Here is a 55,995-nt window from a genome sequence, read left to right as displayed (position 1 = left end):
ACGCCGCCGACAGGATCGCCAGCAGCACGGCCGAGGTCAGATAGCGGGTGATGGTACAGAGCCGGCCGGCGACAAGCTCGCCATGATTGGCCGCGTGGCGCGTCCAGAAACCGGCGAAGCGCGGGCCGGCGACGCGGCCCGCCACCGTGCCGGCGCCGAGCATCGCCAGCATCAGCCCGGTGGCGATCGCCGCCTCGATCCCCTCGGCCCGCGACGGGAGGTCGAGCCCGTTGGCCTGAGGCCATTCGGGAAGCGTCATCCCAGCGTCGCGCGGAACCGGGCCAGCCCGCGATCGAGATCGGCGATCAGGTCGGCCGTGTCCTCCAGCCCGATCTGGAGGCGGACGATGGGGCCGGCGAAAGCGGTGCGCGCCACCGAGCGGATGCGACCGACATCGACGGGCGTGGCGAGGCTTTCGAAGCCGCCCCAGCTATAGCCGATGCCAAACAGTTCGAGTGCGTCGATCAGCGCCGCCCGCGCCGCCTCGCCGCCGCCGTTCAGGACAAAGGAGAAGAGGCCGCTGGAGCCGGAAAAGTCGCGTGCCCAGATGTCGTGGCCGGGACAGGTGGGAAGGGCAGGGTGCAGCACCTCGGCCACCTCGGCCCGGTCCTGCAACCAGCGGGCGATGGTGAGCGCGCTTTCCTGATGCCGGTCGAGCCGCACGGCCATGGTGCGCAGGCCGCGGCTGCCCAGCCAGCTATCGTCCGGGCTGGTGACCTGGCCAAGCTGGAAGCTGGTATCGCGCAGCGCCGCGAAGCGGCCGGGTGCGGCGGTGACCGAGCCGAGCATCACGTCCGAATGGCCGACGATATATTTGGTCGCGGCCAGGATGCTGTAATCCACGCCCTTGTCGATCGCGGAAAAGAACAGCGGCGTCGCCCAGGTATTGTCGAGCAGCGTGACGATGCCGCGCGCCTTCGCCACCGCGACGATCGCGGGCACGTCCTGTACCTCGAAGGTCAGGCTGCCGGGGCTTTCCATGAAGATGGCACGGGTGCGGTCGCCGATCAGGTCGGCGATGCCGGCGCCGATCAGCGGATCGTAGAAGCGGGTGGTGATGCCGAAGCGGTCGAGCAGCGACGCGGTCATCGCACGGGTCGGTTCATAGGCGCTGTCGACCATCAGCAGTTCGTCGCTGGGCGACAGCACCGCAAGCAGCGCGGCGGCGATGGCGGCGACGCCGGAGGGGTAGAGGAACGTCGCCTCCGCCCCCGGCTCCAGGCTGGTCAGCGCATCGGCGAGCGACCATTGGGTCGGCGTGCCGCGGCGGCCGTAATAGAGACGGTGATGCGTGTCGCGGCCGGCACTGGCGCGCAGATCGGCGATCGAGTCGTAGAGGATCGTCGAGGCGCGCCAGACGGGCGGGCTGACGATGCCGGCGGTCCACTCCTTGCGCCGGCCGGCCTGTACCACGCGCGTGGCCGCACCCAGCGTATCGTCGTCCTTCATGTCAGTCCTTTGCCTTTGGCGTGTCGGGATGGCTGCCCCATTCGGCCCAGCTGCCGTCATAGACGACCATGGCGTGGCCGAGCAGATGGGCGCCGAAGGCCAGCACGGTGGCGGTGATGCCCGAGCCGCAGGTGGCGACGATGGGGCGGTCGAAATCGACGCCGGCCTCTGCAAAGGCGGCCGCGAGGGCTTCGCCGCGCTTCCACCGGCCATCCGGTTCGAACAGCCGGGCATAATGGAGGTTCTGCGAACCGGGAATGTGGCCGGGGATGACGCCGGCGCGCGGTTCCGGCTCCGCACCGGCAAAGCGGGCGGGCGAGCGGGCGTCGATCACCTGTTCGGCATCGGTGGAAAGGTTCGCCTGCATCTGGGCAAGGGTTCGCAGATGCGCGGCGGGCGGATGGGCGACGAAGCGGCCGGGGGCGGGGGCGGGTGCCGCGCCCTGTTCGATCGGCAGGCCGGCCGCCTGCCAGGCGGCGAGACCGCCGTCGAGGATCGCGACGTTTGCCGCACCGAAGCTGCGCAGCATCCACCAGCCGCGCGCAGCGCTGTGCAGGGGAGACTGGTCATACACGACGATGCGGTCGTCGGTGCCTATGCCGAGGTCGGCCATCGCGGCGGCAAAGCGCTCCGGCGAGGGCATCATCATCGGCAGGCTGGTGTCGGGATCGACCAGATGGTCGAGATCCATGAAGCGGGCGCCGGGAATATGGCCGTCGTGAAACAGACGCCGGGACTGTTCGCCGCCGGGATCGCCGAGCAGGTGGGTCGCATCGAGCAGGCGGATGCCCGGATCGTCCAACAGCGCAGCCAGCGCCTGCGGTGTCAGCAATGCGTCCATCGTCACCTCCAGCGCGAAAGTCCCTATCGGGCCTGTCCGTCGCCGTCGATAGGAAGCGGGCGTTGGCGTCGGGCGCGACAGGCCCTACATGGCGAGCATGAATCCCATGCATCTTGGACAGACCAGCACGCTTCCCGCCAGCCCGGACGAGGCGGTGCTCGACTATGTACCCAATCCCCGGCCCGGCAGGACGTATCTGGTGCGTTTTGCGGCGCCGGAATTCACCTCGCTCTGCCCCGTCACGGGGCAGCCGGATTTCGCCCATCTGGTTATCGATTACGTTCCCGGCGAGACGATCGTCGAGTCCAAGTCGCTGAAGCTGTTCCTGGGCAGCTTTCGCAACCATGCCGGTTTCCATGAGGATTGCACGGTCGGCATCGGCGAGAGATTGTTCAACGAAATGAAGCCGGTATGGCTGCGGATCGGCGGGTATTGGTATCCACGCGGCGGCATTCCGATCGACGTATTCTGGCAATCGGCGGCGCCGCCTGCCGCGCTTTGGCTGCCGGACCAAGGCGTTTCGGGGTATCGCGGCCGCGGCTGATCGCAGGGGCCGCGCGGCTCATCCTGCATTGCAACAGAAATGCAACCAACCCCGTCCTCGACTGTTCATCCCTCCGCAAGGTTTCGGGCAGGTTCATGTCCGGCGATGTCGAGGGTTGGCAGGATGGTGACGACGGATGGCGCGATGATCGAACGGCTGGCACTGATCGGCAATTTCCTGCCGCGGCAGTGTGGCCTCGCGACGTTCACGACCGATGTGTACAAGGCGATGCGGGACCGTTTCCCGGACATCGCGGTCGATGTCTATGCGATGGACGACCATCCGGGTCGCTACGCCTATCCGCCCGAGGTGACGGGCACGATCCCCCAGAATGACCGTGTGGCCTATCTCGACACCGCCCGCCGGATCGAGGCGAGCGGCGCGCAGGCGATCTGGGTGCAGCATGAATATGGCATCTATGGCGGCGCGGCCGGCGAGCATATCCTGGCGCTGCTCGACCGCACCACGCTGCCGCTGATCGTCACGCTGCATACCGTGCTCGAAAAGCCGAGCGTGGATGAACGCCGCGTGCTCGAAGGACTGCTGCAGCGTGCCGCGCGCGTGGTCGTGATGGCTGAGCGTGGTCGCGATATCCTGCAGCGCGTCTACGGCGCCGACCCGCGGCAGATCGTGATGATCCCGCACGGCGTGCCCGACCGGCCGCTGGTCGCCGCGGAAGCGATGAAGGATGCGTTCGGCTGGCAGGGCCGCAAGGTCGTGCTGACCTTCGGCCTGCTGGCGCCGAACAAGGGCATCGAGACGATGATCGAAGCGCTGCCGGCAGTGGCGCAGCGGCATCCCGAACTGCTCTACGTCGTGCTGGGCGCGACGCATCCCAACCTGATCGCGCATGAGGGCGAGGCATATCGCGACCGTCTGAAGGCGCTGGCCGAAAGCCGCGGCGTGGCAGGCAATGTCGCCTTCATCGACGGGTTTGTCGAGCATGAGGAGCTGCTGGACTATCTCCAGGCGGCGGACATCTATGCGACGCCGTACAGCAACCCGGCCCAGATCACGAGCGGGACGCTGTCCTACGCGGTGGGCATGGGCAAAGCGGTGATCTCGACACCCTATGTCCACGCCACCGAAATCCTGGCCGATGGCCACGGTGTGCTGGTCGATTTCAACGACCATGAAGCCTTTGCACGGGAAATCGATCACCTGTTCTCTATCGAGCGGGACCGTAATCGTCTGTCGCAGCGCGCCTATGAGCGCGGGCGGACGATGATCTGGCCACGTCTGGCCGAAGCGACGCTCACGGAGATCAAGGCAATGGTGGCGACGCGCCCTAGACGGATGGTGCAGCAGGCACCGGCGATGAAACCCCTGGCGCCGGATTTCGCCGCGGTGGAGCGGATGAGTGATGCGACGGGGATGTTGCAGCATTCGATCTATTCGATCCCGGACCGCCGGCATGGCTATTGCATCGACGACAATGCCCGCGCGCTGATCTTCATGAGCGCGATGAGCGATCTGGATCCGGTGGTGCGCGACAAGTGGACGACGATCTACGCATCGTTCCTGCAATATGCGTGGAACCCGGAGGCGCGGCGCTATCGCAACTTCATGCGCTTCGACCGGACGTGGTGCGAGGATGTCGGGTCGGAAGATTCGAACGGCCGGACGCTGTGGGCGCTGGGCATCACCGCACGCGACGCGCAGTTGCAGAAGCATCGCGACTGGGCGGGGGCGATGTTCGATTCGACCGCGTCGCTGGCCCTGGAACTGGGGTCGCTGCGGGCGCAGGCCTTTGCGCTGCTCGGAGCGGCGGCGATGGTGGAGGCGAAGCCCGGCCATCAACTGGCGCGGACGATCCTGCAAAGCCTGCCCGACATTCACCTGGAACTGCTCGCCGAGGCGCGCCGCCCGGAATGGCAGTGGTTTGAGATCGTGCTGGCCTATGACAATGCGCGCGTGCCGCAGGCCCTGATCCGTGCCGGCAAGGTGCTGGGGCGGCAGGACCTGATCGATTGCGGCATCCAGACGCTGGACTGGATCGTCGGCAAGCAGACCTCGCCGGAGGGGCGTTTCCGGGCGGTCGGCACGGAAAGCTTCGGGCGGCCCTATGCCGAGCCGTTGCAGTTCGACCAGCAGCCCCTGGAAGCGCAAGCGACGGTGGAGGCATGCGAGGCCGCCTATGAGGCGACTGGCGATGCGCGCTGGATCACCGAGGCGCAGCGTGCCTATGGCTGGTTCCTGGGGCATAACGACCTGGACCTGCCGCTTGCCACCTCGGCCGATGGCGGATGCTTCGACGGGCTGATGCCGGGTGGCCTCAACCGCAACCAGGGGGCGGAGTCGATTTTGGCGCTGCAACTGGCAAATTGTGCGATTGCGGGGCTTTCCCAAGCTACCTCGAACGTGGCAGGAGCGTCGCGCGTCGTCGCCTGAGGGCGGGGATGTGTTGAAGCTGCGGTTTACGGGCGAGACGAAAGCACGATGGATCTGTTCAACCACCGGCTGCGCCTGCACGCCGATCCTTCCCGCGTCGTGGTGCGGCCCTTTCACATCGCCTGGGCGGGCGGCATCGGTGCGCCGCCCAGCCGCACCGAGCGGCTGGTCGCCGAAGTGCTGGAAATGTCCGCCGAGGAGGCCCGCAACCAGCTCGAGATCGTGTTGAAGGATTTCGAGGCGCGGCACTGGCAGACGCGGCGCGTGTTCATGACGCGCTACGACCAGATCGAGGACCTGCTGGGGCTGGACGGCAGCACGATCGGCGACGAGAAGCGCCAGCTGATCGGTGCATATTTCTGCCATGAATACAGCTATGCCGCCGCCGCGCTGATGAACCCCAGTGCGGTGCCGCATTTCGACCAGTCGGGCATGCCGCCGGGATCGCAGCGCATTTTGATGTCGATGCGCGCGGTGGGCGAGGGGCATATCTCGTCCGTCGCGTTTCGCGAAGGCATCATCACCGACCAGAATCAGTTGAAGCTGGCGCCCGAGCCGCCCTTCGCCACCGCGACCGACGTGGTGGGCGCTGGCGAGAACGAGGTGCCGACGGGGCAGGTGACGGTGTATCGCCACCGCGATTCGACGCTGTCGGGCACGGTCATCTTCCCGATCACCAAGGCCCAGTCCAAAGGACTGGAGGACATGCGGATCGTGCGGTTCGAGCATGAGGACGGCACGTTCGAATGGATCGGGACCTATACCGCCTATAATGGCTCCGAGATCCAGTCGGAGCTGATGCGGACCAAGGATTTCCGTGCCTTCGACCTGGTGCCGATGACCGGCTCGGCGTCGCGCAACAAGGGCATGGCGCTGTTCCCGCGCAAGATCGGCGGGCAATATATGATGATGGGCCGGCAGGACGGCGAGAACCTGTTCCTGTTGAAGTCCGACAGCCTGACGCACTGGGACGAGGGCGAGAAGATCCTGACCCCGGTCTTCCCGTGGGAGCTGGTGCAGATCGGCAATTGCGGGCCGCCGATCGAGATCGACGAGGGCTGGCTGCTGCTGACCCACGGTGTCGGCGCGATGCGCAAATATTCGATCGGGGCGGCGCTGCTCGACAAGGACGATCCGTCCAAGGTGCTGGGCCGGACGCGCGAGCCGATCCTGGCCGCCAAGGACCAGGACCGGGAGGGCTATGTGCCCAACGTCGTCTATTCCTGCGGCGCGATCCGGCATGGCGATTCGCTGTTCCTGCCGTACGGCATCGCGGACAGCTCGATCGGCTTCGCCTTTGTGGCGATCAGCGAGTTGCTGGCGGCGATGTGAGGCGGACGCTCCGCCGCGTGAAGCGGTAGAGCGCCCCGACCAGCACGAGGAAGACGAGCGTGCCGGCCGGCAGTGCGACGGCGGCGAAATCGTCGCCGACCAGCGCCAGCGGCGCGTCCGAGCCGGTCGCATAGACGATGACCGCGAAGGCGACGCCCCACAGGCTTTCGCCGACGATCATGCCGGTGGCGGTCAGCACGCCCATGCGGACCGCCGCCTCCGGATCGCGCTGGCGCAGCGCCCAGCGGTCATAGACCCAGCCGATCACCGCACCCAGCACGACCGGCAAGGTCACCGACATGGGCAGATAGATGCCGAGCCCGATGCCGAGCGGCGGCAGGCGGAGCAGGCGGGCGCGGCCCAGCCCCTCGTCGAGCGCGATCACCGCGACGCCGATCGCGGCACCGATGCCGATCATCGTCCAGTTGAGGTCGCCGCCCAGCACGCCCTTGGCAAGGGCCGAGATCAAGGCGGCCTGCGGGGCGGGGAGCGCGTTGGGGCCGGCACCGGGTGCACCGGCGAAGCCCAGCGTGCCGTTCAACAGCTCCAGCACGGGCGGCACGACGATGCTGCCGAAAACGACGCCGATGACGAGCGCGACCTGTTGTTTCCAGGGGGTGGCGCCGACCAGCTGCCCGGTTTTCAGGTCCTGAAGATTGTCGTTGGAGATCGTCGCCACGCCGAAGACGATGCCGGTGACGATGAGCGCATAGGCGACGAGCGCCTGCGTCGTCTCCGGCGGGGTGCCGCGGCCGAACAGGCCGACGAGCAGCAGCGCGGCGGCCAGTACCGATAGGATGCCGATGCCCGATACCGGGCTGTTCGATGCACCGATCAGTCCGGCCATATAGCCGCAGACCGCCGCGATCACGAGGCCGATGACCAGCACGAACAGCAGCGCGCCCGCGATCAGCGGGATCGCGGCGCCCGCCAAGGGGCCCGCCGCCACCACGCTCCACAAAAGTGCGGCGATCGGGACGAGCAGGCCGAGCGAGACGAGGGCGACGAGGCCGATCGGCAGGTCGCGTTCGGACATGTCGAGGATGGTGCCGCTGCGCCGGGCCTGCGAGGCGGCGACGGAGGCGCGGATGCCGCGCAGCACGGGGCCGATGATACGCAGCAGCGTCCAGATCGCGGCGACGCCGATGACGCCCGCGCCGAGGAAGCGCACGTCGCGGCTGAACACGCCGCCCGCCCATTCGGCGACGCTGCCGGTGGAGGGCGCTATGGCAGTGAGGATGGGCAGCGCGATCCACCAGCCGATGACGACGCCTGCGAACATGGCGAGCCCGACCGACAGGCCGACAAGATGCCCGGCACCGATCAGCGCGAAGGACAGTCCGCCCGCGATGCCGGTGGCGCCGGGGCCCGCGCGGAACCACAAGGCGGCCTCCGCGACGGCGAGGCGCGTCTGGGTGAGGATGGCGAACCCGGCCGAGACGAGCGCGTTGACGAGGATGATGCGCAGGCCGCGTGCGCTTTCCGCCTCGCCCTCGCGGCTGCCGGCGCCGATCTTGAGCACCTCGGCGGCGGCGCGGCCCTCGGGGTAGGGAAGCGTGGTGTCCACCACCAGCGCGCGGCGCAAGGGTACCGAGAACATCACCCCCAATATGCCGCCGGTCATGGTGATGCCGGCGGTGAGCAGGAAGGGGAAGCCGTTCCACCAGCCGATCATGACGAGGCCGGGCAGCACGAAGATGATCGCCGCCAGCGTGCCGGCGGCGGAGGCGACGGTCTGGACAATGTTGTTTTCCAGGATCGTCGCGCCGGGCAGGTAGCGCAGGATCGCCATCGAGATGACCGCGGCCGGGATCGAGGTGGCAAAGGTCAGCCCGACCTTCAGCCCCAGATAGACGTTCGCGGCGGTGAAGAGCAGCGTGATGAGCCCGCCGAGCGCGATGCCGCGCAGCGTGAGTTCGGCGGGGGAGCGCGAGTCGGGCGAGGTCATGGGCGGTCGGTCCGGGCAATCGGGCTGGAAGTGGACACTACATCCCCCATGCCGTGTCCACTTACCATTTCTGCAATCGTGATCTGCGGACGGTGTGCGGCGGGGGAGCAGGCTGGCATGACGCGAGGCTATGCCAGGCGGGGGCGTGTAGGACAGCGCTTTTTGCGCTTGCCGGGGCTGCGCGCATCGGCGAGCGTGGGGGCGCCTGGGGAGGGAAGTGGGAATGGGGATGCTGAACACGGTGCTGATGCTGTTGGCGGTGCCGCAGGCGCAGGCGGCGCCCCCGACCACACCGACCGCACCGGCCGCACCGGCCGCACCGGCCGCACCGGCTGGTGACGCACGGCGGCTGGATCAGGTCGCATGGCTGGGGCGGATGCTCTACACCTTCGACCGTGCGGCCTGGGTCAGCACCGATGCGCTGCTGGCGAAGGTGTCGAAGGACAAGCTGGCCGGCGTCGGCGGCTATGTGGTGGAGCCCGGCGAGGGAGAGGTGCTGCACGTGACCTATTATATGGGCACGGGCGATGCGGCGCGGGCGTTCTTCGTGGCGGATGTGCGGGATGGCAAGGTGACCGCGAGCACCATGCCGGCCGCGCCGACACCGCTGACGCCTGCACAGGCGATGCTGGCGCGGGCACGCGACGTGGCGGCAAAGGCGGCGGTCGAGCGCGGGTACAAGCCGTGTACGTCGGCCCCGTTCAACACGGTGGTACTGCCGCTGGGCAAGGACGGGCCGACCGCGGTCTATCTGCTGACCCCGCAAAAGGATGCGCAGCATTATCCGATCGGGGGCCATTTCCGGGTCGTGGTCGGGCCGGACGGCGCGGTGCTGGCGAAGCGGCCGTACAGCGTCAGTTGCCTGTCGGTGCCGCTGGCGAAGCTGCCCAAGGGCGCCGCGCCGGTGGCGTTGACGGTGAATTACCTGTTGGAGCCGACGCCGTCGGAACTCCATGTCTTTGCGTCGTACAATCTGGGATTGCCGCTGGTCGTCGCCACGTCCGACAATTCGGTCTGGCAGGTGGCGGGTAGCCGGATCACCAAGGTGCCGCCCGCCAAGTGACGATGCGGGCGGGGCGTCGGTGCGTTCGTCTTGAGGCGGCGGTCGGTCTCTCGATACGCCGTCTCGATACGCGGCGGCGCCGTTACTCGACGGCTACTCGAGACGAACGGGTGGCTGGGACGAACGGGTGGTCGGGGCGAACGAGTGCTTGGACGGGCCGGCGGCGTTTTGCCTCAGGCGTCGATGCGGGTGCCGATCGCGGCGTTGACCAGGCCGCCGTCGACGGTCAGCGTCTCGCCCACCACATAGTCCCCGGCGCGCGACGCCAGATAGATCGCGGCGCCGGCCATGTCCTCGGGCTCGCCGATGCGGCCGGCGGGGATCGCCTGGGCGACCGCGTCGCCGTGGTCGCGGGCGGCCTTGTTCATGTCGCTGGGGAAGGCGCCGGGGGCGAGGGAGGAGACGACGATGCGGTCGCGGATCAGGCGGGCGGCCAGGCGGCGGGTGAGGTGGATCAACGCCGCCTTTGACGCCTGATAGCTGTAGGTTTCCCAGCCGTTCAGGCGCTGGCCGTCGATCGAGGTGATGTTGATCACCTTGGCAAGCGGACCTGCGGCGCCCGCGGCCTTCAGCATCGGGTGCAGCGCCTGGGTGAGGAAGAAGGGGGATTTGACGTTGAGCGTCATTACCTTGTCCCACCCGGCCTCCGGAAACTCCTCAAACGCCATGCCCCAGGCGGCACCGGCATTGTTGACGAGGATGTCGAGCCGGCCCTCGCGTGCCGCGATCTCGGCGGCGAGCGCGCGGCAACCCTCGATCGTGGAAACGTCGGCGGGCAGGGGGTGGGTGTCGCCGCCGATCGCCGCGGCGGCTTCCTCGCACGCCTCGGCCTTGCGCGAGGCGATATAGACGCGCGCGCCCTGTGCGGCAAAGCCGGCGGCGATCATCCGGCCGATGCCGCGCGAGCCGCCGGTGACAAGAGCGACGCGACCGTCGAGGCGGAACAGGGTGGTGGTGTCCATGATGGGTGTCCTCCGGGGATCAGCCGCCGCGCTTGAGCGTCTCGCGGGCGATGATGAGCTGCTGGATCTGGCTGGTGCCCTCGTAGATGCGGAACAGGCGAACATCGCGGTACAGCCGCTCGATGCCGTAATCCGCGATATAGCCGGCGCCGCCGAAGATCTGCACCGCCCGGTCCGCGACGCGGCCGACCATTTCCGAGGCATAATATTTGGCGGCGGCGGATTCGAGCACGACATCCTCGCCCCGATCCTTGGCGGCGGCGGTATCGAGAACGAGGGCGCGGGCGGCGAGCGCCTCGGTCTTTGAATCCGCCAGCATCGCCTGGACGAGTTGATGCTGCGCGATCGGCTGGCCGAACTGGCGGCGGTCCGAGGCATAGGCGACGCAATCGGCGATCAGCCGCTCGGCAACGCCGACGCAGACCGCGGCGATGTGCAGGCGCCCGCGGTCGAGGACGCGCATGGCGATGCGAAATCCCTCGCCTTCCGCGCCGAGCCGGTTGGCGACGGGAACGGGCACGTCGTCAAAGGTGACGTCGGCGACCTTGGCGCCGCGCTGGCCCATCTTCTTTTCGGGTGTGCCGATGGTGATGCCGGGCAGGTCGCGGGGGACGAGAAAGGCGGACACGCCGCGCGCGCCCGGATCGTCGCCGGTGCGCGCCATGACGGTGAACAGGTCGGCACGGTCGGCATTGGTGATGTAACGCTTGGTGCCCGACAGGCGGTACACATCGCCGTCGCGCACCGCGCGCGCCTTTACCGCGCCGGAATCGGAGCCGATGTCCGGCTCGGTCAGCGCAAAGCTGGTGATGATCTCGCCACTGGCGATGCGGGGCAGCCATGTTTCCTGCTGCTCGGGCGAACCGGCGATGACGAGACCCTGGCTGCCGATGCCGACATTGGTGCCGAAGGCGGAGCGGAAGGCCGGCGTCGTGCGACCCATCTCGATCGCGACGCGCGCCTCCTCCGCCATGGTGAGACCGAGGCCACCATGTTCCGGCGCGATCGACAGGCCGAACAGGCCCATCGCCTTCATCTCGGCAATGATATGCGCCGGCACGGCGTCGTCCGCCTCGACCTGCGCCTCCAGCGGGCGCAGGCGCTCGGCAACGAAGCGGCGTAGCTGCGCGATCAGCGCGTCGAAAATATCGGCATCCAGCGCCATGCCCCTGGCATCCTCATCCTTTGCGCCGAAGCGTAGCGGGGTGGATGCGAGGGTGCAAACCCGATGTTCGAAAAATGGCGATGACGGCGGATTGCGGCTTGCCTCGACCGTTCCGGATTGTCGATCAGTCGAGCGGGATCGGAATGCGCCGGGCCTTCTCGGCCTTGGAGGCGCGGGGGCGCTTCACCTCGGCGACGATATCGCGGACGAGCGCGATGGGATCGCCCGCTTCGCCGGGGGCGCAGCAATCGTCGGTCGGGTCGATCAGCTTGGCAACCAAGCGCGCGGCGGCGACGCCGGGGCCGAGGATGTTGAAGCCGACCTGGCATCCTTCCAGCCGCGCGACGCAGGGTGCGGTCGCGGCGCCCAGCGCGCCTTCGCCTGTGAGATAGGGATTGGAGACGAGCGGGCCGACGGGTGCGCGCTCGTCGGGCAGCGGCAGGCGATCGTCGGCGGAACGGCGCGCACAGACCAGGATATCGGCGCCCTCGGTGCGGGGGCAGGGATCCGGATTGAGGATCGACCAGCTTTTCGGCGCATCGGCGGCGGGCAGCGGGGTGGCCGCCGTCTGGATCAGGAGCAGGGCGGCAAGGACGGGCATGGAGGGAGCCTCAGGGTTGCAGCGGGGGAAGTGGCGGGTCTTCCAATGGAATGGCGACCCGGCCTCTCTTGTCCGGCTTGGGCGCGGTGGCGCTGCGGATCGTGGAGGCGAGCGCGCCGATCACCGGGGCAATCGGCAGCATGACGCCCGTCTGGCATCCCCATTGCGATGCGGCGCAGGGCGTTGCCGCAGCGGCGAGGGCACCGGCCCCGTCGACCTTGGGGTTGGAGGGGGCGGGGCGGTCGGACGGGCCCCAATCCGGTTCGCGCTCGCGGCAGATGACGATCTCCTGCCCTTTGGCCTGCGTACCGGGACAGCCGGCGAGGATCGACCAACTGCTCTTCTCGGGCGCGCTGCTGGCGCTGGTGGCGGGCTGCTGCTGGAGCAGGACAAGCGCGGCGAGCAGGATCATGGCGCGGGCTTGCGCAGCGTGGCGCCGTGCACGGACCCGTCGCCGCCGACCGTGGCACTGACCCCGGCCAGGCCGCCGCCGACGAGGAAGGGGCTTTTCTCATGGATCGGATTGGTGCGCGCGAGCAGTGCCTCCCGCTCGACACGGACGGGTTGACGGCGGGGGTCGCCGGGATCGTTGATGATGAAGGGCACGCGAAAGCGATCGGCGTTGCGCAGGCCGCAAACGGTGATGTCGGTGCTGTGCGGATCGTGGATGCAGCGGCGTTCCGGGGATAGCTTGGTGGCCGCCCGCGCCATCATCCCCTGTGCATCCTGCAGCATCATCAGGACGAGACCCAGTGCCAGCATCGCCGATCCTCCCAAACCGGCATCGATCATGCCCGGTTCGGGATCATTGTGCCAGCGCGATCGGGCTCAGTTGGTCAATTCTGCACGGAGCAGCGTGCGCGGCTTGCGGGTGCAGACGCGCGCGCCGACGACCGAGCAGCGGCTGCCGTCATCGCCGATCGCGCGGGCCTTGGCATCGGGATCGAGCGCATCGTCATCGTCGAGGCGGAAGGGGGAGCGGGTGGGCTCGGTACCGCAGTCCGGGCCTTTGCAGGCGGCGCTGAGACGGGTGCCGGCATGCCGCATCAGGTCGCGGCGGGGGAGGTCGTGGGAGGGCAGGGCGGCGCCGATCGCGTCACCGGTTTGCACGCCCAGGAGCAGCAAAGCCATCACCGTCATCATCGGCGCCTATCCCCCTTATATTTCAGCCCTCTACCTCGACACCTGAACCCGGAGGATCAGTTGCCGGTTGCGTCGGTAATCGGAGCGACCCCCAGACGGGGTATGTCGATGGCCGGGCAGCGGTCCATGACGACCTTCAGCCCGGCGGCCTCGGCACGCGCGGCCGCCTCTTCGTTGATGACGCCCAGTTGCAGCCACACCGCCTTGGCCCCAATTGCGATCGCCTCGTCCACCGCTTCGCCCGCGGCCTGGGGGCGGCGGAAGATGTCGACGATGTCGATCGGGTCGCCGAGCTGGGCGAGTTCGCGAAACACGAATTCGCCGTGGACATGCTCGCCGGTGATCTGCGGATTGACCGGGATCACGCGGTATCCGTAATCCTGAAGCCGTTTCATCACCCCGTAGGAGGGGCGGTCGGGGCGGTCGGATGCACCCACCATCGCGATCGTGCGGGCGCCTTCGAGCAGCGCCTTGATCTCGGCATCGTCAGACAGCGGCATGGATGCATCCCGACCGGGGGAAACCTGGTCCGCTCGTGCCCAGCGGGGGCACGACCGGTGACATCATAACGTGTTACCCCCGGATTGGTTTCATGCGCGCGCAAGCCATGCGTTCACCTGTGCGGCGATCGGCGCGAACACCGTATCGTCCGCCTCGGCCGCGGGCGGGCGGCCGGCATCCGATGCGGTGCGGATCGCGACGGTGAGCGGCACCCGGCCGAGAAAGGGGATGTCGAGGTCGTTGGCGGCGGCTTCCGCGCCGCCGAGCCCGAACGGGTCGGAAAAGCCGCCGCAATGCGGGCAGCAATAGCCGGCCATGTTCTCGACCAGGCCGATGATCGGGATGCCGGCCTTGGCGAACAAATCGATCGCGCGGCGCGCGTCGATCAGCGCCAGATCCTGCGGGGTGGAGACGATGATCGCGCCGGCCGGGCGATGCTTCTGCACCATGGTGAGCTGCACGTCGCCGGTGCCGGGCGGCAGGTCGAGCACCAGCGTGTCGCTGGCCCCCCAGTCGCCGTCGACGAGCTGACCGAGCGCGCCCGCCGCCATCGGCCCGCGCCACGCGATCGCGCGGTCGGCCTCCACCAGCTGGCCCATCGACAGGAGCGGCACGCCGTAAGGGGTGGGAACTGGTTGCAGCTTGCCGTCATGCGCCACGGGCTTCGTGCCCTCCGCCGCCATCAGGCGCGGCTGCGAAGGGCCGTATATGTCGGCATCGACCAGCCCGACCCGGCGCCCCGCACGCGCGAGCGCGATGGCGAGATTGGCGGACAGCGTCGACTTGCCGACGCCGCCCTTGCCGCTGGCGACCGCGATCAGCTTGCGGCCGATCCGCTCGGCGGTGACGACGACGCGCACCTCGGTGACACCCGGCCGCCCGGCGGCGGCGCGAACGTCCGCCTCCATCCGGTCGCGGGCGCCCGCACCCAGCCCGGTCGCGTCCAGCACGATGCCGGCTTTGGTGCCCTCCATGCGGATCGCGGCGCGCTTGCCCGCCACTGCGGCCACCGCCGCCTTTACTTCATCGATCAGTGCCATGGCGGCCAGATAGGATGCTTGTCCCCGCTTGGCACTGTTTTTGTCGCGCGACCCTTCCTATACAGTCCCCATGAGAACCTTGCCGGGCTGGTTGAAGCGCCCTCCGATCCTTGCCGCAGAGACACCGAAGGGCCCTTGGGGCGGATCGGGCGACGAGGGTGGCGGATCGGATGGAAACGGATCGGGCGGTGGCCCGCGTAATCCCTGGGCCGTGCCGCCGGGCGGCCGGCGGACCGGTGCCAAGCCGACCGCGCTGGACGAGTTCCTGCGCAAGGCCCGTTCCGGCGGGCCGGGCGGCGGCGGGGGCGGCTTTGGCGGCATGCCGGGATCGCCCAATGCCCGCGCGCTGTGGCTGATCGGCGTTGCGATCATTCTGGGCATCTGGGTGCTTTACACCTCGATCCACCCGATCGGGCCGCAGCAGCGCGGCGTGGTGACCTATTTCGGGCGCTATGCCGGCATCCTGTCGCCCGGTATCCAGATCACGCCGCCGGCCCCGATCGCCAGCGTGCGCGTGCTGGACGTACAGAAGATCCGCACCGAGAATTTTCCGGAAGGGTCGGGCGAGAACCTGACGCTGACCGGCGACCAGAACATCGTCGACCTGACCTATTCGGTGCGCTGGGATATCGCCAATCCGCGCGACTTCACCTTCCAGCTGGCCGAGCCGCAGGCGACGGTGCGCGCCGCCGCGGAAAGCGCGATGCGCGCGGTGATCGCCACCACCACGCTGGAACAGGCGCTGGGCTCCGGCCGGACGACGATCGAGCAGCGGGTGCAGGACCTGACCCAGGACCTGCTCAACCAGTATAAGTCGGGCGTGCGGGTGCAGGGCGTGTCGATCAAGCAGGCGACGCCGCCGACGCAGATCGTCGACGACTTCAACAAGGTGACGGCGGCACAGCAGGAAGCGGCCGCCGCGCTGAACCAGGCGCGGTCGTACCGGCAACAGGTGATCGCCGCCGCACAGGGCGAGGCCGCGTCGTTCGACAAGGTGTATGCCGAATACCGGCTGGCGCCCGAAGTGACGCGCCGCCGCATGTATTACGATACGATGGAGGCCGTGCTGGCCAAGACGGACAAGACGATCGTGGAAACGCCCGGCGGGGTGGTGCCGTACCTGCCGCTGCCCCCGACGGCGCGGCGCGTGCCCGATGCCGCCACGACGACGCCGGTCCCGGCGCAGGAGGGCGGCCAGTGAACGGCCTGTCGCTCCGCAACCCCGTGGTGCTCGGCGTGATCGCGCTGCTGGCCGTCATCCTGGCGGCGGCGACCTTTGCGATCGTGCCGGAAACCAAGCAGGCGGTGGTGTACCGGCTGCAACAGCCGATCCGCGTCATCAACCGGTACCAGCCGGGCCAGGAACTGGGCCAGACCGGTGCCGGCCTGATCATGCGGCTGCCCTTTGTCGACCGGATCGTCTGGGTCGAGAAGCGGGTGCTGGACCTGGATCTGGAAAACACCCAGGTGCTGTCGACCGACCAGTTGCGCGTCAATGTCGATGCGTTCGCGCGTTTCCGGGTGGTCGATCCGCGGCTGATGCTGGCGACGGCGGGCAGCGAGGACGGCGTCGCCAACCAGCTTCGCCCGATCTTCGGCTCGGCGCTGCGCAACGAACTGGGCAAGCGGCGCTTCGTCGAACTGCTCAGCCCGGAGCGCGGGCGGGTGATGGACGCGATCCAGGACGGGTTGCAGCGCGTGGCGCAGCAATATGGCGTGCAGATCGTGGATGTGCGCATCAAGGAAGCCGACCTGCCGCAGGGCACGCCGTTGCAGAGCGCGCTGCGCCGGATGCAGTCCGCGCGTCAGCAGGAGGCGATCACCATCGCGGCCGAGGGGCAGAAGCAGGCGCAGATCGTGCGCGCCGAGGCCGACGCCGAAGCCGCGCGAATCTATGCCGGCGCATTCGGCAAGGATGCGGACTTCTACGACTTCTACCGGGCGATGCAGTCCTATCGCCGGACGTTCGGGGCCGATGGCCGACCGGCGCCGGAGGGTTCGACCTCGATCATCATGTCGCCAAACAACAGTTATCTGAGGGAGTTCGAGGGACGTGGGCGATGAAGGAACGATGCGGCCGTAATTCTTGGCCGCATCGGACCTGATCCGCTGTCCAATCGTTCATATTCAAGCAGGGTTCAGCCGAAGCGTGGCAAATAGGCCACGGTTTGCAGAATTCTTCATCTGAGAGGAACACCCTAGACGTGCGTTACGCCTACGCCATTACCAGTGCGCTCCTTCTCGGCGGTGCGACCGCGACCCTGGCTTTGCAGCCGGGCAACGCCCAGGTCGCGCAGAACGAGCCCGGTTCGATCCAGGCAGTTGCCCCGCGCCAGGGCGCGCCGATGAGCTTCGCCGACATGGTCGCCAAGTTGCAGCCGGCCGTGGTCAACATCTCCACCAAGCAGTCGATCACGGTGCGCCCGCAGGCCAATCCGTTCGCCGGCACGCCGTTCGAGGGCCTGTTCGGCCAGTTCGGCGGACCGGGCGGGCCGGGCGGTGGCGGCGGTGCGCCGCAGAAGCGCGAGGGTGCCTCGCTCGGCTCGGGCTTCATCATCTCGCCCGACGGCTATGTGGTGACCAACAACCACGTCATCGCCCCGGCGCAGGGCGCGCAGGTCGATTCGATCACGGTGACGCTGCCCGATCGAAAGGAATATACCGCCAAGGTGATCGGGCGTGACGAAACGTCCGACCTCGCGCTGCTCAAGATCCAGGCGACCGACCTGCCGTTCGTGCGCTTCGGCGATTCGGCGCGGGCGCGGGTCGGCGACTGGGTGGTGGCGATCGGCAATCCGTTCGGGCTGAACTCGACGGTGACGGCGGGTATCGTCTCGGCAGTGCACCGCGTGACCGGGCAGGGCGGCGCGAACGACCGCTTCATCCAGACCGACGCGGCGATCAACCAGGGCAATTCCGGCGGCCCGATGTTCGACATGAACGGCAACGTCATCGGCATTAACAGCCAGATCTTCTCGCAGTCTGGTGGCAATATCGGCATCGGCTTTGCCATTCCGGCCGAGGACGCCAAGCCGATCATCGACACGATGCGGCGCGGCGAGAAGATCGAGCGCGGGTATCTGGGCGTGTCGATCGGCGGGCCCGTCACCGACGATGTTGCGGCCTCGCTGGGCATTCCCAAGAACCAGGGCGAGGTGATCGCCAGTGTCGAGCCGAACGGTCCGGCGGCCAAGGCCGGCCTGCGCGGGTTCGATGTGGTGACCAAGGTGAACGGTCAGGCGGTAAACCCGGACTCGACGCTTTCTTACCTCGTCGCGAACGTGAAGCCGGGCTCGCAGGTGCGCCTCGACGTGTTGCGCGGCGGCAAGCCGGTAACGGTGACCGCAACCGCGGCGGTGCGTCCCTCCAATGAGGAACTGACCGCGCTGGCCGGCGGTGATGCCAATGCCTTCCCGGAATCGGACGACGATGCGGAGGTTCCGGCAGCAGCCGGCAACGGCATCGGCCTGACCGTACAGCCGCTGACCCCGGCGATCGCGCGGGCGGTGGGCGTCGATTCGACGGTGCAGGGCGTGGTGATCGCCGCGGTCGACCAGTCGAGCGATGCGGCCGGCAAGCTGAAGCGCGGCGATGTGATCTCGGCGATCAACGGCACGCAGGTGCGCGCCGCCGCGGACGTGCAGCGGGTCGTGGCCGAGGCCAAGTCGGCCGGCCGTACGCAGGTGCTGATGCTGGTGCAGCGGGCGCGTGGTCAGCGCGGCCTGATCCCAGTGAAGATCAAGTAAGCCATCCGGCATCGAGACGCCTTTGGCATCGATACAGGGGACCGTCGCAGGAAACTGCGGCGGTCCTTTTCTTTTGGGGCTGGCGCGATAGGCTGGCGCGATGCACGGCATCTTCCTCGGCTCCGATGGGGCGACGCCCCAGATCCTCGACCTGCACCGCGCCAACCGGCACGGCCTGATCGCCGGTGCGACGGGCACGGGCAAGACGGTGACGCTGCAGCGCATGGTGGAGGGGTTCGCACGCGCCGGGGTGCCGAGCTTCGTCGCGGATGTGAAAGGCGACTTGTCCGGGCTGGGCATGGCGGGATCGCCGACCGCCAGGACACACGGTGCTTTCACGACGCGCGCGGCGGAGGTGGGGCTGACCGACTGGGCCTATGCGGCGATGCCGGTGCAATATTGGGACCTGTTCGGGCGGCAGGGCCATCCGGTGCGCGCCACGGCGAGCGAGATGGGGCCGGTGCTGCTCGCCCGGATGATGGGCCTGAACGCGGTGCAGGAGGGGGTGCTGACCATCGCCTTCCACCTGGCGGACCGGGAAGGGCTGTTGCTACTCGACCTGGACGATCTTCAGGCGATGCTGGCCGCGTGTGCCGCCAGGGCGGACGAGCTGACCGCGACCTATGGCAATGTGTCCAAGCAATCGGTGGGGGCGATCCAGCGCGCGTTGCTGCAGTTGCGTGCGCAAGGAGCGGAGCATTTCTTTGGCGAGCCGGCGCTGGCGCTATCCGACCTGATCCGCACCGACGATGCCGGGCAGGGCGTGGTCAACATATTGGCGGCGGACCAGTTGATGGCGAGCCCGAAGCTGTATGCGACGTTCCTGCTGTGGCTGTTGTCCGAACTGTTCGAGCAACTGCCGGAGGTGGGCGACCCCGACAAGCCAGTGTTCGTCTTCTTCTTCGACGAGGCGCATCTGCTGTTCGACGATGCGCCGCCGGCGCTGATCGAAAAGATCGAGCAGGTGGTGCGGCTGATCCGGTCAAAGGGTGTCGGCGTGTACTTCATCACCCAGAACCCCGTCGATGTGCCGGAGCGGATTGCGGGGCAGCTGGGCAACCGGGTGCAGCATGCGCTGCGCGCCTTTACCCCGCGCGATCAGGCGGCGGTACGCTCGGCCGCCGAGACATTCCGTGCCAGTCCCGGCGTGGATGTCGCGACCGCGATCACCGAACTGAAGGTCGGCGAGGCGCTGGTTTCGCTGTTGCAGGCGGACGGCGCGCCGGCCCCCGTCACGCGTACGCTGATCGCGCCGCCGGTCAGCCGGGTGGGGCCGGTGACGGCGGAGGAACGGCGCGTGCTGGTGGCGACCGATGCGGTGGGCGACCGGTACGACGTTGCGGTCGATCGGGAGTCGGCGGAGGAGGTGCTGGCGGCCAAGGCGGAAGCGGCGGCGGCTTCTGCGGCGGCGGACAAGGCGGAAGCCGAGGCGGCGAAGGAGGCGAAGCGCGGTGGGGCCAGGTCCAACTGGGACGTGATGGCGACCAGTGCGGCGCGGGCGGCGAGCTCTTCGCTGGGGCGGCAGGTGGCCAACGAGATCGGGCGGCAGGTGTTTGGCGGCAAGCGGCGGCGCGCCTCCGGCGGGGGCGGTGTGATGGGCGCGGTGGTGCGTGGCGTGCTGGGGGGATTGTTCCGGGGGTAAGAATTGCCACGTGGCGCTGCACTGCTTGGCAGCCCCTCACCCCGACCCTCTCCCCGGAGGGGAGAGGGAGAAGCGTGTATTTACTTCTTGATCAGGCCGATTTCGACCAGGCGCTCGTAGAGATAGTCGTGCGCGGTGATCGGCGTTTCGTAGCGGTTGGGATTGTCCGCGGTGATCGTGCCGGGCAGCGTTTCGATCAGGAAATCGGGCGCGGGATGCAGGAAGAAGGGCATCGAATAGCGCGAATGGCCGCGCCGCTCGGGCGGCGGGTTGACGACGCGGTGGGTGGTCGAGGGCAGGACGTGGTTGGTCAGGCGCTGGAGCATGTCGCCGACATTGACCACCATCGCGCCCTCCGGCGGCTTGATCGAAAGCCACTGGCCCGAATCGCGGTCGAGCAGTTCGAGGCCGGCTTCCTCCGCACCGAGCAGCAGCGTGATGAGGTTGATGTCCTCATGCGCGCCGGCGCGCACCCCTTCGGCATCGGCGGGAATGGGGGGATAGTGGAGCAGGCGCAGGACCGAATTGCCGTCGCGAACCGCCGGGTCGAAACAGTCCGGCGCCAGCTTCAGGTGGCGGGCGATGGCGGAGAGCAGGCGGTCGCCGGCGCGGTCGAACGCGGCGAACAGCTCGACAAAGGTATCCTTGAACCCCTCCGGGCGGGTCGGCCAGATATTGGCGGGCATCCTGTCGGCGAAGCGGTGCCCGGCGGGCAGCTCGCGACCGACATGCCAGAATTCCTTGAGGTCGACGACCTTGGCATCCTTGGCGATCTCGGTCTTGAACGGCGTGTAGCCGCGCGCGCCGCCGCCGCCGGGAACGTGATATGCCCGCTTCTCGTCCTCGGGCAGGTCGAACAGCGCGCGGGTCTCGCCCCAGGCGCGCTCGATCAGATCCTGGGGGATGCCGTGATCGGCGACGATGGCGAAGCCGAAGCGTTCGAACGAGCCACCGAAATTGGCGGCGAAGCCATCGGGATCACGGGCCTGATCGTTGAGGCTGAGGATCGGCACCTGGGCCGTGGGCGTATCGAGCATGAAAGCCTGTCCAAACAAAAAGCGTCCTGAACCCATCATATAGGCGGTGTGAGCGGTGGCGGATAGCGGTAGCGCCACGCCGCGCGGAGACGGGTTCCGCGCATCGCACGGCGCCGCTATGGACAGCGATCATGACCGATTCCCCCTCGCCTCCCGCGCCAGACAGTCCTGGCGCGCCGATCGGCTTTGTCGAATTCGTACTGCTGGTCGCCGCGCTGATGGCGCTGGCGGCGCTGGGGATCGATTCGATGCTGCCTGCGCTGCCCGCGATCGGCGACAGCCTGGATGTGCGCGACCCCAACGCCCGCCAGTTCGTCATCACCGCCTTCCTGATCGGGTTCGGCGTCGCGCAACTGGCGCATGGGCCCCTGGCGGATCGGTTCGGGCGGCGGCGGGTGCTGATCTGTGCGCTGGTCGGCTATGTGATCGCCAATGCGCTGGCCGCGGTGGCGGGCAGCTTCACGCTGCTGCTGGCGGCGCGGGTGTGCGGGGGCGCGGCGGTGGCGGCGACGCGGGTGGCGACGGTGGCGCTGGTGCGCGACTGTTACCAGGGGCGCGCCATGGCCAAGGTGATGTCGATCGCCTTCATGGTGTTCATGGTGGTGCCGGTCCTGGCGCCCGCATTCGGCGAGTTCATGCTGATCTTCGGCCGATGGCGGGTGATCTTCTGGGCGATCGCCGGGCTGGCCGCGCTGGTGCTGGCGTGGTTCGCGATCCGCATGCCCGAGACGCTGGTCCCTGAGCGGCGGCTCGCGATCGCGCCGGGGCGGATCGCGCGCGGCTGGTTGCAGACGGTGAGCGACCGGCTGTCGCTGGGCTATACGCTGGCCTCCACCGCGCTGATGGGGGCGCTGTACGGTTATCTGAATTCGGTACAGCAGATCATGGCGGAGACGTTCGGCCGGCCCGCACTGCTCGCCGTGGTGTTCGCGACGACCGCGGCGACGATGGCGGTGGCGAACCTGCTCAACTCGCAGATCGTGATGCGGCTGGGTACGCGGTTGATCAGCCATGGTGCGGTGACCGCGCTGATCCTGCTGTCGGCGATCCATCTGGCGGTGGTGTGGACGGGGCACGAGACGCTGTGGGCGTTCGGCATCCTCCAGGGCCTGACCATGGCGTGCTTCGGCCTCGCGACGTCCAACTTCTCGGCGATGGCGATGGAGAATATGGGCGGGATCGCGGGCACCGCCTCCAGCGTGCAGGGCTTTACCAGCATCACCTTCGGATCGGTGATCGGCGCGCTGATCGGTCAGGCGTTCGACGGCACGCCCGTGCCGCTGGTCGCGGGCTTCCTGGTGGCGGGGCTGATCGCCTTCGGCCTGGTGTTCGTCACCGAGCGCGGCCACGTCTTCCGCCGCGGCTGACGGAACCCGGCCCGGCGCCCCGCCGTTCGACCTCCACGATTTGCATGGGTTGTGGAGAAGGAGTCGATCATGGGCGGACATCAGGTTCAGGGCCGGGGCACGGGCGACGACGGCTGGGACGAGGAAGGCTATGACGAAAGCCAGCGCGCCGAGATCCTGGAAGCGACGCGCAACGGCCCGACCGACGGCGTGCTGCTGACCGATGTCGATCCCGATCTGGGCGACGACGATGCCGAGGACGAGCCGATCGACGAACTGGACATGGATTCCGAAGAGGTGGGCGAAAGCGACGCCACGGTGACCATGGACGAGGACGATATCGACGAGGACGACGTTCAGGACGATTTCGACGCCGATACCGTCGAGGATGACGAACTCGACGACAAGGATGATGCCGCGCTGCGTCCCTGATACCACACGCGTTATCGAAGCCGGCGTTCCATTCGATGGAGCGCCGGTTTTTTTATGTCTTCACAACGAGGTAGCGTTGCTCCGCACCATGACGCGTGGCGGATTTGCACGCCTGCCCATGTGATTCTTGGCAGCATCGGGCGGCATACAACCTCAGACAGGTTCAGCGGTGCCTCATTATTGACGCAAAACCGCCAATTTCAAGGCGCCGCCGCGGCATCGCCACGCCACGTCCATAATCCGTTAATGCAAGTGACAGGAACTGTTGCGTCGCAGCAACACCCTCGGAAAAGGCACCCATCCGGGATCATCTTTGTGCAACTCCCGCGGGCTTGCGCGGTTAAGCGGGTCACGGGCCACGCGGCACACTGGATCGCGGCCCCCCAAATAGAAGAAGAAGGGTATCTCTCATGCGTAAGCTTTCCCTCGCAGCCGCGATTGCGGCCGCGTTCGTCGCCGTTCCCGCAGCGGCCCAGGACACCTATTCCGACTCGTCGGCCCCCGCGACGGCGCCGGACGGCACCAAGGCGTTCGGGTTCGAGCCGTATGTGGCGGTGATGGGCGGCTGGGAAGGTTTCGACCGCCGCGTCGGTCACGGCATCCCCGACACCGCGATCGGCGGCCGCAAGCTGCAGGGCGCGATCGTCAACGGCATCGTCGGCGTGAATGTGCCGCTGGGCCCGGTGTTCGTCGGTGCCGAGGGTGAGGCCATGAAGGGCGTCGACGGCGCGATCGACTGGGGCTACGGCGCCGCCGGCCGCTTCGGCTTCCGTTCGGGCGAGAGCGGCCTGTTCTACGGCAAGGTCGGCTATCGCTGGGTGAACTTCGCCCGCTACGGCAACGACAGCCCGGACTTCCACGCGATGACCTATGGTGTCGGCGCTGAGGTCGGCCCGAAGGACATCGGTCTGGGCGGCATCACTGGCAACTCGGGCCTGCGTTTCCGCTTCGAGGTTTCGACCTTCGGCGACGCGGACAGCTTCCGCCCGACCGCGGGTGTCGTCGCACACTTCTGATCGTTTACCGATCCAGTAAAAGCGTACCAGTACCGCGTACATCAACGGGGTCCGGCCAGGTGCCGGGCCCCGTTTTCTTTTGCGCGTGCGCCACCCCATATCGGCGGCATGAGCGGACGGGTGAAGCGCAAGGCGGCGTTGGCGGCTGGGGAAGCGAGGGCGGCGGCGGTGGTATCCGATGCCGGGCTGTGCGCGCTTTGCGGCCGTATGCTGGGGCGCCGGGTGGAATGGCACCATGTCGTGCCCAAGAGCGAGGGCGGACGCGAGACGGTGCCGGTGCATCCGATCTGCCACCGCACCATCCATGCGCTCGTCTCCAATGCGGATCTGGCGCGGCATTTCGCCGACCTGGAAACCCTGCGCGCGCGCGAGGATATGGCGCGTTACCTGAGGTGGATTGCCAACAAGCCGCCCGACTTCCATGCGCCGACACGGAAAATGCAAGGCTAAGGCTGGTTGCTGTAACGCAGGCCGACTCCTAACGCATTGTTATGGCACGAAGTGGTTTGCGGGTTTCGTCGGGTGGTTTCCTGCGTGACGGGCGCCTCGTCCTGATCGGACTGGCGCTGGGGCTGGCCCTGCCGCATGTCGCGGACTGGCGGCAGGTGGGCGATGCGGTGGCGGGGGAGATCGGCGTGACCGATCTGGAACGCGTGCTGCGCCGCCTGTGGCCGGGCCAGTGGGCGCCGATGGGCGAGGCGGCGAGCGGCCGGTTCGTCCGTTGCCGGCGGGGGGAACGGGCGGACTGCGTCGTGGATGGCGACACGTTCCGCATGGGCGGCGATACCATCCGCATCGCCGACATCGACACGCCGGAAACGCACCCGCCCCGCTGCGCCGCCGAGGCGCGCAAGGGCGAGGCGGCGACGGAGCGGATGCGTGAACTGTTGAGCGCAGGGCCGTTCGTGATGGAGCCGCAGCCCCGCGCGCGCGACAAATATGGGCGCAAGCTGGCGGTGGTCAGCCGCGACGGCGTGTCGCTGGGCGCGCAACTCGTCGAGGAGGGGCTGGCGCGGCCCTATGCAGGGGGCAAGCGGCGGGGGTGGTGTTGACCAGTTATATATTTTGGGTTGAAGGCGGGCAATCACGTGATTGCCCGCCCGCTCAACTGGCTAGTGCCTGGATCATCTGACGCTTTGCTTGAGCAATGGCAATCTCGGCATCAGACCGATTGAAGTAGCTCTCGGTGGAATGCATCGCCACATTCTTACCGTCAAAGCAGTGCCAGCGCCACATGAAGTCGCGATCCATGGACGTCCAGAAGGTTAGTGAAGTCATGTCAAACTCCATCATCCCGGATATATCCAACCTTACAGGCGATCGTTTGTCCTGCTGATTGCGAGAGAAAACTTACTAGCCTCCAGTATTCCGGTTGAGCGTTCTGTTAAGTCTATGTGCAATAGCCCGTTTTCACGCCTTGTCATGTTGGCCTGCGGTTAGCCTGTACTCATGCGGGTCTCCTTCCTAAAGAGTGTAGGGAGTGACGGAGATGCTAATAGCATTGGCGCCACTCCCGCTGGAACTTGAGAAAAAGCGCTTACGCGGCAGCCACCCCGGCTTGCGAGAACATGTCGCCCATGCCCGCGGGAGCTTCCTCGTTCGCCGGCTTGGCGCCCTTGGCCTTTTGGCGCTTGTCGAACGAATCCCACACGTCGTTCCACTGGCCCTTGGTCGCGGCCTTGGAATATTCGGTGGCGCGCTGCTCGAAGAAGTTGGCGTGCTCGACGCCGTTCAGCATCGGCGCGAGCCAGGGCAGGGGATGCTCGTCGATCATGTAGATCGGCTTCAGGCCGAGCTGGCCCATCCGCCAGTCGGCGATATAGCGGATATACTTCTTGATCTCCTTGGGCTTCATCCCCTCGACCGGGCCCATTTCGAAGGCGAGGTCGATGAAATTATCCTCCAGGCGAATCGTCGTCTGGCAGACATCGGCGATGTCGTCCTTCACCGCCTTGGTCAGGCACTGACGCTCGTGGCAGAAGGTGTGGAACATCTTGATGATGCCCTCGCAGTGCAGGCTTTCGTCGCGGATCGACCAGGTGACGATCTGGCCCATGCCCTTCATCTTGTTGAAGCGCGGGAAGTTCATCAGCATCGCGAACGAGGCGAACAGCTGAACGCCCTCGGTGAAGCCGCCGAACATGGCCAGCGTGCGGGCGATGTCCTCGTCCGAATCGACGCCGAAATTCTGCATGTAATCATGCTTTTCCTTCATCTCGGCATATTCGAGGAAGGCGCCATACTCGCTTTCGGGCATGCCGATCGTGTCGAGCAGATGGCTGTAGGCGGCGATGTGCACCGTCTCCATGTTGCTGAACGCGGTCAGCATCATCTTGATCTCGGTCGGCTTGAACACGCGGCCGTATTTCTCGTGGTAGCAGTCCTGCACCTCGACATCGGCCTGGGTGAAGAAGCGGAAGATCTGGGTGAGCAGGTTGCGCTCGTGATCCGACAGCTTCTGCGCCCAGTCGCGGCAATCCTCGCCCAGCGGCACCTCTTCGGGGAGCCAGTGGAGCTGCTGCTGACGCTTCCAGAACTCGAACGCCCAGGGGTATTCGAACGGCTTGTACTGCTTGGAGGCCTGAAGGAGGGACATGGGATTACTCCGGTACGAAGAAGGGGAAGGAATGGGCGGCGCCGGTGGCGTCGCAGTCATGGCGCGATGCTCCATGCCTTGAGCGCCGCGGCGGAGGCGGCGAGCGAGGCGGCGCCGGCCAGCGCCATGATGCCGATCATGCGATAGGCATAGACCTTGCCCGCGCTTTGCGGACGGGTGAGCGCCAGCAGCAGCGCGCCGCCGATCAGGGCGAGCACGCCGGCGACGATATACATGATCGCCCAGCCGGTCACGATGCCACCATTTCGGGTGCGGTGCGTTGGCACGTCGAACCCATCACAGGAGGAAAACGATGGTCGATATCAGCCAGATCCAGGAACACGCAGAAGTCATCGGCGCGGACGGCACGCATGTCGGCACCGTCGACCATGTCGAAGGTGACCGCATCAAGCTGACGAAGAACGATTCGCCGCAGACCGAGGACGGGCAGGGCGCCAAGCATCATTACATCTCGGTCGGCCTGGTCGCGGACATCGAGGACGGCAAGGTCCGCCTTTCCGCCAACGGCGCCGAAGCGGTGACGTTCGAAGAGACGGAGTGATCCGTCACGTCCCTCTCCCGCCGGGAGAGGGAGGGAGCGGCCGACAGGCCGCGGAAGGGTGAGGGCGGTGCCGGTCATGCGGTGCCGCCCTTTTCCTTTGCCATATGCCGGACACCGAAATGCGACGCGATATGGGCGAGAACGCCGTCAAGATTGTTGGTGACGTCGCCGTTCGCGATACGAAGCGTGCGATACCCGGCATGCGCCATCAGTGCCGCGCGCGAGGCATCGGCAGGGGCGGTCAAGCCATGCGTATCACCATCGACTTCGATCACGAGACGTTCCGAAAACAGAATATGTCAGCATAAGAAGGGCCGACAGGGACCTGATGGCGCCATTTCAGGGCGGGAAGACTTTCGCGCAGAGCGCGCAACAGGCGGCGTTCGGGCGCGGGGGCCTCGCGACGAAGCTGACGGGCTTTGGCGGTCGTGCCACCCGGTTGCTGATCGTAGAGCTTCATCTCGCCCTCACCTTCCCACCCGGCCTTGCCGGGCGGGCCCCTTCCTCTCCCGATGGGAGAGGCGTTCAGGGCGAGGGCAATCCGCTACCCTCGCCCGATCACCTCACTGACACGCCAGGCATTCGTCATAGTCGGTGGACTCGCCCAGATCGAACTTCGGCTTGTCGATCGTGTTGTCCGCCTCGACGCCGCCCGACCCTTCCGAACCGGCGAAGCCGGCGCGCTGGACGGACTTGGAACGCAGATAATAGAGCGACTTGATGCCCAGTTCCCAGGCGCGGAAGTGGAGCATCAGCAGGTCCCACTTCTCGACATCGGCCGGGATGAACAGGTTGAGCGACTGTGCCTGGTCGATGAACGGCGTGCGGTCACCGGCCAGTTCGAGCAGCCAGCGCTGGTCGATCTCGAAGCTGGTCTTGTACACATCCTTTTCCTCCTGGGTCAGGAAGTCGAGATGCTGGACCGAGCCGCCATGCTCCAGGATCGAGCTCCACACCGCCTCGGAATTCTTGCTCTTCTGGTTGAGCAGCTTTTCCAGATACGGGTTCTTGACCGCGAAGCTGCCCGAAAGCGTCTTGTGGGTGTAGATATTGGCCGGGATCGGCTCGATGCAGGCGCTGGTGCCGCCGCAGATGATCGAGATCGACGCGGTCGGCGCGATCGCCATCTTGCATGAGAAACGCTCCATCACGCCGACATCGGCGGCGTCGGGGCAGGGCCCGCGCTCGACCGCCAGCGTCATCGACGCCTGGTTCACCTGCGCGTTGACATGCTTGAACATGCGCAGGTTCCACGACTTGGCCATCGCACCCTCGAACGGGATGCCGCGCGCCTGGAGGAAGGAGTGGAAGCCCATGACGCCGAGGCCCACCGAACGCTCGCGCCCCGCGGAATAGGCGGCGCGCTCCATGCCCGGCTCGTGCCGGTCGATATAGTCCTGCAACACATTGTCGAGGAAGCGCATCACGTCCTCGATGAACTGCTTGTCGTCCTTCCACTGGTCCCAGGTTTCCAGGTTGAGCGAGGACAGGCAGCAGACCGCGGTACGGTCGTTGCCGAGGTGATCGACGCCGGTCGGCAGCGTGATTTCCGAGCACAGGTTCGAGGTCGATACCTTCAGGCCCAGATCGCGATGATGCTTGGGCATGGTCGAGTTCACGTGATCGGCAAAGACGATGTACGGCTCGCCGGTCTGGAGGCGGGTTTCGACCAGCTTCTGGAAGAGCGAGCGCGCGTCGAGCGTGGCACGGACCTCGCCCGTCTTGGGGCTCTTGAGCTGCCATTCGGCGCCGTCGCGCACCGCTTCCATGAAGGCGTCGGGGATGAGGACGCCGTGATGAAGGTTGAGCGCCTTGCGGTTGAAGTCTCCGCTGGGTTTGCGGATCTCCAGGAACTCCTCGATCTCGGGATGCGAGATGTCGAGATAGCAGGCGGCCGAGCCGCGGCGCAGCGATCCCTGGCTGATCGCCAGCGTCAGCGAATCCATGACCCGGACGAACGGGATGATGCCGCTGGTCTTGCCGTTCAGGCCGACCGGCTCGCCGATGCCGCGGACATTGCCCCAATAGGTGCCGATGCCGCCGCCGCGCGAGGCCAGCCACACATTCTCGTTCCAGGTGTCGACGATGCCGTTCAGGCTGTCCGGCACCGAGTTCAGATAGCAGGAGATGGGCAGGCCGCGCCCGGTGCCGCCGTTCGACAGAACGGGGGTGGCGGGCATGAACCACAGCTTCGAGATATAGTCGTACAGACGCTGCGCATGGGCGGCGTCATCGGCATAGGCGGAGGCGACACGGACGAACAGGTCCTGGAAGCTCTCGCCCGGGAGCAGATAGCGGTCCTTCAGCGTCTCCTTGCCGAAATCGGTCAGGTTCGCGTCGCGCGCGTGATCGACCTCGACCGGATAGGGCTGGGGCCGAATCGCCTTGCTGTCCGCTGCCGCGGGGGCAGGGGTGGTGTCGAGCGCCATGCTGGTCTGGCCCTTGTCGATCGTGTCGGTGGTCATGTCGCTGTCCCGGCTGAAGTCCATCGCGAAGCCGCTCCTTGTTCTCAATTCGTTCGACTCGTGGCGTTTGCCCAGTCTAACCCCAAGCAGCTGGATTGTTAGAACAAAAAGAGATCATGCATCGCATTTCGCGCGCACGACACCCCCGCCGAGCCATCGTGGATCGGCCGTGTTCATACCAGAGCTTGGGTGGGCCCCTCGCGTCTTATACCAGCGCTTGTGTATAATCCGCGTCAGGCTCGCAAGAGGATAAGCGGTGAGACGAGCATCGGTTCCGGGGGCCGATGCGGCCCCGTCCGGTGCGACGCATGGATGTCTGCGGGGTTCGCGAAGCGCAAGAGGCAAAATATTTTTTTGGGCGGCAAATTGCGCGGGCCAGCACAAGGGATGGTGTCGGGCATCGTGATCAGACCACCAGCTTCGGTGTCCCCAGGCGGCCAGGTGAGCGCGCGGATCCCGCCCGAGTTGAACGGTGCGCTGGCCGTCGATACGGGAAAGCCATGTCCCTCGGCCTGCCCTTCATCCTAATCCTGCTCGCCGGAATCGGCATCGCCGTTCAGGCGCCGACCAATGCGGCTCTTGCCAGAACATCGGGGTCGGTGCTCCTGGCCGCGTTGGTGTCCTTCGTGGTCGGCACGGTGGTGCTGCTGGTCGCCTGGACGGCGCTGGACCGCACCGCGCCGGCGGCGCTGCGGGGGGCGCCGTCCTGGGCGTGGCTCGGTGGCTTCTATGGGGCAGGGTTCGTCGCGGCGATCGCCTTCGCCGCGCCGCGACTGGGGCTGGCGACCGCGCTGACCATCGCGATCGCCAGCCAGTTGGCGACCGCTCTCGCGCTCGATCATTTCGGCCTGCTGGGGCTCCGGACCGACCCGGTGACGATACCCAAGCTGCTGGGCGCCGCGCTGGTGATCGCCGGCGCGGTGCTGGTCCGGCGCGGATAGGTCAGCGCTCACCCGCCTGGCGCAGCGATCGTGCGGGCGGGTTCAGCCGCTCCAGATTGAAATGCTCGGCAAACTGGATGCCGGCGCGGCCATCGCGGGCCCAGCGAACCTGGGCGGTGAACATCTGGTCTTCGAGCAGCTCGATCAACAGGTCGACGCCCACCGCCTCGCCGTCGATGGCAAGGCCGTCGATCATCGCTCCCGTCGCGGACATGTCGCGGATGCGGACATCGCCGTCGATCACCGCACCACCCGCATCCCGGACCGCGACGCGGGCGGAGCGCAGCATCTTGACGCGTGGCGCACGGCTGACCCGGAATCCGCTTGCAGTGGCATAGCCGCGCCTGGCGGATAGTTGCGCCAGTGCATCGTCGGCATTGGCCGGCTGGCCATAGACGAAGCCCTGAATATGGCTGCACCCCAGATCGGCGAGGAGCGCGATCTCGTCCTGATGCTCGACACCTTCGGCCGTGGTTTCCATGCCCAGCGTGTCGGCCAGCGTCACGATCGCACGCACGATCGCGGCGTTGCGGTTGCCGGGCTGCGCGGTGCCGCGGACAAAGGACTGGTCGATCTTGATCTTGTCGATCGGCGCGGTGCGCAGATAGCCGAGGCTGGAATAGCCGGTGCCGAAATCGTCCAGTGCCAGACGGATGCCCAGGCCCTTCAGCGCCTTGAACATCTGGTCGGTATCCGTCGATCCGTCGAGGAACACGCCCTCGGTGATCTCCAGCTCCAGCCGGTCCGGGGCGAGGCCGGCATGGGCGAGCGCGCTGGCGACCAGATCGGGCAGGCGGCGATTGGCGAACTGGATCGGCGAGACGTTGACCGCGACCCGCACTCCGCCCGGCCAGCGTGCCGCCTCGCGACAGGCGGTGCGCAACACCCATTCGCCCAGCGGTTCGATCAGGCCGCACTCCTCGGCGATGGGCACGAACTCGGCCGGCGAGACGGCGCCGCGCGTCGGATGCGTCCAGCGAAGCAGCGCCTCGTAACCGACGATGCGGGCGTCGCCGGTTGCGACGATCGGCTGATAGGCCAGGTGGAAGCTGCCCTGCGCCAGCGCCTCGCGCAGATCGGATTCCAGCCGCTGGCGGGTGCGCGCGCCTTCCAGCATCTCGTCGGCATAGAAGCGGTGGACGCCGCGCCCGTCGCCCTTGGCGGCATAAAGGGCAAGGTCGGCATTGCGGACCAGCGTCTCGCCATCCTGGCCGTGCTGGGGGGCCATGGCGATGCCGATCGAGCAGCCGATCGTGACCGCGCCGTCCTCGATCATATAGGGCTGGGAAAGGGCGGTGATGATCGTGCGCGCCAGCCGCCCCAGCCGTTCGCGGGCATCGATATCGGGAAGCAGCACCTGAAACTCGTCGCCGCCCAGTCGGCCGACCAGCCCGGCATCGCCGACACATTCCTCCAGCCGCCGGGCCACCTGTTTCAACAGCGTATCGCCCGCCTGATGGCCCAGCGTGTCGTTGACCGCCTTGAACCGGTCGAGATCGAGCAGGAACAGGCTGGCAGGCCGGTAGGGGCCGGAATCGCGTGCCAGCGTCTTGTCGAGGGCGGTGCGCATCCGCTGGCGATTGGCGAGGCCAGTCAGGCTGTCGGACAGGGCGAGACGGGTGATCTCCGCCTGGGAACGCCGCTTTTCGGTCAGGTCGGTGCCCGAGCCGATAAAGCCCTGGAACCGGCCGAGCGAGTCGATCATCGGCCGCCCCGAGATCGACCACCAGCGCGCACCCTCCGCATCGGCGGCGGCGCAGACCGAATAGTCCGAAAAGGCGGTGCGGGAGGCGAGGTGAAAGGCCAGGGTGCGTTCGGCGCCAAGGGCCAGCGCATCGACGCGGAACAGATCGGCCAGCGCCGCGTCGGTCGTGCGCATGCCGCAGCGGGCCAGGTCGGCGGCAACCTTGTCGGTCAGATAGGTGACGCGGCCATGCCGGTCCGTTTCCCAGAACCAGCCGGTGCCCTGATTCTCGAACTCCGCCACCATCTTGGCGGCGGTGCGGCTCTCGACCGATTGCTGCGCGTGCGTGTCGGCGGTCGCCCGGTCGACCAGCCCCAGCCGCCGGTTGACCAGGATCAGGGCGCCCAGGCACGACAGTGCGGTGACGAACGTCGCATCCACCCCCTTCAGCGCGCCGATGGTCAAGGCCAGCCCGGCGGCCAGCCCCAGCGTCATCGGTCGCACGTCATGCGCGGCCACGACGCTCAGCCCGATCGCGCCGGCCAGCGCCACCATGCAGCCGAGCCGCACCGGATCGGGCAGATCGGTCGCGATCCACATCTGCATGGTAAGCGTCGCGGCGAGAAGTGCGGCGACAGTGGCAAGGACGCGGTGCCGCTGGAAAGGATGCCAGCGTTCGCGCACCATCCAGCGGAGCAGCGGCATGCTGCTCCCCGACAGGAGCAGCGCCAGCCCCGTGAACAGCGCGGCGGGCATCAACGCGACGGTCTGGCCACTGCGTGCCAGCATGACGATCAGAAAGGCGGAAGCCGCCGCCTGCGCCACCACCGCAAAGGGCCAGGTGGCGGCAAGCTGGTCTTGCCGGACATGCTGGAGAATCGCCACCTGATCGCGCTCATCCTCGGCAAGTCCCAGCAGGCAGGCGATCGATACGGGTCCGTCAAGAAGGGCTGATCGCAACATGACGTCGACGCTAAGTGGCTCAAGTTGCGAAACTGGACAGTGGATGTGGTTAATGCCGGCTGTCCGCCGATTGCATCGCGCGCGCGCATCGCGCAAAGGCCTGCCATGACCACGATCATCCGCGACACCGACCTGATCGAGAGCGTGGCCGACGCGCTCCAGTTCATCAGCTACTATCACCCGATGGATTATATCCGTGCGCTGGGCGAGGCCTATGAGGCCGAGCAGAGCCCCGCCGCCAAGGATGCCATCGCCCAGATCCTGACCAACAGCCGCATGTGCGCCGAGGGGCACCGGCCGATCTGCCAGGATACCGGCATCGTCACCGTGTTCGTCAAATGGGGGCAGGATTGCCGCCTGTCCGGCGACCGGTCCTTGCAGGAGGTGGTCGACGAGGGGGTGCGCCGAGCCTATCTGCATCCCGAGAACAAGCTGCGCGCCTCGATCCTGGCCGATCCGGCCTTCACCCGGCGCAACACGCGCGACAACACGCCCTCGGTGCTGCACGTCGAAATGGTGCCGGGCGCCAAGGTGAGCGTGGACGTCGCCGCCAAGGGTGGCGGCAGCGAGAACAAGTCGAAGTTCAAGATGATGAACCCCAGCGATTCGATCGTCGACTGGGTGCTGGAGATGATCCCGCAAATGGGTGCGGGCTGGTGCCCGCCCGGCATGCTGGGCATCGGCATCGGCGGCACCGCCGAGAAGGCGATGCTGCTCGCCAAGCAGTCGCTGATGGGCGCGATTGACATGGGGCAGCTTCGTGCGCGCGGGCCGCGCAACGATCTCGAGGCGCTTCGCATCGAACTGATGGACAAGGTCAATGCGCTGGGCATCGGCGCGCAGGGGCTGGGCGGGCTTTCCACCATCCTCGACGTGAAGATCCTCGACTGGCCGACGCATGCGGCGTCCAAGCCCGTCGCGATGATCCCCAATTGCGCCGCGACCCGCCACGCGCATTTCACGCTGGACGGTTCGGGCCCGGTCTATCTTGAAGCGCCCAGGCTGGACGAATGGCCCAAGGTCGACTGGAAGCCCGACGTCGCGGCCAAGCGTGTCGATCTCGACGCGTTGACGCCGGAGGTGGTGCAGAGTTGGAAGCATGGCGACCGGCTGCTGCTGAACGGCAAGATGTTGACCGGGCGCGACGCTGCGCACAAGCGGATCGCCGACATGCTGGCCCGGGGCGAGGAACTGCCGGTCGAGTTCAAGGGCCGGGTGATCTATTATGTCGGGCCGGTTGATCCGGTGGGCGAGGAAGTGGTGGGCCCGGCGGGTCCGACCACCGCGACCCGGATGGACAAGTTCACGCGCATGATGCTGGAACAGGGCCTGCTGGCGATGGTCGGCAAGGCCGAGCGCGGGCCGGCCGCCACCGAGGCGATCAAGGATCACCGCTCCGCCTATCTGATGGCGGTGGGTGGTGCGGCCTATCTGGTCGCACGGGCGATCAAGGGATCGAAGGTGGTCGGGTTCGAGGACCTGGGCATGGAGGCGATCTACGAGTTCGAGGTGCAGGATTTCCCCGTCACCGTCGCGGTGGATGCCGAGGGTCAGAACGTCCACCAACTCGCCCCGCTGGTGTGGCGCGAGAAGATCGCGAAGGAAGGGCTGCTGACGCCGGCTTGAGGAATGCTTGGGTGAGCGTGGAGCGCAGGACCGGCTTGCCGGAAAAGGCCATCATCATCCGCGAGGCGTCCGGCGGCGACCACGCGGCGGTGGTGGCCATGCTGGCACCCGTCATTGCTGCGGGCGAAACCTACGCCCTGCCGCGCGACATGGATGCGCAGGCGCTGGCGGGATATTGGTTCGAGAGTGGCAAGCGCACCTTCGTTGCATGCGACGGCGAGGGTGCGCTGCTGGGCAGTTACTATTGCCGCGCGAACCAGATGGGTGGCGGCGCGCATGTAGCCAATTGCGGCTATGTCACGGCGCCGGCCGCACAGGGAGGCGGCGTAGCGCGCGCGATGGCGCTGCATTCCTTCGATATCGCTCGCATGGCGGGCTTCACCGCGATGCAGTTCAATTTCGTGGTGGCGAGCAACAGCCGGGCGGTCGCGCTGTGGCGATCATTGGGTTTCGAGGACGTCGGGCGCGTGCCGGAGGCGTTCGCACATCCGACGCTCGGACTGGTCGACGCGCTGATCCTGTTTCGACGGCTATAACCGAACACCCTGCGCCGGAAATGAGAAGAGGCTGCCGGGAGGCGTCTCTCGACGTCCCGACAGCCCCTAAACATGGTCAGCGGCCGGAGAGCTCCAGCCCGGGAGACCATGCAGGCCTCAAGACCTTGGGGACCATGCCGTTGCTTGGGGGAGAATACCCCCCGGCCGATCCGGCGGTCTTAGAAGCGCGTCCCCCGAACGAACTGAACCGACCCCATTGCTGAACCATGAGACATCGGATCACCTCCTTTCGCTTGTTGATAGCCAATGCGGCCATCACTGGCCGCAGCGCCAATGTGTGATGGCCGGTGCCGATAAACAAGTCTTGTAATGACCGGGCGTTTGGCCGACCCTCTTGCGCCGCCGATGAGTCGATCAGCCGCGGCAATCCTCGATCACCCGACCGATCTCGGCATAGGCCGGCACGACCAGCGGCGGCGTGCCCGGCTGCTCCAGCACGAATCGGCCGCGGGTGAAGGCCATTGCATCCAGCAGCGAGTCGCCGGCCGCCAATACGGCCGTGCCACCCGACTGCAGGGGCAATGGGCGCGTGGTGCTGGAGGTTCGGATCGTCGCGGTGCCGGCTGGCGCGCCGGCGCGCACCAGCGTGATGCGCCGGGTCGCCGCATCGCAGCGCAGCGTCAGCGCCGGCGTGCCTGTGCCAAAATTCGCGATCGAGCCGCCCGCCTGACGCGTATAGCGCCACGTGCCAGAGGTCAGCGGCCAGTCGCGCCAGTCGGGGCCGAGGGCGACGGTGGGTGCGGGCGGGGGCGGGGTAGGGGCGGCCGGGGCGGGCGGCGGGGGGGGCGGTGCCGGCTGGGTGGCGGGGATGCAGGCGGAGACCAGGATGGTGGCCGCGAGTGGTATCAGGCGGAGCAAAGAGGCGAAGCGCATGCCCGCTCTATGGGCGAGGCAGGAGGGCGGCTCAACCTTTCCGGGCGGGCCCGTTGCGACGGAACCGCGCTGCGGGGCGACGGGTTCAACCTGGATCAATGGAGACCCCTATGTCCGACACCGCTGATACCCCTACGCTGCTGCTCGTTCAGGCCAATGTGGCGCATACGATGAAAGTGGAAAGCCGGGACGGCGATACGGTGGGCACCGTATATTCGTTCATGGTCCACAAGCGCAGCGGCAAGGTGACGCACGCGGTCCTGTCGCTGGGCGGGTTCCTCGGCATGGGCAAGAGCTTCTACCCCGTCCCCTTCTCGCTCCTCCAGTTCGACTCGGTGCGCGACCAGTACGTCATCACCATCGACCGCCGCCTGCTGGAAGGCGGCCCGAGCTGGTCGAACAACGCGCCCGTATTCGACCAGGCCTATGCCGACCGCGTCGCAAGCTATTACAGTGTCGGCAGCGAGAATGTGTCGATCGAATAGGTAAAGCGATGACAGGGGGCGGTACGATAGGAATCGTGCCGCCCCCCGTTAAGCATCACGCCCGCCGGCCACTGGCGAATTTCTTGCTCTTGCCGAACCGCGTCTTGCGGGTGCCCGGCTTGCCTTCGTTGGAGCGGCCCATGATCGGGGCCTTCTGTTCGTGGACGGGCAGGCCCAGCTCCTCGTTCTCCAACTGACGGATCTCGTCGCGCAAGCGACCGGCCTCCTCGAATTCGAGGTCGGCAGCGGCCTTGCGCATCTTCTTTTCGAGTTCCTCGATATAGGCCCGCAGATTGTGGCCGACCATGTGCGGACGCTCGTCGTCGATCGGCACGGTCACCTGATCGCCCGAGGCGACATGCGCGATGATGTCGCCGATATTCTTGCGTACGGTCGCAGGCGTGATGCCGTGTTCGGCATTATAGGCCATCTGCTTTTCCCGGCGCCGCGCGGTTTCGCTCATCGCGCGTTCCATCGAGCCGGTGATGCGATCCGCGTACAGGATTACGCGACCGTCGACGTTGCGAGCGGCGCGGCCGATCGTCTGGATCAGCGAGGTTTCCGATCGCAGGAACCCCTCCTTGTCGGCGTCCAGGATCGCGACCAGCCCGCATTCGGGAATATCCAGCCCCTCACGCAGCAGGTTGATGCCGATAAGCGCGTCATAGACGCCCAGACGCAGATCGCGGATCAGCTCGATACGCTCCAGCGTCTCGACGTCGGAGTGCATGTAGCGGACTTTGATCCCCGCCTCGTGCATATATTCGGTCAGGTCCTCCGCCATCCGCTTGGTCAGCGTGGTGACAAGCGTACGATACCCCCGCTCGGTCGTCTTGCGAACCTCGACGATCAGGTCCTGCACCTGTTCCTCGACCGGCTTGATCTCGATCGGCGGATCGATCAGCCCGGTAGGGCGGATCACCTGTTCGGCAAAGACGCCGCTCGTCTGCTCCATCTCCCAACTGCCCGGCGTCGCCGACACGCACACGGTTTGCGGGCGCATCGCATCCCACTCGTTGAAGCGCAGCGGCCGGTTGTCGATCGCCGAGGGCAGACGGAAGCCATATTCGGCCAGCGTGATCTTGCGACGATGGTCGCCGCGCGACATGCCGTTGATCTGGCCGATGGTGACATGGCTTTCGTCGACGAACAGCACGGCGTTTTCCGGCAGATATTCGAACAGGGTCGGCGGCGGCTCGCCGGGCAGGCGGCCAGTCAGGAAGCGACTGTAATTCTCGATACCGTTGCAACTGCCGGTTGCCGCGATCATTTCGAGGTCGAAGTTGGTACGCTGTTCGAGCCGCTGGTGTTCGAGCAGCTTTCCCTCCGCTTCCAACTCCTTCAGCCGCTCGGACAATTCGTGCCGGATCGCCTCGGCCGCCTGCTTCATCGTCGGGCCGGGGGTGACATAGTGCGAGTTCGCATAGACGCGCACGGAGTTGAGGTTCGCGACCTTCTTACCGGTGAGCGGATCGAATTCGGTAATCTCCTCGATCTCGTCACCGAAGAAGGAGATGCGCCACGCCGAATCTTCATAATGCGACGGGAAGAGTTCCAGCGTGTCGCCCTTCACGCGGAAATTGCCGCGCTGGAAAGCCGCGTCGTTGCGCTTGTATTGCAGTGCGACGAGCTTGCGCACGATTTCACGCTGATCGACGCTTTGCCCTTTCTTCAGGTCGAAGATCATCGCCGAATAGGTCTCGACCGAACCGATGCCGTACAGGCACGACACCGAAGCGACGATGATGACGTCGTCCCGCTCCAGCAGCGCACGCGTGGCCGAGTGGCGCATGCGGTCGATCGACTCGTTGATCGAGGATTCCTTCTCGATATAGGTGTCGGACCGCGGCACATAGGCTTCGGGCTGGTAATAATCGTAATAGCTGACGAAATATTCGACCGCGTTGTTCGGAAAGAAGTTCTTGAACTCTCCGTACAACTGTGCGGCCAGGATCTTGTTGGGGGCGAGGATCAGGGCGGGGCGCTGCAACGCCTCGATCGTCTTGGCCATGGTGAAGGTCTTGCCAGAGCCGGTGACACCGAGCAGCACCTGATCCTTCTCGCCCGCCCGTGCCGCCGCGACCAGTTCGGCAATGGCGGTGGGCTGGTCGCCGCTGGGGGTGTAGTCGGTCACCAGCTCGAAGCGGCGGCCGCCCTCCGCCTTTTCCGGGCGGCTGGGGCGATGGGGGACGAAGGCGGGGCCGGTTTCCGGCTCGTCTAGGGTCGTGCGGATCTGGATGGCCATGGCGGGGATATGGGGCTTTGTTCTCGTTTCGTCACCTGTGCCCACGTAAACGGTTTCGTGCCCTGCAAGTTCAGGCGCGGCGATCGGTCAGAGCGGCGGCGATCGTGAGGATCAGCGCTGCGGCCGTGGCCAGCCACAAGGCATGGGGGCCGGCATGGAGATGCGCGAACGCGCCCAGTGCGGCCCCGGTGACAAGCGCGCTCCACAACAGCAGATGCGGAATCCACGCCCAGCGTGCGCCGCCGGTGATCGCGGCGGCGAGCCGCTGGCCCAGCTTGACCAGTGTACCGGTCATGTAGGTGACGCCGATGCTGACCTCGCCATCACGCTGGAACACGCCGTTGGCGGCACCCATCGCCGCGGCCATGACGAAGACGGCGGACGGTGCGTTCAGCAGGGCGGCGACGGCAAGCAGGATGGTGACCAGCAGCAGGACCACCGGCTTTCGCGCCATCCCCGCCACACGCGCGGCCAGCGCACCGGCGATCACGCCGCCGACAAACGCGCCGACCAGTCCGGCTGCGACCGCCGCCATCGGGCCTCCCAGGACGAGATCGACCGCAAGCTGCGTCGAATTGCCGCTCATGAAGGAGACAAACAGGCCGTTCAGGGTAAGAAAGCCGACGGCATCGAGATAGCCAGCCAGCGCCGCGACGCCCGAGGCAAGGAGCCAGAAGCGTTTCCGATATCGGTTCACGAATCGACCCTTAACGGTTGTAGCGGAGGATTGCACGGCGGCTTGCGCGCGCTACGCTGACGATCGTCATCGATCACGGGGGACATCATGCGTCATCTTTGTGCCACCGCCACGCTGGTCGCCCTCGCGACGCCGGCCATGGCCGAGCCGGATTATGCCGCGGCCGTGAAGGCGGATTACGATCGCGACCTGAAGGGCTTGTGGGACTGGTTTCACCGAAATCCGGAGCTGTCGTTCAAGGAGGAGAAGACGGCGGCGCGGATGGCGGCGGAGCTGCGCCGGGTGGCGGGGATGCAGGTGACGGAGAAGGTGGGCGGCACCGGGGTGGTCGGCGTGCTGCGAAACGGTGCGGGGCCGGTGGTACTGGTGCGCGCCGACATGGACGGCCTGCCGGTGGAGGAGAAGTCGGGGCTGCCCAATGCCAGCACGGTGCGTCAGGTGGGTGTCGATGGCGTGGAGGCGCCGGTGATGCACGCGTGTGGGCATGATGTGCATGTCACGGCGATGGTGGGGACGGCGCGGCGGCTGGCGGCGTTGAGGGACAGGTGGCAGGGGACGGTGGTGTTCGTCGTGCAGCCGGCGGAGGAGCGCGTGGGCGGGGCGAAGGCGATGCTGAAGGACGGGCTGTATGCGCGGTTCCCCAAGCCGCAATATGCCGTGGCATTCCATGTGGATGCGGAGCGTGCGGCGGGCACCGTTTCCGCGGCCGAGGGCATCCAGTATTCGTCGTCGGATTCGATCGACATCACCGTGCCAGGCATCGGTGCGCACGGCGCCAGTCCGCATATGGGCAAGGATCCGGTCTATATGGCGTCGCAACTGGTGATCGCGCTGCAAGGCCTGATCAGTCGCGAGCAGCAGCCGTTGCGGCCGGGGGTGATCACGGTCGGATCCTTTCATGCCGGCCTGAAGCACAACATCATCTCCGACCAGGCCCGGTTGCAGGTGACGGTGCGCGCCAATGACGAGGAGGAGCGCGCACGACTGGTCGCCGGGATCGCCCGCGTGGCGCGCGGTGTGGGCGAGCTGAACGGCATGCCCGCCGACAAGATGCCGGTGGTGACGGTGATCGAGGGAACGCCGACGACGATCAACGATGCGGCGCTGGCCGGGCGGCTGAACGCCGTGCTGGCAACGACGCTGGGCGCGGATCATGTTGCGCCGTTCACGCAAAAGGGAATGGGGGCGGAGGACTTCGCCTATTACGTCCAGCCGGATACCCGCGTGCGCGGCTATTATTTCTCGGTCGGCGGTACGCCGGCGGATGTCGTCGCCGCCGCCAAGGCCGGTGGGCCCGCCATCCCCTCGCACCACAGCCCACAGTTCAAGGTGTCGCCCGAGCCTGCGGTGGTGACCGGGGCGGTGGCGACGACGGCGGTGGTGCTGGACCTGCTGAAGCCGGGGGCGGCGTCCTAGCGGAAGCGGTCGGCACCGGCGGCGTCGAGGCAGCGGAGCAGCCGGTCGCGCGGTGTCTCCGCCACCGCGGTCGGGCGGTAGGGGCCGATCTCGACCGGGCGACCGAGCGCCACGGGGGTGAAGCCGCGCTGGCCGGTGCAGCGCATAGACGCAGCGAGCAGCGCGGGCGGCGTGTCATAGGCCTCGTAGGAGAGGCGGAACGTGCCCCAATGGATCGGTATCGCATGGGCGGCGCCGAGCCGGCGATAGACCTCCACCGCATCGACCGGGCCGATATGGCTACCCGATGCCATCTGGCCAGGCGCGAACCGGAACGCGCCGATGGGGAGCAGCGCCAGCCGCACGGGACCGAGCCGTGCCGCCTCCACCGGCCAGCGGCCGTCGCCCATGCCCGTATCGCCCGCAAAGAACAGGTTGCCGCCGGGCAGGGTGATGGTGAAGCTGGACCACAGCGCCCGGTTGCGGTCGGCGAACCAGCGGCTGCCCCAATGGTGGTTGCGGGTGACGACGACCGAGATGGCGGGGCGCAGGGCAAGGCGCTGCCCCCAGTCGAGCGCGGTGGCGGGCACGCCGGCCTGCGCAATGACGCTGTCGTTGCCGAGGCTGGTGACGATATGCGGCCGGTCCCGCAGCCAGAGACGGCGCAGCGTATCCAGGTCCATATGGTCGTAATGATTGTGGCTGACGACGATCAAGTCGATCCGGGGCAGGCGATCGAACGCGATGCCGGGCGACGCGACGCGCGATGGGCCCATGCCGAAGGGCCCGGCGGTGTCCGCCCAGATCGGGTCGGTCAGGATGTTGAGCCCCTGCGTCTGGACCAGCACCGTGGCATGGCCGACCCAGGTGGCGACCATGCGCTGGCCCTGCACCCGGTCGGGGGGTGCGACCGGGTCGATGCGCACCGATGCCGGCCATGGCGGCCGGTCGTCGCTGCCCGTCAGGTAGCGCCAGAAGAAACCGGCACGTCCGCCGCCGCCGGGCGCGCGCATCGTATCCTCGTCGCCGTCCGGGTTGAAGAAGCGTTCGGTGTCGAAATGGCCGCTGGCGGGGCCGCGATAATAAATGCGGTCCAGGAAGCGCGGCACGATCGTGACCGCAAGGCCGAAGAGGATCAGGAGCAGCGCGACGAGCTTGGCAAGGACTTTCAGAACTGCGGCCACGCCCGCTCCTTCATGCATGATGATGGGACCAACGTATGTCAGGGCTCTCGGGGTCCGGCAAAGTCCGCCGTCCGCATATTGCGCCGGGCACCATGCGCGTTAGCATGGCGCGAAAATCGGGGGCAATTCCATGCGGGTAGCGCAAAGATGGCTGGCGGCGACGCTGGCGGTGGCAGTGATGGCGTCGGGCGCGCCGGCGCGGCAGGTGGCGGTGGAGGAACAATCGATCGACGCGTTGCGCGCGATGCTGGCCACGGGGCACGTATCGGGCGTCGATCTGGTGCGCGCCTATCAGGCGCGGATCGCCCGGATGGATCGCAAGGGGCCGCGGCTGCGCGCGGTGATCGCGCTGAACCCCGATGCGCTGGCGCAGGCCAAGGCGCTGGATGCCGAGCGCAAGGCCGGGCGGGTGCGCGGTGACCTGCACGGCATCCCGGTCCTGATCAAGGACAATATCGAGACGCTGGACCCGTTGCCGACGACCGCGGGCAGCCTGGCGCTGGCGGACAATCTGACGCGGCGGGATGCACCGGTCGTCGCCAGGCTGCGTGCGGCGGGGGCGGTGATCCTGGGCAAGACCAACCTGTCGGAATGGGCCAATATCCGTTCGACCCGGTCGATGAGCGGATGGAGCGCGGTGGGCGGTCTGGTGCGAAATCCCTATGCGCTGGACCGCACCGCTTGCGGTTCGTCCTCCGGGTCGGGTGCGGCGGTGGCGGCGAGCTTTGCCGCGGCGGCGGTGGGGACGGAGACGGACGGATCGATCGTCTGCCCGTCGGCGATGAACGGACTGGTCGGCATGAAGCCGTCGATCGGGCTGGTCAGCCGCACGCATGTGGTGCCGATCAGCCACAGCCAGGACACGCCGGGGCCGATGGCGCGGAGCGTGCGCGACGTGGCGATGATGCTGACCGCGATGGCGGGCGCGGACCCGGCCGACCCCGCGACGGCCGCTGCGGTGCCGCGCGACTTCGCCGCCGGGCTGTCCGCCCAGGCGCTGTCGGGCCTGCGGATCGCCGTTCGCCGGCCGGACATGCCCCGCGCCGTGGCGGCACGGTTCGATGCCGCGCTACAGGTGTTGCGGGATGCGGGGGCGATCCTGGTGCCGGTGGCGGAGCCGAAGGTGGACGGGATCGGCGAAGCGGAGTTGGTGGTGCTGCTGACCGAGTTGAAGGCGGATCTGAACGCCTATCTGGCCAGCACGCCGCCCGCCGTGACCACGCGGACGCTGGATCAGGTGATCGCGTTCAATGCGGCACGGCCGGCAGCGGAAATGCCGTTTTTCGAGCAGGAACTGTTCGTGCAGGCGGCGACGACGCATGGGCTGGACGATCCGGCGTACAAGGCGGCGCGGGCAAAGTCGCTGGCGGCGGCGCGGGGCGCGATCGACGGCATGCTGCGCGAGGCGCGCGCGCATGTGCTGGTCGAGCCGAGCTATGGCCCGGCCTGGCTGAGCGATCCGGTCCACGGCGACCAATATAACGGCCCGAGCGCCAGCCAGTGGCCAGCCATCGCAGGCTATCCGCATCTGACGGTGCCGATGGGGTTGGTGCTGGGCCTGCCGGTGGGGTTGTCGTTCGTTGCGGCGAGGGACGGCGATGCGGTCGTGCTGCAGGCCGGATATGCGTATGAGCAGCGGGCGCAGGCGCGGGTTCGACCGGGTTATGCGCCCAGTGTCGAGGCGGGGGCGCGGTAGCGGCGGGCGATGCGGAATTGCCAGAGGACGAGGAGGGGGACGAGGACGAGTTCGAGCAGCAGGCCGAGGAGATGGCCGCGCGAGGGGGCGCCGACCGCCATCAGCGAGCCGAGCCGGGCAAAGCCGCCGGCGACGACGAGCGCGGCGAGCAGGCGGAAGCGGGGCCCCTGCCGCTCGATCGCGGGGATGCAGGTGGTGAAGGCCATGCCGACGCCCAGGAATATGCCCGACAGATACCGGACATGGCTGTCCAGATCGACGGGGACGAGCGGCGGGCGGCCCATCCAGACGGGGCCGAGCAGCACGCCCGCCGTACCCGCCGCGATCGGCACGCAGCAGGCGAGCGCCACCGCCGCCTGCAGCAGGCGACGCTCCACCGCCGGCGTCACGACAGGATTTCCTTGCGGACATGGATGGCGCGCAGCGAGATCCGCACCTCGATCATGAAGGCGGCCAGGCACAGGATGAGCAGGGACACCGACAGGATGAAGGCGAGCGCGATCCAGGTGCCGATATGGAATTTGCCCAGGTTCGCCACGAAAAGCAGCGCGATGACGAGGCAGGCCATGACCGCGCTGAGCACCGACATGAAGAGCGCCGCATTGATGATCGACATGCGCCGGTCGAGCAGCCGCAATTCCCATTTCAGGCGGCCGCGGTGCGCCTCGTCCCCGGCGCGTTCGAGCAGCAGTTCGAGCGCGCGGGCACGATCGATGACGCGGGCGAGCCGGCCGGCAAGCACGTTGAGCAACTGGCCGATCGCCGCCAGCATGAAGACGGGCGCGAGCGACAACTGGATCGTCTGCGCGATGGTGGAGACGGCGGGAAGGGTCGGCATCGCGGGCAAAGGTGGCGCGGTCGCGCGTGCGAGACAAGGCCGAAGCGGCATCATGCGCCCACAAAGGCGTTGGTAACCTGCATCAGTGTAAGCCCTCGCCATGCGCCGATCCGGACGGGATAAAGAACGATCGTGACCATGCCGATGCGCCTTGCCGGAGATGAGGGAACCACGTCGCGGGTGAGGGCGACGCTGGTCGAGGGGCTGTCCACCGCGATCGACGAGGTTGCGGCGGCGGCGCCCGCCACGCATCGTTTTTTGCGGTATCAATGGTTTGCCTCGGCAGTGGCGGTATATGGCGGCCCCGCCACGACGCTTGTGGTGGAGGAGGATGGGCGCCCCGTGCTGGCGATGCCGCTGGTGCCGGTGGGGCCGCGCATGGCGCGCATCGCCGCCGTGCCCGGCTCCTACTGGCCGTTTCGGGCACCGGTGACGGCGGAGGGCGCGACCGGCGCGGTGGCGCGCGCGGCACTGGCCCTGCTGGCGCGGCACCGGCGGGCGATCCGAATCGGCCCGGTGCCGGATAGCGATTCGGGCGTGACGATGCTGGTGGAGGCGGCGCGGGCATCGGGATGGACGGCGAGCGATCGGGTGATCGGCACGACCTGGATCTTCCGCATGGCCGATGCGGCGGCAGGAGGTGCGTGGCCGCGCAACTCGACGCTGCGCAAGAACCGGTTCTTTGAAAAGCATCTGGGCGAGCATGGTGCGCTGGACTGGTCGTTCCTGACCGGGGCCGACTGGCCGGCCGGGTTCGATACGCTGGGGGCGATCGAGACGCGAAGCTGGGTCGGTCAGGAGGGGCTGGACGCCAAGTTCACGATGCAGGGGCGGCATGGTGCCTTTTGGCGCAGGGCGATGGCCGATCCCGTGCTGGCGGGCATGGCGCGCGCGGCGTTGCTGCGCATCGACGGGGCGCCGGCCGCCTTCTCGTTCGACCTGGATGCCGGTCCGTGGCGCTACGCGATCGCCAACAGCTACGATCCGCAATTCGCGCGGCAGAGCCCGGGCCGGTTGCTGGTCTATCGCAACCTGGCCGACGCACTGGCGCGGGGGGTGCGCGACGTGGACTGGGGCATCGGCGATTCAGGCTACAAGGAAACGCTGGGCAGCGAGCCGGGGCCGGCGATGCGTGACTGGCTGTTGTGTGCGCCGGGCGTGTCCGCGCTGGCCGGGCGCCTGATGGCCGAAAGCTGGCGGCGCAGCGCGAGGGGGTAGCGGGCGGCTCAGAGTCCGTTTGGAAATGCGCTGTGAACGCATTCAGCGGGCTGGCTCCGCCCGAAATTGGCTCTTTCGCCAATTTCCAAACAGCCGCTCAGCCCGCGTCGGCGAGGATACGTTCGACCTCTGCCGAGGTGATGCCCAGCACATCGGCGAGGCCGGATATGGTGGCGCCGCGCTTCACCATGTCGCGGACTCGATCGGGATCGGCGGTGACCGTATAGTTTCGCGTGTCGCGCTGTTCGCGCACGACATCCTTGCGGCCCGAGGAACGGCGACGGCTGGCCGCGGCGGCATGCGGATCGCGGGCGGCGAGTGCCTGTTCCTGTTCGCGGCGCGCCTCGCGGGCTTGTTCGCGCGCGGCGATATCAGCCTGGCGACTGGCGGCGCGCGCTTCGAGGCGCTGCGCCATCAGGTCGACGCGGTCCTGCGCGCGGGCTTCGCGGGCCCTGGCGCGCTCGGCGGCGCGGTCCTCCGGGCTGGCGTTCGTCCTGATGCGAAAGCCCGGCGAGGCGGCGGGCACGCCCCAGCTCTTGTCGACCAATTCTGCTGCTCCGGATCCGGTGGCCCGGCCGCCCAGTCGCCGCAGGGGCGGGGGCCGGTATCCGGACCGCCGTTATCGCATCAGTCCGGCGGCGCGCAAGGCATCCTCGATCACCTTGCCGACATTGGCGCTGGCGCCGGCTGGTTCGGGGGGCTCGGCCGTGCGGGGGGCGGGGGGCGGCATCCGCTCCAGCACCGCCGTGCGGGGGGCGGCGCTTTCGCGAACGTCGTCGGCGGGGATCAGGCCCCAGAAGCGGCCGATATGGCGGGTGGAGGAAATGCTGGCATCGAGCATATAGGCGCCGGCCTGTCCGCAGCGATCGTCGCCCGCGACGGCGAGCGGGGTGCCGTGGCCCATGCCGGTGATGCTGTATTCCTCGATCACCGGCCAGCCCGATGCGTCGTGCCACACGCGGCGGGGATACCCGTCCACCGTCTCCTGCCGATCGGGTCGCGCATTGGCCCCGTGGAGCGAGCGCCATTGGCGGATGATCGCATCGGCATTGGAGGGGGCGACGGTCGCATCCCCGCTGCCGTGCCAGATCGAGATGGTGGGCCAGGGACCGTCATGGTCGGAGGCGTCGCGCACCAGTGCGGCCAGCGCGTCCTCACCGGGGATGCCGTGGCCGCGCATGCGGTCGAACGCCTGCGGCATGGTGGTCGCGCTACCATAGGGCAGGCCGGCGATGATCGCACCGCCGGCGAACACCTCCGGATAGGTCGCCAGCATGACCGAGGCCATCGCCCCGCCGGCGGACAGGCCGGTGACGAAGACGCGCGCCGGATCGATCGCATGCCGGGCGGTGACCGCGGCGATCATCTGGCGGATCGACAGCGCCTCGCCGGTGCCGTGCCGGCTGTCTTCGGGATTGAACCAGTTGAAGCAGAGATTGGGGTTGTTCTGCCGCTGCTGCTCCGGAAACAGCACCGCGAAACCGTAGCGGTCGGCCATGTCCGACCAGCCGGCACCCAGATCATAGCCCGCGGCGGTCTGGGTGCAGCCGTGCAGGACGACGACGAGCGGGGCATCGGGGGCGAGCGCGGCGGGAATGTGGACATAGCCGTGCAGCGCGCCGGGGTTGGAGCCGAACGCATCCAGCCTCGTCAGGCGGCTGCTGTCGGGCGCCAGCCCCGTGTTCATCGCACCGGCGCCGCGCAGTGCGGCGAGCCGGCCAACCGTATCGGAAATCTTTCGCATCGGCCGCGTCCTCATCAAGAGCCATGGCACAGGGATGGCCTATGCGACCTTGCTGCACTGCACAAGAGATGGGGCGCGGGTGGGCTTTTGCAACGGTGTGGGCGGCCAGTGGCGGTGACCGGGACGATAGCCGTGCAGTTTACCGGGCCGATCAGGGGATATTGATCGATGTTAGATGGTTAGGTGCACCAACGGGTTTTTTCGCGTGGTTACCATGCGGCCGGATCGGACAATGGGAGGCGACGCATGACGGATCGAGGCAAGAAGGGCCTGCGCGGCATCAACATCATTACCGGCATTTGCGGCCTGACCGCTTTGGGCGGCGCGATCTCGCTCGGGATGCTGGAGGAAAAGCAGGCCGAAAAACAGCAGTTGCGGCAGGCCGATACACGTTCGGACACGCGCCGCGATGCGGAGCGTCGAGCCGCCAGAATGGCCGAGCCGGCCATCGCCGACTCGACGGTGCAGTAGGGGAATATTCGGGAGGGGCGATCACCGCGCGTGTCGCGGTGCCCCCTCCCGGACCGCTGGATCAGCGGCGGATATACCGGAAATACCAGACCTCGTGACCCTGGCGGCGGGCCTTGCGCTCGTAGCGGGTTTCCGGCCAGTCGGCGGGCCGCTCAAGGAAGTCGCGCGGGGTCTGCGCCTGCCAGACGAAGTCGGTGCGCGCGTTCATCACCATCATCGACCAGCGGCAATAGGTGGGATCGTCGGTGCCGAGGCGGAACTCGCCGCCGGGTTTAAGCTTGGCGGCGATCGCGTCGAGCGGGCCGTGGTTCATCATCCGCCGCTTGGCGTGGCGCGCCTTGCGCCAGGGATCGGGGTGGAGGAGGTAAACACGCTCCAGGCTGGCATCGGGCAGGCGCTCGACCACCTCCAGCGCGTCGCCCATGTGCAGCCGGACATTGGCGAGATCGCGGTCGCGAATATGGCCGAGGGCGCCGACGACGCCGTTCAGGAAGGGTTCGCAGCCGATGAAGCCGGCGGCGGGCGCCGCCTCGGCCTGTCCAGCGAGATGCTCGCCTGCCCCGAAACCGATCTCCAGTTGCAGCGGGCGATCGTCGCCGAACAGCGTTTGCGCGTCGATGGGGCCGGTTTCGGGCACGCTGAAGGTGGGCAGGGTTTCCTCGACCAGGGCGGCCTGGCCCTGGCGAAGCTTGTGGCCTTGGCGGCGGCCATACAGGCGGCGGATGGCAACGGGATCGTTCATGGCCGCCGCCCTTAATCCGATGATGCGCCGGAGCAAAGTGGCCGCACCGGCGGTTGCATCGCCGATCGGACAGTGACGGGCGGCGATCAGCACCGGGAAGGACGGCGATGGGCAAGAAGAAGGATGCCAAGAAGGCGGGCAAGGCGCTGCTGAAGGCGGATACCGAGGCGACGCACGATGTGGCGCAAAACCGCGATACCCTGTTGGTGCGGGTGGCGGGGGGCGCCAGCGAGATTGCGGATCAGCCGCCGTTGATCGCGATCTCCGCCGTGACCCTGGTGGCCGGCGTCGTGCTGCGGCGGTCGATGCTGGCGCGGACGGGCGCGCGCATGCTGACCGCGCATCTGATCGCGACGGGCATCAAGAGCGCAGTGAAGCGCAGCGTGGTCCGGGCGCGGCCGAACCATGCGGAAAAGATTGGCAAGCCGGTCTTCGAGCCGGGCAAGAAGGATACGCCGCCGCTCAACTCCTTTCCGTCGGGGCATACGGCGGGCGCCGTCGCCGTGGCCAACGCGGTTGCCCGCGACGCGCCGCTGGCGGGGCTGGCGACGCAGGGTGCCGCCGGGGTCGTCGCCGCCCTGCAACCGCCGCGGGGTACGCATTATGTCAGCGATGTCGTGGTCGGCGGCGCGATCGGCTGGGTGTCGGAACGGGCAGCGCGGCTGATCGTCGACCGGTGGGCGCCGAGGATCTGGCGGCGCATCGCCAAATGACCGGGCCAAATGACCGGATAGCAAAAGGGCCCCGACCGGCTGGCGGTCGGAGCCCTTTGGTTCAGCGGTCGGGGACCGTGGATCAGTCGGCCAGTTCGGCCTTCAGCGCATCGACCAGATCGGTCTTTTCCCAGGTGAACAGCGCACCCTCCGCATCGCGGCCGAAATGGCCATAGGCGGCGGTCTTCGAATAGATCGGCGCGTTCAGCTTCAGATGCTCGCGAATACCCTTGGGGGTCAGGCGAACGAGCTTGGGCAGCGCATGCTCCAGCTTCGATTCCTCGATATTGCCGGTGCCGTGCAGGTCGACATAGACCGACAGCGGCTCGGCGATGCCGATCGCATAGGAGAGCTGGATGGTGCAGCGCTTGGCGAGACCGGCCGCGACGACGTTCTTGGCGAGATAGCGCGCGACATAGGCGGCCGAACGGTCGACCTTGGTCGGGTCCTTGCCCGAGAACGCACCGCCGCCGTGCGGGGCGGCACCGCCATAGGTGTCGACGATGATCTTGCGTCCGGTCAGGCCCGCGTCGCCATCGGGGCCGCCGATTTCGAACAGGCCGGTCGGGTTGACGTAGATCGCCTTGTCGTCCGGCAGCCAGCCCTCGGGCAGGACCTCGGCAAAGACGCCCTTGACGTAGTCGCGCAGCTTGGCCTGACCTTCGGGGTTCGACAGGTCGGCGGAATGCTGCGTCGAGACGACCAGGGCGGTAGCGCGGACGGGCACGCCCTGTTCATATTGCAGCGTCACCTGGCTCTTGGCGTCCGGCTCCAGGAAGGGAGCAGCGCCGGAGTGACGGTCGGCGGCCATCTTTTCCAGGATCTTGTGGCTGTAATACAGGGTGGCGGGCATCAGACCGGGCGTCTCGTCGGTGGCGTAGCCGAACATGATGCCCTGGTCGCCGGCGCCCTCGTCCTTGTTGCCGCTCTCGTCCACGCCCATCGCGATATGCGCCGACTGGGCATGGAGGTTGTTCGAGAAGTCGAAGCTTTCCCAGTGGAAGCCGTCCTGCTCATAACCGATGCGCTTGACCGTCTCGCGCACGGTACGCTCGATCTCGTCGAGCGCGCCATCGACCCAGGCGCCGTTCTCGAACACGCCCTTGCAGCGGATCTCGCCGGCCAGCACGACCTTGTTGGTGGTCGTCAGCGTCTCGCACGCGATGCGTGCCTCGGGATCCTTGGAGAGGAACAGGTCGACGATCGCGTCGGAAATCTGGTCGGCGACCTTGTCGGGATGGCCTTCGGATACGGATTCGGAGGTGAAGATGTAGGAACTGCGCATACCCGTCCTCATAAGGATATAAAGATAGCTTTATATGTGCGTCTAACGACCGCGGCGGCGGATGGCAACGGCGATGGCGAACAGCGCGATGGCGACCAGCGCGGCCAGGAGGTTGCCCAGCCGGGCAAAGAGTGTCGGCGGCAGGGCGGGGGGGATCGGCGCCTCTACCGCGCCTGCCTTCTCATGGGGAATGCGGGCGACGACGCGGCCGTCTGCGGCGATGATCGCCGAGATGCCGGTCGGGGTGGCGCGGACCACGGGCAATCCCTCCTCGATGGCGCGCAACTGCGCCTGCGCCAGGAACTGGGGCGGGCCCCAGCGGCCGTACCAGGCGTCATTGGAGGGGTTGAAGATCAGGCGCGGGCGATGGGCGCGGTCGACGACCTCGCCGGAGAAGATGATCTCGTAACAGACCTGGATGCCGATGGCGCCGTAAGCGGGCCAGTTGAGCGATGCCGGGCCGCGACCGGGTACGAAGTCGATATCGCCGGGGACGAGGCGCGCGAGGCCAAGCGGGGTCAGCAGCGAGGACCAGGGCAGATATTCGCCAAAGGGCACGAGATGCGCCTTGTCGTACCGGCCGGCGATCCGTGCCTCCGGCGTGATGGCGAGCACCGAGTTGCCGGCACCGTCGATATCGCCGCGCGCATCGAAGGTCAGCGTGGTGGCGTTGGTCATCACCATGTCGCGCGGGCCCAGGATGTTGGCGATGCGGCGGCGGGTGTCGACCGGCCAGCGGCGATCGTAGACATAGGCGGGATAGCCGTTTTCCAGCAACTGCTGGAGCAGCCCTTCCGGCCAGACGATCAGGCGGGGTACCGTGCCGGGGCGGCCCGACCCGGCGATGAGCGCGTCGAGGGTGTAATCGCCGGCATCGGCGGTGCGCAGGTCGTTGCCAATATTGGGTTGGACGACGCGGATGCGGGGGGTGCCGGGGGCGGGGGGCGGCGCGTGGGTGAAGGGGGCGGAGGCGGCGGCGAGCGCGAAGGTGGCGGCGGCGATCGCGGGAAGCGTCCAGCGGCGCCGGACGGCGAGCAGCAGCGCGCCGGCGGCGACGATCGTCAGCCCGGACAAGGCATAGGTGCCGACCAGCGCGCTGATCCGGGCGACGCCGATCACGGGCAGCCAGAGGACCGCCAGCGGGTCCCAGGCATAGCCGGTGAGGAGGGTGGCGCGGAGATATTCGGTGGCGATCCAGGCGGCGGCGAAGACGAGGACGAAGGGAGCGTCCGGCCCGGTGTCCGTTCGGCGGGCGCGCCAGGCGATGCCGGCGGCAGCCATGGGGAAGATGCCGAGATAGAGGGCAAGGGCGACGGACGCAAAATACCCCAGCACGGGCGGCATCTTGTCCTGAAAATCGAAGGCGTGCTGAAACCAGTTGTTGTTGATGGTGAAATGGCCGAGCCCGAACAGCCAGCCCTGCCACAGCGCGGTGCGCAGCGTCGGCGCACGGTGGATGAGCAGCATCCAGCCCGCCAGCGCCACAAGGGTGAGCGGCCAGAGATGAAGGGGCGCGAAGCCGCAGGCGGCAACGGCACCGAGGATGAGGGCGAGCAGGGCGGGAGAACGGGTCACGCGGTCTGCGATATGGCGCGGGCGGGGCAGGGGCAATCGGGTAGATGGGGGACTCGCCAAGCGGGTGGGCCGTACCTAGCTTGGCGGCGATGACGCCGTGCCCGTTCCGGCCCGCTTTTCACGTCCATTATCCCGCTACCAAGGAGACCAAGGCATGAGCGCACCGATCACGATGGATATCCCGCACAAGTTGGGCAAGGCGGGCGTGCGGGCGCGACTGGATGGCGGGGTCGGCAAGATCGGGCGGCTGATCCCCGGCGGGGCGCAGGTCGTGCATCGCTGGGAGGGGGACAGGATGCTGTTCACCGTGCAGGCGATGGGCCAGGCGATCGAGGCGGAGGCGACGGTGTTCGAGGACAAGGTGCATGCGGTGGTGAACCTGCCCGGCTTCCTGGCGCTGTTTGCGGGGAAGATCCAGGAGGCAATCCAGCGGGAGGGGCCCAAGCTGCTGAAGTAGGGGGCGGGTGGGGCTCGCGCGGCGTTGCGCTGCTGGGCTGCCCCTAACCCTCCCGCTGCTTTGGCAGCGGGCCCCTCCAGCATCAGGTCGTCCATGCCCCCGGCATGGACTAAACAGCGCGGGGCGCTGTTCACCTGATGCTCCCCGGAGGGGAGAGGGTTTGGATTTACCGGGCGGTGACGCGCCAGATCTTGTTGCCGACATCGTCGGCGACCAGCAGGGCGCCGGTCTTGTCGATGATGACGCCGACCGGGCGGCCCTGTGCATCGCCATCGGCGTTCAGGAAGCCGCCGACCACATCGAACGGCTTGGCGCCCGCCACCGGGAAGCCGTTGGCGCCGAAGGGGATATAGACCACCTTGTAGCCCGACACCGGCTTGCGGTTCCACGAGCCATGTTCGCCGATGAACACGCCGTTGCCGAAGCGGCTGCCCAGTTTCGCTTCGTTTGCGAAGGTGAGGCCGAGGGCCGCGACATGGGGGCCGAGCGCGTAATCGGGACGCTTCGAATATTGCTGAAGCTGCGGATAGGCGGGCTCGACGCGGGTGTCGGGATAGCCGCCCCAATAATACCAGGGCCAGCCGAAATGGTCGCCAAACTCGACCTGGGTCAGGTAATCGGGGGCGAGATCGGACCCGAGCATGTCGCGCTCGTTGACCACGGTCCAGAGCCGGCCATTGGTGGGGTTGAGCGCCATGCCGTTCGGGTTGCGCAGGCCCGCGGCATAGATCCGCCAGTTCTTGTCGGCGGGCCAGATCTGGAGGATGTTGGCGCGGTACTTCTCCGCCTCCATGCCGCCTTCCGCGATATTGCTGGCCGAGCCGACGCTGACGAACAGGGTGCGGCCGTCACCCGAGGGGATGACGTTGCGCGCCCAGTGATTGCCGCCGGGGTTCAGCTTGATGACCAGTTCGGGCTTGGCGGTGATGCGGGTCGCGCCCTCGGTATAGGGTACGCGGACCAGGGCATCGGTGTTGGCGACATATAGCTGCCCCTCGAACAGCGTCATGCCGAAGGGCGAGTTGAGCCCGGTCATGAAGGCGGTGCGGGTATCGACGCGGCCGTCGCCATTGGCGTCGCGCAGCAGGGTGATGCGGTTGGCGGAGGGAACGCCGGCACCGGCGCGGCCGAGCAGGACGTTCATCACCTTTTGCACGACGCCGCCGCCCTCGCGCGGCGGCGAATTCGTCTCGGCCACCAGCACGTCGCCATTGGGCAGGCGGTAGAGCCAGCGGGGATGATCGAGCCCGCCGGCAAATTCCTCGATCCGCAGGCCGGGCGCGACGCTGGGCTTGGCACCCGCCTGCCAGCCGACTGCCTTGGCGACCTTGACCGTGGGAATGGTCTGCTGGCGCGGTGCGGTGATGGTCGGTTGACGGCCGACGACCTGATCGACCGGCAGTTGGGCGGTGTCCGGCCAGGCGAGCCAGGTGACGATGCCGGCCCCGACAAGGAGCAACAGGCCGAGCACGATCAGGATGTGTTTGCGCATGGGCACCTTGCTAGACGCAGCCGCGGCCGAGGGAAAGAGCGGGCGCGTCAATGACAATGGCCGCCGGCGTGGGAGAAACGCCGGCGGCCGATCGGGCCCGTCAGGGAAGCAAGGGAGTTACTTCACGGGCTCGAACTTGGGTGCCTCCGCCTCGGTATTCTTGTGCGGTTCGTTTACCGCCATGCGGTCGACATCCTTGTGCGTCTCGCGGTCCTCCTCGGACTTGTCGAGATGGGCGAGCGCGTTGCGGACGCCCTCGGCATAGGAGGGGTCGACCTTGGCGAAGTGGCCGAGCTGCCGGTCGATGATGAACTGCGGGATGCCATGCATCGCGGCGGCGATGTTCTTGAACAGGCGGCCCTTCTGCTCGTCGTCGAACATGGTGTAGAGCGCGCGGGGCTGGACGAAATCGTCATCGCCGACCGGCTGCTCCCACCGCTTGGCGACGCCGTGCACCTCCAGCGGCGGCTCGTTGTAGCGCGGGTCCTGCACCGGGCCGTCGAAGCTGTTCGGCTCGTAATAGGCATCGGGATTGTTGTTGTCCGCGAAGAAGCGGAGCAGGCCGTCCTTGTGGTAATGCGCGACGGGCGACTTGGGCTGGTTGACCGGCAGTGCCTCGTAATGCGCGCCGAGGCGGTGGCGGTGCGCATCGGCATAGGAGAAGATGCGGCCCTGCAGCATCTTGTCCGGCGAGAAGCCGATGCCGCGCACGACGTTCGACGGGCTGAACGCGGCCTGCTCCACCTGGGCGAAGTAGTTTTCCGGGTTCTTGTTCAACTCGATCTCGCCGACCTCGATCAGCGGGAAATCGGCGTGCGGCCAGACCTTGGTCAGGTCGAAGGGGTTGTACGACGTCTCGTTCGCCTGCTCCTGCGTCATGACCTGGACGTACATCGTCCATTTCGGGAAGCGGCCCTCATGGATCGCGCCGTAGAGTTCCTCCTGATAGGATTCGCGGCTCTTGCCGATGATCTCGGCGGCTTCCTCGTTCGTGTAGAATTTGTGGCCCTGCTGGGTCTTGAAGTGGAACTTGCACCAGTAGCGCTCGCCCGCGTCGTTCCAGAAGGAGAAGGTGTGGCTGCCATAGCCGTTCATATATTGCGGGCCGATCGGCAGGCCGCGATCGGACATCAGGATCGTCACCTGATGAACGGACTCAGGGCAGAGCGACCAGAAATCCCACATCGCGGTCGGCGAGCGCAGGTTGGTGCGCGGATGGCGCTTCTGGGTGCGGATGAAGTCCGGGAACTTGTAGGGATCGCGCACGAAGAAGATCGGCGTGTTGTTGCCGA

The 55,995-nt window shown here is 67.4% G+C and carries 55 protein-coding genes and 1 pseudogene (1 of these 56 only partly in view); 24 read left to right on the top strand and 32 right to left on the bottom strand.

The genetic code is table 11. The features are described from left to right. The 3 genes in view from GQR91_RS02290 to GQR91_RS02280 are tightly spaced (at most 1 nt apart) and all read right to left on the bottom strand, a layout consistent with a single transcriptional unit that may run on beyond the window. Positions 1–259: the 5' end (the start) of a mechanosensitive ion channel family protein gene (locus GQR91_RS02290; RefSeq protein ID WP_149681009.1), read on the bottom strand. It extends 1,034 nt beyond the left edge of the window; the window shows 259 of its 1,293 coding nt (coding positions 1–259); its start codon is at positions 257–259; its stop codon lies off the left edge, out of view. Further along, the gene (gene metC / locus GQR91_RS02285) at positions 256–1,449 is read right to left on the bottom strand and encodes a cystathionine beta-lyase (RefSeq protein ID WP_149681008.1); all 1,194 of its coding nucleotides are present in this window, start codon (positions 1,447–1,449) and stop codon (positions 256–258) included. Before metC ends, GQR91_RS02290 begins: the two co-directional genes overlap by 4 nt. Position 1,450: 1 nt before the next feature. Next, on the bottom strand, positions 1,451–2,290 hold the full coding sequence (locus GQR91_RS02280) for a sulfurtransferase (protein WP_149681007.1): 840 nt from the start codon (positions 2,288–2,290) through the stop codon (positions 1,451–1,453). A 97-nt stretch (positions 2,291–2,387) separates the two neighbouring features. Here GQR91_RS02280 and queF point away from each other — a divergent pair, with 97 nt between their 5' ends. From queF to GQR91_RS02265, 3 genes are all read left to right on the top strand, one after another. Next, positions 2,388–2,834: a preQ(1) synthase gene (gene queF / locus GQR91_RS02275; protein ID WP_112381756.1), complete on the top strand. Its 447-nt coding sequence runs from the start codon at positions 2,388–2,390 to the stop codon at positions 2,832–2,834. A gap of 123 nt (positions 2,835–2,957) precedes the next feature. Then, on the top strand, positions 2,958–5,225 hold the full coding sequence (locus tag GQR91_RS02270) for a glycosyltransferase family 4 protein (protein WP_149681006.1): 2,268 nt from the start codon (positions 2,958–2,960) through the stop codon (positions 5,223–5,225). A gap of 48 nt (positions 5,226–5,273) precedes the next feature. Continuing rightward, positions 5,274–6,557, top strand: a complete 1,284-nt coding sequence (locus GQR91_RS02265; RefSeq protein WP_149681005.1) for a glycoside hydrolase family 130 protein — start codon at positions 5,274–5,276, stop codon at positions 6,555–6,557. Here GQR91_RS02265 and GQR91_RS02260 read toward each other — a convergent pair. After that, complete coding sequence (locus GQR91_RS02260) at positions 6,532–8,505, bottom strand: OPT family oligopeptide transporter (RefSeq protein ID WP_149681004.1); 1,974 nt, start codon at positions 8,503–8,505, stop codon at positions 6,532–6,534. The two genes, GQR91_RS02265 and GQR91_RS02260, sit on opposite strands and share 26 nt — an antisense overlap. A gap of 223 nt (positions 8,506–8,728) precedes the next feature. Between GQR91_RS02260 and GQR91_RS02255 the strand changes: the two genes are divergently transcribed. After that, positions 8,729–9,568, top strand: a complete 840-nt coding sequence (locus GQR91_RS02255) for a hypothetical protein (RefSeq protein WP_149681003.1) — start codon at positions 8,729–8,731, stop codon at positions 9,566–9,568. Between the two features lie 173 nt (positions 9,569–9,741). Here the strand turns inward: GQR91_RS02255 and GQR91_RS02250 are convergent, their stop codons facing one another. The 8 genes from GQR91_RS02250 to GQR91_RS02215 form a co-directional block, all read right to left on the bottom strand. Then, positions 9,742–10,530, bottom strand: a complete 789-nt coding sequence (locus GQR91_RS02250) for an SDR family oxidoreductase (RefSeq protein WP_149681002.1) — start codon at positions 10,528–10,530, stop codon at positions 9,742–9,744. A gap of 19 nt (positions 10,531–10,549) precedes the next feature. Further along, positions 10,550–11,695, bottom strand: coding sequence for an acyl-CoA dehydrogenase family protein (locus GQR91_RS02245; protein WP_149681001.1), 1,146 nt, complete (start codon positions 11,693–11,695; stop codon positions 10,550–10,552). Positions 11,696–11,819: 124 nt separating this feature from the next. After that, positions 11,820–12,296 carry a hypothetical protein gene (locus tag GQR91_RS02240; protein ID WP_149681000.1) on the bottom strand — a complete coding sequence of 159 codons (477 nt, stop codon included), beginning with the start codon at positions 12,294–12,296 and terminating at the stop codon, positions 11,820–11,822. 10 nt (positions 12,297–12,306) lie between these two features. Then, positions 12,307–12,708, bottom strand: a complete 402-nt coding sequence (locus GQR91_RS02235; protein ID WP_149680999.1) for a hypothetical protein — start codon at positions 12,706–12,708, stop codon at positions 12,307–12,309. Further along, positions 12,705–13,088 carry a hypothetical protein gene (locus GQR91_RS02230; RefSeq protein ID WP_175580843.1) on the bottom strand — a complete coding sequence of 128 codons (384 nt, stop codon included), beginning with the start codon at positions 13,086–13,088 and terminating at the stop codon, positions 12,705–12,707. The genes GQR91_RS02235 and GQR91_RS02230 overlap by 4 nt, the downstream gene beginning before the upstream one ends. A 36-nt stretch (positions 13,089–13,124) precedes the next feature. Beyond that, positions 13,125–13,439: a hypothetical protein gene (locus tag GQR91_RS02225; protein ID WP_149680998.1), complete on the bottom strand. Its 315-nt coding sequence runs from the start codon at positions 13,437–13,439 to the stop codon at positions 13,125–13,127. Positions 13,440–13,495: 56 nt separating this feature from the next. Continuing rightward, positions 13,496–13,939, bottom strand: coding sequence for a CoA-binding protein (locus GQR91_RS02220; RefSeq protein WP_149680997.1), 444 nt, complete (start codon positions 13,937–13,939; stop codon positions 13,496–13,498). Between the two features lie 90 nt (positions 13,940–14,029). After that, the gene (locus GQR91_RS02215; protein ID WP_149680996.1) at positions 14,030–14,980 is read right to left on the bottom strand and encodes an Mrp/NBP35 family ATP-binding protein; all 951 of its coding nucleotides are present in this window, start codon (positions 14,978–14,980) and stop codon (positions 14,030–14,032) included. A 70-nt stretch (positions 14,981–15,050) separates the two neighbouring features. Between GQR91_RS02215 and hflK the strand changes: the two genes are divergently transcribed. The 4 genes from hflK (at position 15,051) to GQR91_RS02195 (ending at position 20,368) form a co-directional block, all read left to right on the top strand. Beyond that, the gene (hflK, locus tag GQR91_RS02210) at positions 15,051–16,181 is read left to right on the top strand and encodes a protease modulator HflK (protein WP_112381272.1); all 1,131 of its coding nucleotides are present in this window, start codon (positions 15,051–15,053) and stop codon (positions 16,179–16,181) included. Beyond that, complete coding sequence (gene hflC, locus GQR91_RS02205) at positions 16,178–17,044, top strand: protease modulator HflC (protein ID WP_174236578.1); 867 nt, start codon at positions 16,178–16,180, stop codon at positions 17,042–17,044. Before hflK ends, hflC begins: the two co-directional genes overlap by 4 nt. Before the next feature lie 140 nt (positions 17,045–17,184). Next, positions 17,185–18,726 carry a Do family serine endopeptidase gene (locus GQR91_RS02200; RefSeq protein ID WP_149680995.1) on the top strand — a complete coding sequence of 514 codons (1,542 nt, stop codon included), beginning with the start codon at positions 17,185–17,187 and terminating at the stop codon, positions 18,724–18,726. A gap of 100 nt (positions 18,727–18,826) precedes the next feature. Continuing rightward, on the top strand, positions 18,827–20,368 hold the full coding sequence (locus GQR91_RS02195; RefSeq protein ID WP_149680994.1) for a helicase HerA-like domain-containing protein: 1,542 nt from the start codon (positions 18,827–18,829) through the stop codon (positions 20,366–20,368). Between the two features lie 80 nt (positions 20,369–20,448). On the opposite strand, the gene GQR91_RS02190 is transcribed toward GQR91_RS02195, so the two are convergent. Then, entirely contained in the window at positions 20,449–21,405 is a 957-nt protein-coding gene (locus GQR91_RS02190; RefSeq protein ID WP_149680993.1) for an isopenicillin N synthase family dioxygenase, read from the bottom strand. 131 nt (positions 21,406–21,536) lie between these two features. Here GQR91_RS02190 and GQR91_RS02185 point away from each other — a divergent pair, with 131 nt between their 5' ends. The 5 genes from GQR91_RS02185 to GQR91_RS19440 all read left to right on the top strand — a co-directional run bounded on the left by GQR91_RS02185 (position 21,537) and on the right by GQR91_RS19440 (position 25,251). After that, positions 21,537–22,772 (top strand): multidrug effflux MFS transporter, encoded by a 1,236-nt coding sequence (locus tag GQR91_RS02185; protein WP_149680992.1) that lies wholly within the window; start codon positions 21,537–21,539, stop codon positions 22,770–22,772. Between the two features lie 69 nt (positions 22,773–22,841). Further along, positions 22,842–23,183 (top strand): DNA primase, encoded by a 342-nt coding sequence (locus GQR91_RS02180; RefSeq protein ID WP_112381753.1) that lies wholly within the window; start codon positions 22,842–22,844, stop codon positions 23,181–23,183. 410 nt (positions 23,184–23,593) lie between these two features. Then, positions 23,594–24,199, top strand: a complete 606-nt coding sequence (locus GQR91_RS02175; protein WP_149680991.1) for an opacity protein — start codon at positions 23,594–23,596, stop codon at positions 24,197–24,199. A 108-nt stretch (positions 24,200–24,307) separates the two neighbouring features. Next, on the top strand, positions 24,308–24,649 hold the full coding sequence (locus GQR91_RS02170; RefSeq protein WP_149680990.1) for an HNH endonuclease: 342 nt from the start codon (positions 24,308–24,310) through the stop codon (positions 24,647–24,649). Between the two features lie 41 nt (positions 24,650–24,690). Then, a complete protein-coding gene (locus GQR91_RS19440; RefSeq protein WP_235903841.1) occupies positions 24,691–25,251 on the top strand; it encodes a thermonuclease family protein in 561 nt (186 codons plus the stop codon). Between the two features lie 52 nt (positions 25,252–25,303). Here GQR91_RS19440 and GQR91_RS02160 read toward each other — a convergent pair whose 3' ends face one another. The 3 genes from GQR91_RS02160 to GQR91_RS02150 form a co-directional block, all read right to left on the bottom strand. Then, positions 25,304–25,492 (bottom strand): hypothetical protein, encoded by a 189-nt coding sequence (locus tag GQR91_RS02160; protein ID WP_149680989.1) that lies wholly within the window; start codon positions 25,490–25,492, stop codon positions 25,304–25,306. Between the two features lie 244 nt (positions 25,493–25,736). Then, positions 25,737–26,795: a ribonucleotide-diphosphate reductase subunit beta gene (locus GQR91_RS02155; RefSeq protein ID WP_149680988.1), complete on the bottom strand. Its 1,059-nt coding sequence runs from the start codon at positions 26,793–26,795 to the stop codon at positions 25,737–25,739. Positions 26,796–26,851: 56 nt separating this feature from the next. Further along, entirely contained in the window at positions 26,852–27,082 is a 231-nt protein-coding gene (locus GQR91_RS02150; RefSeq protein ID WP_346266277.1) for a hypothetical protein, read from the bottom strand. Positions 27,083–27,108: 26 nt separating this feature from the next. Between GQR91_RS02150 and GQR91_RS02145 the strand changes: the two genes are divergently transcribed. Beyond that, a complete protein-coding gene (locus GQR91_RS02145; protein WP_112381266.1) occupies positions 27,109–27,357 on the top strand; it encodes a DUF2171 domain-containing protein in 249 nt (82 codons plus the stop codon). A gap of 74 nt (positions 27,358–27,431) precedes the next feature. Here the strand turns inward: GQR91_RS02145 and GQR91_RS02140 are convergent. Together GQR91_RS02140 and GQR91_RS02135 are read right to left on the bottom strand one after the other, a co-directional pair. After that, a pseudogene (locus tag GQR91_RS02140) lies at positions 27,432–27,817 on the bottom strand (endonuclease domain-containing protein). Between the two features lie 103 nt (positions 27,818–27,920). Then, the gene (locus tag GQR91_RS02135; RefSeq protein WP_375781591.1) at positions 27,921–29,786 is read right to left on the bottom strand and encodes a ribonucleoside-diphosphate reductase subunit alpha; all 1,866 of its coding nucleotides are present in this window, start codon (positions 29,784–29,786) and stop codon (positions 27,921–27,923) included. A gap of 536 nt (positions 29,787–30,322) precedes the next feature. Between GQR91_RS02135 and GQR91_RS02130 the strand changes: the two genes are divergently transcribed. Then, the gene (locus tag GQR91_RS02130) at positions 30,323–30,763 is read left to right on the top strand and encodes a DMT family transporter (protein ID WP_112381263.1); all 441 of its coding nucleotides are present in this window, start codon (positions 30,323–30,325) and stop codon (positions 30,761–30,763) included. A gap of 1 nt (position 30,764) precedes the next feature. Here GQR91_RS02130 and GQR91_RS02125 read toward each other — a convergent pair whose 3' ends face one another. After that, complete coding sequence (locus GQR91_RS02125; RefSeq protein ID WP_149680986.1) at positions 30,765–33,410, bottom strand: EAL domain-containing protein; 2,646 nt, start codon at positions 33,408–33,410, stop codon at positions 30,765–30,767. A 105-nt stretch (positions 33,411–33,515) separates the two neighbouring features. Here GQR91_RS02125 and GQR91_RS02120 point away from each other — a divergent pair, with 105 nt between their 5' ends. Further along, positions 33,516–35,036 (top strand): fumarate hydratase, encoded by a 1,521-nt coding sequence (locus GQR91_RS02120; protein ID WP_149680985.1) that lies wholly within the window; start codon positions 33,516–33,518, stop codon positions 35,034–35,036. Between the two features lie 98 nt (positions 35,037–35,134). Continuing rightward, the gene (locus GQR91_RS02115; protein ID WP_149681459.1) at positions 35,135–35,572 is read left to right on the top strand and encodes a GNAT family N-acetyltransferase; all 438 of its coding nucleotides are present in this window, start codon (positions 35,135–35,137) and stop codon (positions 35,570–35,572) included. A gap of 375 nt (positions 35,573–35,947) precedes the next feature. Here the strand turns inward: GQR91_RS02115 and GQR91_RS02110 are convergent, their stop codons facing one another. After that, a complete protein-coding gene (locus GQR91_RS02110) occupies positions 35,948–36,466 on the bottom strand; it encodes a hypothetical protein (protein WP_149680984.1) in 519 nt (172 codons plus the stop codon). A gap of 110 nt (positions 36,467–36,576) precedes the next feature. On the opposite strand from GQR91_RS02110, the gene GQR91_RS02105 reads away from it, so the two are divergent. Continuing rightward, positions 36,577–36,951, top strand: a complete 375-nt coding sequence (locus tag GQR91_RS02105) for a PRC-barrel domain-containing protein (RefSeq protein ID WP_112381259.1) — start codon at positions 36,577–36,579, stop codon at positions 36,949–36,951. Between the two features lie 55 nt (positions 36,952–37,006). Here the strand turns inward: GQR91_RS02105 and uvrB are convergent, their stop codons facing one another. Both uvrB and GQR91_RS02095 read right to left on the bottom strand, forming a co-directional pair. Then, on the bottom strand, positions 37,007–39,196 hold the full coding sequence (uvrB, locus tag GQR91_RS02100; protein WP_112381258.1) for an excinuclease ABC subunit UvrB: 2,190 nt from the start codon (positions 39,194–39,196) through the stop codon (positions 37,007–37,009). Between the two features lie 70 nt (positions 39,197–39,266). Continuing rightward, a complete protein-coding gene (locus tag GQR91_RS02095; RefSeq protein ID WP_149680983.1) occupies positions 39,267–39,893 on the bottom strand; it encodes a YoaK family protein in 627 nt (208 codons plus the stop codon). Between the two features lie 87 nt (positions 39,894–39,980). On the opposite strand from GQR91_RS02095, the gene GQR91_RS02090 reads away from it, so the two are divergent. After that, complete coding sequence (locus GQR91_RS02090) at positions 39,981–41,309, top strand: amidohydrolase (protein WP_149680982.1); 1,329 nt, start codon at positions 39,981–39,983, stop codon at positions 41,307–41,309. Here GQR91_RS02090 and GQR91_RS02085 read toward each other — a convergent pair. Then, the gene (locus tag GQR91_RS02085) at positions 41,306–42,490 is read right to left on the bottom strand and encodes an MBL fold metallo-hydrolase (protein WP_149680981.1); all 1,185 of its coding nucleotides are present in this window, start codon (positions 42,488–42,490) and stop codon (positions 41,306–41,308) included. The genes GQR91_RS02090 and GQR91_RS02085 overlap by 4 nt on opposite strands. Before the next feature lie 112 nt (positions 42,491–42,602). Between GQR91_RS02085 and GQR91_RS02080 the strand changes: the two genes are divergently transcribed. After that, positions 42,603–44,168 carry an amidase gene (locus GQR91_RS02080; protein ID WP_149680980.1) on the top strand — a complete coding sequence of 522 codons (1,566 nt, stop codon included), beginning with the start codon at positions 42,603–42,605 and terminating at the stop codon, positions 44,166–44,168. On the opposite strand, the gene GQR91_RS02075 is transcribed toward GQR91_RS02080, so the two are convergent. Together GQR91_RS02075 and GQR91_RS02070 are read right to left on the bottom strand one after the other, a co-directional pair. After that, positions 44,135–44,557, bottom strand: coding sequence for a DUF4345 domain-containing protein (locus GQR91_RS02075; RefSeq protein WP_149680979.1), 423 nt, complete (start codon positions 44,555–44,557; stop codon positions 44,135–44,137). The two genes, GQR91_RS02080 and GQR91_RS02075, sit on opposite strands and share 34 nt — an antisense overlap. Continuing rightward, the gene (locus tag GQR91_RS02070; RefSeq protein ID WP_112381252.1) at positions 44,554–45,006 is read right to left on the bottom strand and encodes a DUF2721 domain-containing protein; all 453 of its coding nucleotides are present in this window, start codon (positions 45,004–45,006) and stop codon (positions 44,554–44,556) included. The genes GQR91_RS02075 and GQR91_RS02070 overlap by 4 nt, the downstream gene beginning before the upstream one ends. Before the next feature lie 138 nt (positions 45,007–45,144). On the opposite strand from GQR91_RS02070, the gene GQR91_RS02065 reads away from it, so the two are divergent. Next, positions 45,145–46,224: a GNAT family N-acetyltransferase gene (locus GQR91_RS02065; RefSeq protein WP_235903882.1), complete on the top strand. Its 1,080-nt coding sequence runs from the start codon at positions 45,145–45,147 to the stop codon at positions 46,222–46,224. A gap of 97 nt (positions 46,225–46,321) precedes the next feature. Here GQR91_RS02065 and GQR91_RS02060 read toward each other — a convergent pair whose 3' ends face one another. After that, positions 46,322–46,771, bottom strand: coding sequence for a hypothetical protein (locus GQR91_RS02060; protein WP_149680978.1), 450 nt, complete (start codon positions 46,769–46,771; stop codon positions 46,322–46,324). A 72-nt stretch (positions 46,772–46,843) separates the two neighbouring features. After that, positions 46,844–47,968 (bottom strand): extracellular catalytic domain type 1 short-chain-length polyhydroxyalkanoate depolymerase, encoded by a 1,125-nt coding sequence (locus GQR91_RS02055; RefSeq protein ID WP_149680977.1) that lies wholly within the window; start codon positions 47,966–47,968, stop codon positions 46,844–46,846. A 246-nt stretch (positions 47,969–48,214) separates the two neighbouring features. Here GQR91_RS02055 and GQR91_RS02050 point away from each other — a divergent pair, with 246 nt between their 5' ends. Continuing rightward, positions 48,215–48,439 carry a hypothetical protein gene (locus GQR91_RS02050; RefSeq protein WP_149680976.1) on the top strand — a complete coding sequence of 75 codons (225 nt, stop codon included), beginning with the start codon at positions 48,215–48,217 and terminating at the stop codon, positions 48,437–48,439. 61 nt (positions 48,440–48,500) lie between these two features. On the opposite strand, the gene trmB is transcribed toward GQR91_RS02050, so the two are convergent. Next, complete coding sequence (gene trmB / locus GQR91_RS02045; RefSeq protein WP_149680975.1) at positions 48,501–49,181, bottom strand: tRNA (guanosine(46)-N7)-methyltransferase TrmB; 681 nt, start codon at positions 49,179–49,181, stop codon at positions 48,501–48,503. A 107-nt stretch (positions 49,182–49,288) separates the two neighbouring features. On the opposite strand from trmB, the gene GQR91_RS02040 reads away from it, so the two are divergent. Beyond that, positions 49,289–49,894, top strand: a complete 606-nt coding sequence (locus GQR91_RS02040; RefSeq protein WP_149680974.1) for a phosphatase PAP2 family protein — start codon at positions 49,289–49,291, stop codon at positions 49,892–49,894. Positions 49,895–49,976: 82 nt separating this feature from the next. Here GQR91_RS02040 and metK read toward each other — a convergent pair whose 3' ends face one another. Both metK and lnt read right to left on the bottom strand, forming a co-directional pair. Further along, positions 49,977–51,179, bottom strand: coding sequence for a methionine adenosyltransferase (gene metK, locus GQR91_RS02035; protein ID WP_112381222.1), 1,203 nt, complete (start codon positions 51,177–51,179; stop codon positions 49,977–49,979). A gap of 42 nt (positions 51,180–51,221) precedes the next feature. After that, positions 51,222–52,754 (bottom strand): apolipoprotein N-acyltransferase, encoded by a 1,533-nt coding sequence (gene lnt / locus GQR91_RS02030; RefSeq protein ID WP_174236577.1) that lies wholly within the window; start codon positions 52,752–52,754, stop codon positions 51,222–51,224. Positions 52,755–52,908: 154 nt separating this feature from the next. Here lnt and GQR91_RS02025 point away from each other — a divergent pair, with 154 nt between their 5' ends. Continuing rightward, complete coding sequence (locus GQR91_RS02025; RefSeq protein WP_149680973.1) at positions 52,909–53,211, top strand: polyhydroxyalkanoic acid system family protein; 303 nt, start codon at positions 52,909–52,911, stop codon at positions 53,209–53,211. 166 nt (positions 53,212–53,377) lie between these two features. Here the strand turns inward: GQR91_RS02025 and GQR91_RS02020 are convergent, their stop codons facing one another. Beyond that, positions 53,378–54,703: a PQQ-dependent sugar dehydrogenase gene (locus tag GQR91_RS02020; RefSeq protein WP_149680972.1), complete on the bottom strand. Its 1,326-nt coding sequence runs from the start codon at positions 54,701–54,703 to the stop codon at positions 53,378–53,380. A gap of 117 nt (positions 54,704–54,820) precedes the next feature. Then, on the bottom strand, positions 54,821–55,995 hold a 1,175-nt coding region (locus GQR91_RS02015; protein WP_164727734.1), incomplete at its 5' end, for a catalase.

The sequence above is a fragment of the Sphingomonas carotinifaciens genome, from assembly GCF_009789535.1.
Lineage (GTDB): Bacteria > Pseudomonadota > Alphaproteobacteria > Sphingomonadales > Sphingomonadaceae > Sphingomonas > Sphingomonas carotinifaciens.
The sequence above is the reverse complement of the archived record's forward strand: the minus strand, read 5'-3'. Positions and strand labels throughout refer to the sequence as shown.

Coding starts and splice junctions, on each gene's coding strand:
- GQR91_RS02280 (WP_149681007.1), bottom strand. CDS start 2,290: ATGGACGCATTGCTGACACCGCAGGCGCTGGCTGCGCTGTTGGACGAT.
- GQR91_RS02235 (WP_149680999.1), bottom strand. CDS start 12,708: ATGATCCTGCTCGCCGCGCTTGTCCTGCTCCAGCAGCAGCCCGCCACC.
- GQR91_RS02170 (WP_149680990.1), top strand. CDS start 24,308: ATGAGCGGACGGGTGAAGCGCAAGGCGGCGTTGGCGGCTGGGGAAGCG.
- GQR91_RS02040 (WP_149680974.1), top strand. CDS start 49,289: ATGGGCAAGAAGAAGGATGCCAAGAAGGCGGGCAAGGCGCTGCTGAAG.
- GQR91_RS02220 (WP_149680997.1), bottom strand. CDS start 13,939: ATGCCGCTGTCTGACGATGCCGAGATCAAGGCGCTGCTCGAAGGCGCC.
- GQR91_RS02115 (WP_149681459.1), top strand. CDS start 35,135: ATGCTGGCACCCGTCATTGCTGCGGGCGAAACCTACGCCCTGCCGCGC.
- GQR91_RS02175 (WP_149680991.1), top strand. CDS start 23,594: ATGCGTAAGCTTTCCCTCGCAGCCGCGATTGCGGCCGCGTTCGTCGCC.
- GQR91_RS02225 (WP_149680998.1), bottom strand. CDS start 13,439: ATGATGACGGTGATGGCTTTGCTGCTCCTGGGCGTGCAAACCGGTGAC.
- GQR91_RS02070 (WP_112381252.1), bottom strand. CDS start 45,006: ATGCCGACCCTTCCCGCCGTCTCCACCATCGCGCAGACGATCCAGTTG.
- uvrB (WP_112381258.1), bottom strand. CDS start 39,196: ATGGCCATCCAGATCCGCACGACCCTAGACGAGCCGGAAACCGGCCCC.
- GQR91_RS02245 (WP_149681001.1), bottom strand. CDS start 11,695: ATGGCGCTGGATGCCGATATTTTCGACGCGCTGATCGCGCAGCTACGC.
- GQR91_RS02025 (WP_149680973.1), top strand. CDS start 52,909: ATGAGCGCACCGATCACGATGGATATCCCGCACAAGTTGGGCAAGGCG.
- GQR91_RS02255 (WP_149681003.1), top strand. CDS start 8,729: ATGGGGATGCTGAACACGGTGCTGATGCTGTTGGCGGTGCCGCAGGCG.
- GQR91_RS02180 (WP_112381753.1), top strand. CDS start 22,842: ATGGGCGGACATCAGGTTCAGGGCCGGGGCACGGGCGACGACGGCTGG.
- GQR91_RS02185 (WP_149680992.1), top strand. CDS start 21,537: ATGACCGATTCCCCCTCGCCTCCCGCGCCAGACAGTCCTGGCGCGCCG.
- GQR91_RS02260 (WP_149681004.1), bottom strand. CDS start 8,505: ATGACCTCGCCCGACTCGCGCTCCCCCGCCGAACTCACGCTGCGCGGC.
- GQR91_RS19440 (WP_235903841.1), top strand. CDS start 24,691: ATGGCACGAAGTGGTTTGCGGGTTTCGTCGGGTGGTTTCCTGCGTGAC.
- GQR91_RS02145 (WP_112381266.1), top strand. CDS start 27,109: ATGGTCGATATCAGCCAGATCCAGGAACACGCAGAAGTCATCGGCGCG.
- GQR91_RS02195 (WP_149680994.1), top strand. CDS start 18,827: ATGCACGGCATCTTCCTCGGCTCCGATGGGGCGACGCCCCAGATCCTC.
- GQR91_RS02270 (WP_149681006.1), top strand. CDS start 2,958: ATGGTGACGACGGATGGCGCGATGATCGAACGGCTGGCACTGATCGGC.
- GQR91_RS02050 (WP_149680976.1), top strand. CDS start 48,215: ATGACGGATCGAGGCAAGAAGGGCCTGCGCGGCATCAACATCATTACC.
- trmB (WP_149680975.1), bottom strand. CDS start 49,181: ATGAACGATCCCGTTGCCATCCGCCGCCTGTATGGCCGCCGCCAAGGC.
- GQR91_RS02105 (WP_112381259.1), top strand. CDS start 36,577: ATGTCCGACACCGCTGATACCCCTACGCTGCTGCTCGTTCAGGCCAAT.
- GQR91_RS02155 (WP_149680988.1), bottom strand. CDS start 26,795: ATGTCCCTCCTTCAGGCCTCCAAGCAGTACAAGCCGTTCGAATACCCC.
- GQR91_RS02055 (WP_149680977.1), bottom strand. CDS start 47,968: ATGCGAAAGATTTCCGATACGGTTGGCCGGCTCGCCGCACTGCGCGGC.
- GQR91_RS02215 (WP_149680996.1), bottom strand. CDS start 14,980: ATGGCACTGATCGATGAAGTAAAGGCGGCGGTGGCCGCAGTGGCGGGC.
- GQR91_RS02240 (WP_149681000.1), bottom strand. CDS start 12,296: ATGCCCGTCCTTGCCGCCCTGCTCCTGATCCAGACGGCGGCCACCCCG.
- metC (WP_149681008.1), bottom strand. CDS start 1,449: ATGAAGGACGACGATACGCTGGGTGCGGCCACGCGCGTGGTACAGGCC.
- GQR91_RS02250 (WP_149681002.1), bottom strand. CDS start 10,530: ATGGACACCACCACCCTGTTCCGCCTCGACGGTCGCGTCGCTCTTGTC.
- GQR91_RS02090 (WP_149680982.1), top strand. CDS start 39,981: ATGCGTCATCTTTGTGCCACCGCCACGCTGGTCGCCCTCGCGACGCCG.
- GQR91_RS02130 (WP_112381263.1), top strand. CDS start 30,323: ATGTCCCTCGGCCTGCCCTTCATCCTAATCCTGCTCGCCGGAATCGGC.
- metK (WP_112381222.1), bottom strand. CDS start 51,179: ATGCGCAGTTCCTACATCTTCACCTCCGAATCCGTATCCGAAGGCCAT.
- GQR91_RS02230 (WP_175580843.1), bottom strand. CDS start 13,088: ATGATCGATGCCGGTTTGGGAGGATCGGCGATGCTGGCACTGGGTCTC.
- GQR91_RS02110 (WP_149680984.1), bottom strand. CDS start 36,466: ATGCGCTTCGCCTCTTTGCTCCGCCTGATACCACTCGCGGCCACCATC.
- GQR91_RS02265 (WP_149681005.1), top strand. CDS start 5,274: ATGGATCTGTTCAACCACCGGCTGCGCCTGCACGCCGATCCTTCCCGC.
- GQR91_RS02125 (WP_149680986.1), bottom strand. CDS start 33,410: ATGTTGCGATCAGCCCTTCTTGACGGACCCGTATCGATCGCCTGCCTG.
- GQR91_RS02080 (WP_149680980.1), top strand. CDS start 42,603: ATGCGGGTAGCGCAAAGATGGCTGGCGGCGACGCTGGCGGTGGCAGTG.
- GQR91_RS02065 (WP_235903882.1), top strand. CDS start 45,145: ATGCCGATGCGCCTTGCCGGAGATGAGGGAACCACGTCGCGGGTGAGG.
- GQR91_RS02190 (WP_149680993.1), bottom strand. CDS start 21,405: ATGCTCGATACGCCCACGGCCCAGGTGCCGATCCTCAGCCTCAACGAT.
- GQR91_RS02020 (WP_149680972.1), bottom strand. CDS start 54,703: ATGCGCAAACACATCCTGATCGTGCTCGGCCTGTTGCTCCTTGTCGGG.
- GQR91_RS02085 (WP_149680981.1), bottom strand. CDS start 42,490: ATGCATGAAGGAGCGGGCGTGGCCGCAGTTCTGAAAGTCCTTGCCAAG.
- hflK (WP_112381272.1), top strand. CDS start 15,051: ATGAGAACCTTGCCGGGCTGGTTGAAGCGCCCTCCGATCCTTGCCGCA.
- GQR91_RS02160 (WP_149680989.1), bottom strand. CDS start 25,492: ATGATGGAGTTTGACATGACTTCACTAACCTTCTGGACGTCCATGGAT.
- queF (WP_112381756.1), top strand. CDS start 2,388: ATGAATCCCATGCATCTTGGACAGACCAGCACGCTTCCCGCCAGCCCG.
- GQR91_RS02135 (WP_375781591.1), bottom strand. CDS start 29,786: ATGGCGCTCGACACCACCCCTGCCCCCGCGGCAGCGGACAGCAAGGCG.
- GQR91_RS02120 (WP_149680985.1), top strand. CDS start 33,516: ATGACCACGATCATCCGCGACACCGACCTGATCGAGAGCGTGGCCGAC.